General features: G+C 72.3%; 45 protein-coding genes (2 of these 45 cut by a window edge). 18 read left to right on the top strand and 27 right to left on the bottom strand.

The features are described from left to right. The 6 genes from IEY79_RS02195 to IEY79_RS02170 all read right to left on the bottom strand — a co-directional run. On the bottom strand, nt 1-582 hold the start of the coding sequence (locus IEY79_RS02195) for an alkaline phosphatase D family protein (RefSeq protein WP_189105499.1). 975 nt of this gene lie to the left of the window's left edge; only the first 582 of its 1,557 coding nucleotides appear in the window; its start codon is at nt 580-582; its stop codon lies off the left edge, out of view. Next, a complete protein-coding gene (locus tag IEY79_RS02190; protein WP_189105498.1) occupies nt 579-1,163 on the bottom strand; it encodes a phosphoesterase in 585 nt (194 codons plus the stop codon). The genes IEY79_RS02195 and IEY79_RS02190 overlap by 4 nt, the downstream gene beginning before the upstream one ends. A gap of 123 nt (nt 1,164-1,286) precedes the next feature. Next, on the bottom strand, nt 1,287-1,844 hold the full coding sequence (locus tag IEY79_RS02185; protein ID WP_189105497.1) for a dihydrofolate reductase family protein: 558 nt from the start codon (nt 1,842-1,844) through the stop codon (nt 1,287-1,289). Between the two features lie 135 nt (nt 1,845-1,979). After that, nucleotides 1,980-2,945, bottom strand: coding sequence for a PadR family transcriptional regulator (locus tag IEY79_RS02180; protein WP_189105496.1), 966 nt, complete (start codon nt 2,943-2,945; stop codon nt 1,980-1,982). 1 nt (nt 2,946) lies between these two features. After that, nucleotides 2,947-3,903, bottom strand: a complete 957-nt coding sequence (locus IEY79_RS02175; RefSeq protein WP_189105495.1) for a DUF4097 family beta strand repeat-containing protein — start codon at nt 3,901-3,903, stop codon at nt 2,947-2,949. Between the two features lie 148 nt (nt 3,904-4,051). Continuing rightward, entirely contained in the window at nt 4,052-4,231 is a 180-nt protein-coding gene (locus IEY79_RS02170; RefSeq protein ID WP_189105494.1) for a DUF6104 family protein, read from the bottom strand. A 78-nt stretch (nt 4,232-4,309) separates the two neighbouring features. Between IEY79_RS02170 and IEY79_RS02165 the strand changes: the two genes are divergently transcribed. The 7 genes from IEY79_RS02165 (at nt 4,310) to fxsT (ending at nt 16,327) form a co-directional block, all read left to right on the top strand. Next, on the top strand, nt 4,310-4,870 hold the full coding sequence (locus IEY79_RS02165) for a CU044_2847 family protein (protein ID WP_189105493.1): 561 nt from the start codon (nt 4,310-4,312) through the stop codon (nt 4,868-4,870). A 154-nt stretch (nt 4,871-5,024) separates the two neighbouring features. Then, nucleotides 5,025-7,067, top strand: a complete 2,043-nt coding sequence (locus IEY79_RS02160; RefSeq protein ID WP_189105492.1) for a VMAP-C domain-containing protein — start codon at nt 5,025-5,027, stop codon at nt 7,065-7,067. A 112-nt stretch (nt 7,068-7,179) separates the two neighbouring features. Continuing rightward, nucleotides 7,180-8,232 carry an AAA family ATPase gene (locus IEY79_RS02155; RefSeq protein ID WP_189105491.1) on the top strand — a complete coding sequence of 351 codons (1,053 nt, stop codon included), beginning with the start codon at nt 7,180-7,182 and terminating at the stop codon, nt 8,230-8,232. A 4-nt stretch (nt 8,233-8,236) separates the two neighbouring features. Beyond that, a complete protein-coding gene (locus tag IEY79_RS02150) occupies nt 8,237-11,335 on the top strand; it encodes an SAV_2336 N-terminal domain-related protein (RefSeq protein WP_189105490.1) in 3,099 nt (1,032 codons plus the stop codon). 375 nt (nt 11,336-11,710) lie between these two features. Beyond that, entirely contained in the window at nt 11,711-11,902 is a 192-nt protein-coding gene (locus tag IEY79_RS02145; RefSeq protein ID WP_189105489.1) for an FxSxx-COOH-like cyclophane-containing RiPP peptide, read from the top strand. A gap of 52 nt (nt 11,903-11,954) precedes the next feature. Further along, on the top strand, nt 11,955-13,247 hold the full coding sequence (locus IEY79_RS37945) for an aKG-HExxH-type peptide beta-hydroxylase (RefSeq protein ID WP_189105488.1): 1,293 nt from the start codon (nt 11,955-11,957) through the stop codon (nt 13,245-13,247). 56 nt (nt 13,248-13,303) lie between these two features. Next, nucleotides 13,304-16,327, top strand: a complete 3,024-nt coding sequence (gene fxsT, locus IEY79_RS02135) for an FxSxx-COOH system tetratricopeptide repeat protein (protein ID WP_189105487.1) — start codon at nt 13,304-13,306, stop codon at nt 16,325-16,327. Nucleotides 16,328-16,410: 83 nt separating this feature from the next. On the opposite strand, the gene IEY79_RS02130 is transcribed toward fxsT, so the two are convergent. The 5 genes from IEY79_RS02130 to IEY79_RS02110 form a co-directional block, all read right to left on the bottom strand. Next, on the bottom strand, nt 16,411-20,280 hold the full coding sequence (locus IEY79_RS02130) for a multifunctional oxoglutarate decarboxylase/oxoglutarate dehydrogenase thiamine pyrophosphate-binding subunit/dihydrolipoyllysine-residue succinyltransferase subunit (RefSeq protein ID WP_189105486.1): 3,870 nt from the start codon (nt 20,278-20,280) through the stop codon (nt 16,411-16,413). A gap of 312 nt (nt 20,281-20,592) precedes the next feature. After that, nucleotides 20,593-21,615, bottom strand: a complete 1,023-nt coding sequence (locus IEY79_RS02125) for a HAMP domain-containing sensor histidine kinase (protein ID WP_189105631.1) — start codon at nt 21,613-21,615, stop codon at nt 20,593-20,595. Between the two features lie 284 nt (nt 21,616-21,899). Further along, on the bottom strand, nt 21,900-22,637 hold the full coding sequence (locus IEY79_RS02120) for a response regulator transcription factor (protein WP_023538700.1): 738 nt from the start codon (nt 22,635-22,637) through the stop codon (nt 21,900-21,902). Nucleotides 22,638-22,746: 109 nt separating this feature from the next. Then, nucleotides 22,747-23,490 carry a spermidine synthase family protein gene (locus IEY79_RS02115; protein ID WP_189105630.1) on the bottom strand — a complete coding sequence of 248 codons (744 nt, stop codon included), beginning with the start codon at nt 23,488-23,490 and terminating at the stop codon, nt 22,747-22,749. Between the two features lie 156 nt (nt 23,491-23,646). Next, entirely contained in the window at nt 23,647-24,294 is a 648-nt protein-coding gene (locus tag IEY79_RS02110; protein WP_189105485.1) for a GNAT family N-acetyltransferase, read from the bottom strand. Between the two features lie 171 nt (nt 24,295-24,465). Here IEY79_RS02110 and lon point away from each other — a divergent pair, with 171 nt between their 5' ends. Continuing rightward, nucleotides 24,466-26,880 (top strand): endopeptidase La, encoded by a 2,415-nt coding sequence (gene lon, locus IEY79_RS02105; protein WP_189105484.1) that lies wholly within the window; start codon nt 24,466-24,468, stop codon nt 26,878-26,880. 304 nt (nt 26,881-27,184) lie between these two features. After that, nucleotides 27,185-27,679, top strand: a complete 495-nt coding sequence (locus IEY79_RS02100; RefSeq protein WP_189105483.1) for a MarR family winged helix-turn-helix transcriptional regulator — start codon at nt 27,185-27,187, stop codon at nt 27,677-27,679. 93 nt (nt 27,680-27,772) lie between these two features. Here the strand turns inward: IEY79_RS02100 and IEY79_RS02095 are convergent, their stop codons facing one another. Next, the gene (locus IEY79_RS02095) at nt 27,773-28,558 is read right to left on the bottom strand and encodes a protein phosphatase 2C domain-containing protein (protein WP_189105482.1); all 786 of its coding nucleotides are present in this window, start codon (nt 28,556-28,558) and stop codon (nt 27,773-27,775) included. Nucleotides 28,559-29,040: 482 nt separating this feature from the next. On the opposite strand from IEY79_RS02095, the gene IEY79_RS02090 reads away from it, so the two are divergent. Genes IEY79_RS02090 through IEY79_RS02070 form a run of 5 tightly spaced genes read left to right on the top strand, consistent with a single transcriptional unit; the run spans nt 29,041 to nt 34,749 of the window. Beyond that, nucleotides 29,041-31,905 (top strand): sensor histidine kinase, encoded by a 2,865-nt coding sequence (locus tag IEY79_RS02090; RefSeq protein ID WP_189105629.1) that lies wholly within the window; start codon nt 29,041-29,043, stop codon nt 31,903-31,905. Beyond that, nucleotides 31,902-32,384: a roadblock/LC7 domain-containing protein gene (locus tag IEY79_RS02085; protein ID WP_189105481.1), complete on the top strand. Its 483-nt coding sequence runs from the start codon at nt 31,902-31,904 to the stop codon at nt 32,382-32,384. The genes IEY79_RS02090 and IEY79_RS02085 overlap by 4 nt, the downstream gene beginning before the upstream one ends. Beyond that, on the top strand, nt 32,381-32,839 hold the full coding sequence (locus IEY79_RS02080) for a DUF742 domain-containing protein (protein ID WP_189105480.1): 459 nt from the start codon (nt 32,381-32,383) through the stop codon (nt 32,837-32,839). The genes IEY79_RS02085 and IEY79_RS02080 overlap by 4 nt, the downstream gene beginning before the upstream one ends. After that, nucleotides 32,820-33,461 (top strand): GTP-binding protein, encoded by a 642-nt coding sequence (locus IEY79_RS02075; protein ID WP_189105479.1) that lies wholly within the window; start codon nt 32,820-32,822, stop codon nt 33,459-33,461. Before IEY79_RS02080 ends, IEY79_RS02075 begins: the two co-directional genes overlap by 20 nt. A 43-nt stretch (nt 33,462-33,504) precedes the next feature. Continuing rightward, nucleotides 33,505-34,749 (top strand): styrene monooxygenase/indole monooxygenase family protein, encoded by a 1,245-nt coding sequence (locus IEY79_RS02070; protein ID WP_189105478.1) that lies wholly within the window; start codon nt 33,505-33,507, stop codon nt 34,747-34,749. A 16-nt stretch (nt 34,750-34,765) separates the two neighbouring features. Here IEY79_RS02070 and IEY79_RS02065 read toward each other — a convergent pair whose 3' ends face one another. From IEY79_RS02065 to IEY79_RS02055, 3 genes are all read right to left on the bottom strand, one after another. Continuing rightward, nucleotides 34,766-36,070 carry a C40 family peptidase gene (locus IEY79_RS02065; protein ID WP_189105477.1) on the bottom strand — a complete coding sequence of 435 codons (1,305 nt, stop codon included), beginning with the start codon at nt 36,068-36,070 and terminating at the stop codon, nt 34,766-34,768. Between the two features lie 169 nt (nt 36,071-36,239). Further along, nucleotides 36,240-38,852 carry an outer membrane protein assembly factor BamB family protein gene (locus tag IEY79_RS02060; RefSeq protein WP_189105628.1) on the bottom strand — a complete coding sequence of 871 codons (2,613 nt, stop codon included), beginning with the start codon at nt 38,850-38,852 and terminating at the stop codon, nt 36,240-36,242. 200 nt (nt 38,853-39,052) lie between these two features. Beyond that, nucleotides 39,053-39,325: a DUF8847 domain-containing protein gene (locus IEY79_RS02055; protein WP_189105476.1), complete on the bottom strand. Its 273-nt coding sequence runs from the start codon at nt 39,323-39,325 to the stop codon at nt 39,053-39,055. A gap of 258 nt (nt 39,326-39,583) precedes the next feature. On the opposite strand from IEY79_RS02055, the gene IEY79_RS02050 reads away from it, so the two are divergent. Next, nucleotides 39,584-40,087 (top strand): hypothetical protein, encoded by a 504-nt coding sequence (locus IEY79_RS02050; protein ID WP_189105475.1) that lies wholly within the window; start codon nt 39,584-39,586, stop codon nt 40,085-40,087. Between the two features lie 42 nt (nt 40,088-40,129). Here the strand turns inward: IEY79_RS02050 and IEY79_RS02045 are convergent, their stop codons facing one another. The 8 genes from IEY79_RS02045 to ligD all read right to left on the bottom strand — a co-directional run bounded on the left by IEY79_RS02045 (nt 40,130) and on the right by ligD (nt 48,103). Next, the gene (locus tag IEY79_RS02045) at nt 40,130-41,137 is read right to left on the bottom strand and encodes an AurF N-oxygenase family protein (RefSeq protein ID WP_189105474.1); all 1,008 of its coding nucleotides are present in this window, start codon (nt 41,135-41,137) and stop codon (nt 40,130-40,132) included. A 213-nt stretch (nt 41,138-41,350) separates the two neighbouring features. After that, nucleotides 41,351-41,920, bottom strand: a complete 570-nt coding sequence (locus IEY79_RS02040) for a DUF3291 domain-containing protein (protein ID WP_189105473.1) — start codon at nt 41,918-41,920, stop codon at nt 41,351-41,353. Then, nucleotides 41,917-43,023 (bottom strand): amidase family protein, encoded by a 1,107-nt coding sequence (locus IEY79_RS02035; RefSeq protein ID WP_229700583.1) that lies wholly within the window; start codon nt 43,021-43,023, stop codon nt 41,917-41,919. The genes IEY79_RS02040 and IEY79_RS02035 overlap by 4 nt, the downstream gene beginning before the upstream one ends. A gap of 8 nt (nt 43,024-43,031) precedes the next feature. Next, nucleotides 43,032-44,489 carry a penicillin-binding transpeptidase domain-containing protein gene (locus tag IEY79_RS02030; RefSeq protein WP_189105472.1) on the bottom strand — a complete coding sequence of 486 codons (1,458 nt, stop codon included), beginning with the start codon at nt 44,487-44,489 and terminating at the stop codon, nt 43,032-43,034. After that, nucleotides 44,486-45,916 (bottom strand): FtsW/RodA/SpoVE family cell cycle protein, encoded by a 1,431-nt coding sequence (locus IEY79_RS02025; RefSeq protein ID WP_189105471.1) that lies wholly within the window; start codon nt 45,914-45,916, stop codon nt 44,486-44,488. Before IEY79_RS02025 ends, IEY79_RS02030 begins: the two co-directional genes overlap by 4 nt. Nucleotides 45,917-46,027: 111 nt before the next feature. After that, entirely contained in the window at nt 46,028-46,606 is a 579-nt protein-coding gene (locus IEY79_RS02020) for an SH3 domain-containing protein (RefSeq protein ID WP_229700560.1), read from the bottom strand. A 153-nt stretch (nt 46,607-46,759) separates the two neighbouring features. Next, on the bottom strand, nt 46,760-47,146 hold the full coding sequence (locus IEY79_RS02015; protein ID WP_189105470.1) for a zinc-ribbon domain-containing protein: 387 nt from the start codon (nt 47,144-47,146) through the stop codon (nt 46,760-46,762). 72 nt (nt 47,147-47,218) lie between these two features. After that, entirely contained in the window at nt 47,219-48,103 is an 885-nt protein-coding gene (gene ligD / locus IEY79_RS02010) for a non-homologous end-joining DNA ligase (protein ID WP_189105469.1), read from the bottom strand. Between the two features lie 40 nt (nt 48,104-48,143). Here ligD and ku point away from each other — a divergent pair, with 40 nt between their 5' ends. Continuing rightward, nucleotides 48,144-49,187: a non-homologous end joining protein Ku gene (ku, locus tag IEY79_RS02005; protein WP_189105468.1), complete on the top strand. Its 1,044-nt coding sequence runs from the start codon at nt 48,144-48,146 to the stop codon at nt 49,185-49,187. Between the two features lie 183 nt (nt 49,188-49,370). Here the strand turns inward: ku and IEY79_RS02000 are convergent, their stop codons facing one another. Beyond that, nucleotides 49,371-49,895: a hemerythrin domain-containing protein gene (locus IEY79_RS02000; RefSeq protein WP_189105467.1), complete on the bottom strand. Its 525-nt coding sequence runs from the start codon at nt 49,893-49,895 to the stop codon at nt 49,371-49,373. A gap of 179 nt (nt 49,896-50,074) precedes the next feature. On the opposite strand from IEY79_RS02000, the gene IEY79_RS01995 reads away from it, so the two are divergent. Beyond that, nucleotides 50,075-52,762 carry an NPCBM/NEW2 domain-containing protein gene (locus IEY79_RS01995; RefSeq protein WP_189105466.1) on the top strand — a complete coding sequence of 896 codons (2,688 nt, stop codon included), beginning with the start codon at nt 50,075-50,077 and terminating at the stop codon, nt 52,760-52,762. Nucleotides 52,763-53,203: 441 nt separating this feature from the next. Then, entirely contained in the window at nt 53,204-54,421 is a 1,218-nt protein-coding gene (locus tag IEY79_RS01990; RefSeq protein WP_189105465.1) for an FAD-dependent monooxygenase, read from the top strand. A 92-nt stretch (nt 54,422-54,513) separates the two neighbouring features. Here the strand turns inward: IEY79_RS01990 and IEY79_RS01985 are convergent, their stop codons facing one another. The 3 genes in view from IEY79_RS01985 to IEY79_RS01975 are tightly spaced (at most 12 nt apart) and all read right to left on the bottom strand, a layout consistent with a single transcriptional unit that may run on beyond the window. Then, nucleotides 54,514-55,251: an ABC transporter ATP-binding protein gene (locus tag IEY79_RS01985; protein WP_189105464.1), complete on the bottom strand. Its 738-nt coding sequence runs from the start codon at nt 55,249-55,251 to the stop codon at nt 54,514-54,516. 12 nt (nt 55,252-55,263) lie between these two features. Further along, complete coding sequence (locus IEY79_RS01980) at nt 55,264-56,112, bottom strand: ABC transporter ATP-binding protein (RefSeq protein WP_189105463.1); 849 nt, start codon at nt 56,110-56,112, stop codon at nt 55,264-55,266. Further along, nucleotides 56,109-57,671, bottom strand: the 3' portion of a protein-coding gene (locus IEY79_RS01975; protein WP_189105462.1) for a branched-chain amino acid ABC transporter permease. Its footprint extends 528 nt past the window's final position; the window shows 1,563 of its 2,091 coding nt (coding positions 529-2,091); its start codon lies beyond the right edge, outside the window; its stop codon occupies nt 56,109-56,111. The genes IEY79_RS01980 and IEY79_RS01975 overlap by 4 nt, the downstream gene beginning before the upstream one ends.

Below are 57,671 nucleotides of genomic sequence, written 5' to 3'. Positions count from 1 at the left end.
GTATATGTAGTCACCGAGGTGGATGACGAAGTCCAGGTCCTCGCGCGCGATTCCGCGCAGCGCGGCGTAGTGGCCGGACGGGTAGCTCTGGCAGTTGGCGGTGGCGAAGCGGGCGGAGCGGACACGGCCGGCGGGCGCGGTACGGGTCCGACCCAGGCGGCTCGTCCTGCCGAGCGCGGTGAAGGCGTAGTAGTACGTACGGCCGGGGCGCAGCCCGCCCACCGGTACGTGCACGCTGTGCGCCAGGGTCGCGGACGCGGGGACGGTGCCGCGCGCGACGACGCGGCGCAGGGCGCGGTCCTCGGCGACGACCCAGCGGACGTCGACGACCTCGTCGAGCTTCTGCTCGCCCGGCTCGGCGAACGGCTCGGGCGCGAGGCGCGTCCAGAGCACGACGCCGGTGGGCTGCGGGTCGCCGGACGCGACGCCGAGCGTGAACGGCGCCTTGTCGTACGTCGATCCGAGCGCCTCGGCGGCCTCGCGCGCCTGCGCGGGCGAGAGTCCGGCGGTCAGGGGCCAGACCGCGTTGAGCGCGCCCGCGGCGCCGGCGGCCTTGAGCAGATCACGTCTGTTGAGAGTCACGAGTGCCTTCCCGAAGCAGTCAGCCGGAGTGAGATCCCGTCCGCGTAGCCGTCGTTCGACGTGCCCCCGCCACTGCGGGTGAACGACAGCTGTACGTGGGCGGACCGGGCGCCCGGCGGTACGGCGGCCTCGGCACTGCGCTCCACCAGGGCGGTGACGTTGCCGCGTTCGGCGGCGCTGACGGGGCCGAGGACGGAGAGCGCGAGGGGGGTCCCGGCGCGGTCCCGGAACTCGACGGACAGCCTGGCCCCGTCCTCCTGCCCGGCGTACCCGCCGAGCCAGCCGCTCAGCACGTACCGGACGCGTCCGGCGTCGACGGCACGGTGCCCGGTGGCTCCGCCGGCGGGCAGGTCCGCCTCCTGTACGAGTGTGGTGAGGGGGCTGTTCCCCCCGGAGAAGAACCGCGCCCCGGCCGCTGCGCCGCCCGGACCGGGATCCGCGGGCGTGGGGTACCCGCCCCCGACGTCGTACCCGACGAGCGCGGGCGCGCCCTGCCGTACGGTCCAGCCGACGACTCGCCCGACGGGCTCGGCGGTTCCTCCCGGCCCCTTCTCGGCGTCACCGTTGACAAGCAGATTCACTAGCGCCTCCTGGTTGGGATTCGACGGCGCGAGGATCCCACCAGGTGCGGGTGAATGGGCGGGGTTGGTTGGGTTGCGTTTGTCGGTGGGGTGCGGTTCGTCGCCCCGGTACCCGCCCGCGGGTCAGCGGGTCCGGTAGCGCGCGTAGATCAGTCCGCTGTCGAAGGCACGCTCCTCGACGAGTTCGAGATCGAGGCGCACGCCGTCGGGGAAGAACCGCTTGCCGCCGCCGACCACGCTCGTGGTGATGAACAGGTGGTACTCGTCCACGAGCCCGGCCGCGATCGCCTGGGCCGCGAGGTTCGGGCCGTCGACGGTGAGGTCGTGATCGGCCTCGGCCTTGAGCCTGCGCACCGCGTCGGGGTCGAAGGCCCGCTCGATCCGGGTCTTCGCGCTGGACACCGACTCAAGCGTCGTGGAGTACACGACCTTCTCAGCGGCCTGCCAGTCGCGGGCGTACTGCAGGATGTGCGGCGGCTGTTCGGGCTCGGTGTGCGCGGTCTCCCAGTAGACCATCGTCTCGTACATGCGCCGGCCGTAGAGGTACGTGCCGACGGGCCGGAAGAGGTCGTTGACGAAGGTATGCACCTCCTGGTCCTCGGCCCCGGTACCGAGGTCCCCCTCCACGGCCTCGGCGTAGCCGTCGAGCGAGGTGATCATCGAGTAGATGAGCTTGGCCATGAGTCTCCCTCGGGTACGGCCGCGCGGGTCCGCGCGGCCGTCCCGCAGACTCTGACCTCCGCGCGGCCCGGAACTCATCGATCGACTGCCCGGCCGGTCCCGTCAACCATCGGATCCCGGGCGAAACGCACCCCGTTACGCCGGAGGCTTTCGCAGCAGGGCTCCGATGTGGGCCGCCGCCGTCGACAAGTGGGTGCGGGCCTCCGCGAGTTGGGCCTCCGTCACTCCGTGGTCGCGGGCCGCGTCGCGGACGTCGTCGCGGAAGCGGTCCAGCAGGCGGTCCAGGTCGCGGGCCGGATCTCCCGTCTGCGGGGTGTCCCGTGCCCAGCCGGGGTCGGTGTCCGCCGGGTCCGGTTTGACGTACGGGGGCCATGCGGAGCCCTTCGCCAGACCCCCGAGCTGCGTGGACAGTTCGGACAGGCCCTCCCGTACGCCCGTCGGCCAGTCGCCGCGCGAGAAGTGGCCCTGGACCTGGTCCTGGACCTGCTTGGCGATGCGCAGCATCTCCTGGCGGGCCGTCTCCTGGGCCTCCTTCGCCTGGCGGCGCGCCTGTTGCGCGTCCTCGCGTGCCCGGCGGGACTCGTCCTTCGCGCGGCGGGCCTGTTCCTTCCACTCCTGCTTCGCGCGGCGCAGCTCCTCCTTCGCCGCGCGCCAGGACTCGCCGTCCCCGGGCGCGTTCTCCCGGTCGGAGGCGCCGCCCGCCGGCGTGCCCGCCGACGCGGACGCCGCCGCCGCGCGCATCTCGTTGCGCAGCTGGCCCGCCGCGCCCCGTACGTCGTCGCGGATCTCCGCCGCGAGTTCGGAGACGGACTCGCGGATCTCCAGCTCCAGGTCGGCCAGTTCACCGCTGCGGCCCGCCAACTCCTCGCGGCCCGCCTCGGTGATCGAGTAGACCTTGCGGCCGCCCTCGGTGGCGTGCGTGACCAGGCCCTCGGCCTCCAGTTTGGACAGCCGCGGGTAGACCGTGCCGGCGGAGGGCGCGTACAGGCCCTGGAAGCGCTCCTCCAGCAGCCGGATCACCTCGTACCCGTGGCGCGGCGCCTCGTCGAGCAGCTTGAGCAGATAGAGGCGGAGGCGGCCGTGGGCGAAGACCGGGGGCATGTCAGAGCTCCTTCTTGTCGGCCGGCGTCGCGTCGTCGGCGACGGCGTCCAGGGGTGCGGCGTCCACGGGTGCGGCGTCCGTCGGCGGGGGATCCGCGGGTGCCGGGGGGCCCGAGTCGTACGGTTCCTTCGCCGGCCTCCGCAGGAGGGCGATCGAACCGGACACCGTAGCCGCCCTGAGCTGCCCCGTACCCGATCCGAGCGTGCCGGTGATCTTCTTCGAGCCCCAGTGTCCACCGACGCGCAGATCGTCGAACGCGTTGGAGACCGAACCGCTCGTCGTGTTCGCCTCGACCGTCGCGTCCGCCGGGTGCGGCAGCCTGATGGCGACCTCGCCCGAGACCGTGTTGACCTTGATGTCGGTGGGTTTGCCGGCGGACTCCAGGTCGATGGCCATGTCGCCGCTGATGGTCTCGGCCCGTACGGAGGATCCTCCGCAGTCCACGACGGTCAGATCACCGGAGACCGAGTTGAAGCGGAGGTCGCCGGTGACCGCCTGGGCCTCGACGTTCCCGGTGACGGTCTCCGCGCGGACCCGGCCGGCGAGGCGGACGAGGGTGGTGTCCCCGTGAACACCGCGTATGTCCGTACGCCCCCTGATCCCGGAGATCACGGCGCCCGCGCCGACGACGCCGACCTCGACGCTCGCCGTCGCCGAGACCCTGAGGGAGACGACGGCGCGGCGCCGGTGGCCCTTGGGGTCGAGCCAGCTGAGGAAGTTCTGCCAGGGCAGGTCCTCGTAGGCGATGGTGAGCGTGCTGCCCGTGCGGGTCACGATCAGGGGCGGGCCCTGGATCTCGGAGATCTCCAGACGCGCGCCGCCCTGTTCTGCCAGGACGGTCTCGTCGATGCCGACGACATTGACGGTGCCGTTCGCGATGCGCACGCTGAGCGCCGTCACGGGGTCGTCGAACGTCAGCTTCTTCGGCTCGCTGACTTGCCACGTCGACTCTGCCATGGTGCTGACTCCCCTGGGCCGGCCACGACGCAACATATCGCGTCTCTTGCTCAACACGATATATCGTGGGCGAGGGAAGTCAAGACCTATCGCGATACCTGTGCCGCGTCGGACCCGCGCCGAGTCGGCCCCTCGTAGACGGGGGCCGTCAGTCGTCCTCGTCGTCGTCCAGCCGCGCCAGCCAGGTCGCCAGGCGTTCCACCGGAACCTCGAAGTCCGGGTTGAGATCGACGAACGTACGCAGCTGCTCGGCCAGCCACTCGAAGGTCACTTCCTCCTCGCCGCGCCGCTTTTCCAGTTCCTCGATCCCGCGATCGGTGAAGTACATGCGAACAGCGTAACTACCTGGTGGGGAGGGGAGGTATCCCGAACACATCGGTGCACGGCGAGCGGGGGAGGGGTGGCGGTGGACCGCGACATACGAGGCGGCCATGACGTACAGGAGGTGGTCCTGCCCGGTGGGCAGGTCATTCTCGCCAGGGTCGGTGTGCTGCGCCCGGACGACTCGGCGTTCGACGACGTCGGAGCCGTCGACCGGCTCCGCACGGGCGTGACCCGCGTCAACGACGTGATCGCGGCCGTCGGCGCGACCGTGATGGACGCCGCGCGGGCGGCGGGACCGAGCGAGGTCAGTGCCACGTTCGGCATCGAGCTGGCGATGAAGCCCGGCGCGGCGGTGGCGGCCGTCCTGGCGGACGGGGAGGCCAAGGCGTCCATCTCCGTCACCCTCACCTGGCAGCCGGGCCGCGAGCCGGCCACCTCCGACGCGCCGCCGGCGACCGCCGCGGCGGACGGCCCGCCAGTACCCCCTGCCCCCGACGGCCCGCCCGTGCCATCCGCCCCTCACGTCCCACCCGTGCCCCCACCCCCCGGCGCCCCACCGCCGCCCCCCGCACCGGCCCGCCCGCCCGGGCCGCAGGGCTCGCCGGGACCGGAACCACTCCCCACTCCGGGATCATCCGGTTAGCCTCGTCCCACTTGCCTCAACTTCGGGGGAACGGGGTACGGATGACAGACGCTCAGGTCCGCGTGTCGCTCGGCGGGGGAGAACGCGCTGTTCCGGAACGTGGCCTACCGGCGCGCGCCCTTCCAACGCCCTCGTACACCCCGTGTGTTGACGCATGAGCTCCCTCGAAGACCCCGTGAGCCGGGGAGTCGTCCGCATCGGCCCGGCCGCCGACGGGTATGACGCAGACAGTGCCGGATTCTGGGGCAGCGGTTTCTTCGTCGCCCCCGAATGGGTCGTGACCTGCGCGCATGTCGTGGACAAGAGGGTGGGTGCGATGGAGCGGGAGCCAGGGGGCACAGTCACGGTCACCACCTACGAGGACGAGCGCTTCGAGGGCGAGATCGCGCATCTCCTCGCCGGTCACGACCTCGCGCTCGTGCGGGTGCCGGGCGCGGACTTCGCCGACTGCCTCTGGCTCAGCGACCGTTCGGCGCCGACACCCGCCGAGGTCGAGCTGTACGGCTGGGCGCAGCCGTCGGGGGCGCACGGCGGCGAGGAGTTCCTCTCCACGACGGCGATGGCCACCGGCGGACGCCGCAGAAACCCGATGTGGCTCCAGAACGGCCTGGTGCTGCACGGCTGTTCCGGCGGCCCGGTCATCGACACTCGGCACGGATCAGTCATCGGCGTCATCAAGGGCAAGGGCCAGGGCGACGCCACCATCGGCCGCGCCGAGTCCGTCACCGCGCTGCGCACGCTCTGCGACCAGGGCGCCGAATCCCTCTGGACGGAGGTCGTCGGCGCCCACGACCGTCATCATCTGCGGCGCTTCGAGGGCTCCGGCGAGAGCTGGCCCCGGCTGCACACCCGCCTCGCGGTGACGCAGGGCCAGCCGCACAGCTTCACCCCGCAGGCGCGCACCCAGCTCTACGGGCTCTTCGCCGACGTCGAACCGCCGTCGGGCCCCGGCCAGGTGCTGCACCTGGTCAACGGCGCGAGCCGGCGCCTGCTGCGCAGTCCGCAGCGCATCGAGTCCAACGACCCGCGCAGCTGGCGCGAGGGCTCGGGCCTGCTCTACGACCCGCGCGAGCACACCGAAGGCGCCCTCGCGGGACGTGATCTCGAACAGGAAGCCGTCGTCCTGTACGCGGCGATGGTGTACGGCACCCTGCGCGCGCCCCGTGACACCCCGGCCGCCAAGAAGCTCCGCCAGTGGGTGGAGACGGCCGCCAACTCCCTGGAGACCGACGTGATCCGCGAGGAGAGCCTGGCGCTCCTCGCGGACGGCGACAGCGCCGGCGACGGGGCGGACGACGGCGCGCCCACCGGCCCCGGCCACGCGGCGCACGACGACGTACTCGTCGTCATCGAGCCGGAGATCTACGGCACCCACCCCTGGCGGGTGCAACTGCTGGACCCCGACGGCGGCACGACCACCATCCGGTACGACGAGGAGGGCGTCCCGCGCACCGGGCTGGAGGCCGCCGTACGCCAGGGTCTGAGCGAGGCGCTGGCCCGCGCCGACGCCGGGAGTTACGTCGCGGCCGTCGACTTCCTGCTGCCCCGCGCGCTCTTCGACGAGCCCGTCGACGAATGGCGCTCCCGGCTGCCGGGCGCCGACGAACCGCCCAGCGTGCACACGCTCCCGATCGGACGGCGCCGAGTCGTCGCCCTGCGCGACCAGTTGCGCCGGCGCGACGGCGTGACCCCGGAGTGGAACCGCGGCAGACGCGCCACCGACCAAGGGCCGCTGGAGGCCGTACCGCTCTGTCTGGACGTACCGGACTGGGGGCACACGGCCGGCGCGCCGGAGGGCGAGGAGGCCGCGTACGCGCGCCTGTCGGTGAGCGCGGCGGGCGTCGCGGGCGTGTCCCTGCCGGTGTACTGCGCGAGTACGGCCACCGGGCGCGGCTCCCGCGTCCTGACCCGGGCCTTCCACGCCGGCCATGTCGCCGTGCTCTGCCGCCGGGCCGCCGAGGACGGACACGACGACTGCGCCGAGTTCTACCGAAGAGCCGCCCAGTTGGTGCGTGAGGCACCTACCGGCAGCGCGCTGCGCGAACGCGTACGGGTGCTGCGCAACCTCAGCGCCGACCCCGGACAGACCGGCCGGGCCGATCACGACGCAGCCTGGGCACGGCACATCGTGCTCATCTACGATCCACCCCACAGGCCGGCGCTTCCCGACGAACCTCTGCACGCCCCGCCCCTATGACAGACAGCTGCCCCCAAGTGACCTGCTGCGAAGGGGGTATGAGCGGCCAAGCGGGGTACGGACGTCCAGGATGCCGGGCGCATGCCGGGCTGACATCGATGAGGAGCCCACAGTGAGCGACTGGCGCATCTACCGAGGAGCGGGACTGCCGCACGACGGTGCGCGGCAATTACCCGACCCGCCTCCCTGGCGCGAGTTCACCGCGCGGAGCCCCGACGGCGCCGACGGACGGGACGGCGCGGACGGGACGGCGGACGGGGCGGACACGGAAGAGGTGGACAACGCCCGCCGGCTGGGCGTCAAACGCCGCCTGGTGGAGTCGTTCCACCCGCGCCCCGAAGAGGTGGAGGCCGTCAACGCCGCACTCCAGCTGCGCCGTCCGCTGCTCGTCACCGGCACTCCCGGCACCGGAAAGTCGACGCTCGCGCACGCGGTCGCCCACGAACTGCGGCTCGGCCGCGTGCTGCGCTGGCCGATCGTCAGCCGCACCACCCTCCAGGACGGCCTCTACCACTACGACGCCATCGGCCGGCTCCAGGACGTGCAGCTCGACCGGGCGGTCTCCGGCGACGCGGTCACGCAGCCGCCCATCGGCTCGTACATCAGGCTCGGCCCGCTCGGTACGGCGCTGCTGCCCTCGCCCGACGGACTGCCCCGGGTGCTGCTCATCGACGAGTTCGACAAGAGCGACATCGACCTGCCGAACGACCTCCTGAACGTCCTGGAGGAGGGCGAGTTCACCATCCGGGAGCTGGAGCGGCGGGCCGAGCGGGAGCCCACGACCGACGTCCTCACCGACGACGGGTCGCCGGTGACCGTGGTGGGCGGCCGGGTGCGGTGCACGGCCTTCCCGTTCATCATCCTCACCTCCAACGGCGAACGGGACTTCCCCGCCGCCCTGTTGCGCCGCTGTATCCAGCTCGACCTCAAGCCGCCCGGCGAAAAACAGCTCGCCGCGATGGTCGCGGCGCATCTGGGCGAGGAGGCCCTGGAGGAGGGCGCTGAGCTGATCGAGCGGTTCCTCCAGCGGGAGCCCGGCGAGGTCGTCGCCACCGACCAGCTGCTGAACGCTCTGTATGTGACCCAGAGGGCCGCCGACGCCGAACAGGTCACCCGCAACAGGCTCGCCGAGATGCTGCTCCGCCCTCTCGACCGTCCGAGGTGATGGCGTGACCATCCCCGACCCGCCCCCCGGCGCCACACCACGCCCGCCCCCCGGTGAACAGGGGCAGCCGGAGCACCGGACGGAGCAGCCGCCCGCCGGGCACGCGGGCGACCCCTCCGGCGCACCGCCGGGCGCGTCCGCGGACGCACCGCCGGGCTCCCCGACCTCCGCCGTGGCCGCCGGGCTGGCGGAGCTCGTCGGCCGGCTGCGCGCGGCGGGCCGCGACGTATCGGCCAGAGAGCTGGCCGAGGCCGTCTGGCTGGCGCGTCTGACGGCTCCGCAGGCGCGGACAGGGGATCGTCCGGAGCATCATGAACCACCGACCAACCGGCAGACCGAACCCGACGCGGCCGTGCGGCCGCCCGCCGAAGGGCCCGGGCCCCGGCCCGAGCCCCCGGCCCGCAGCTCCGAGCACACCGCGCCCCTCTCGATCTACGCGCCGTCCGGCGCCGACGCCGTCCCGACCCGGTCGTTCCCGATACGGGCCCCCGCCACCGGGGCCCTCTCCGGCATGCTGGGCCTCCAGCGCTCCCTGCGACCGCTGCGCGGCTACCGCCCGCCCGTCCCCCCGGTCCTCGGTCCGGAACTGGACGAGGAGGCGACCGCCGAACGCAGCGCCGCCGACGGCTTCCTGCGCCCGGTACGCCGCCCGGCCGCACACCGGGAGGCCGAGATCCAGCTCCTGATGGACGCCTCCCCGACCGCCTCCGTGTGGCAACTGACCCTGGAACGGCTCCGGCAGGCCTGCGAACGGCTCGGCGCCTTCCGCGACGTCCAGGTGCACTATCTGCACCAGGGTCCCGACGGCTCCGCGATGGCCGGCACCGGACCCGACCCGCACCACACCCGGCTGCGCCCCGCCGACCAGCACCGCGACGTCACCGGGCGCCGGCTCACCCTCGTCATCAGCGACTGTGTGGGACCGCTGTGGCAGTCCGGCGGCGCCCAGCGGCTGCTGTACCGCTGGGCCGAGTCCTCCCAGATCGCCGTCGTCCAGCCACTGCCGCCGCGCCTGTGGGACCGTACGGCGCTGCCCGCCGATCCCGGGACGCTCGTGCACGAGCCCGGCGCGGGGCGCGGCATGCGGTTCGTCGCCGACGAGCGGCACGGCCGCGAGGCGCCGCCCGCCGGCGCGCGCCCCGTGCCCGTCCTGCTGCCGACCGACCGGGTCCTCGGCCGCTGGGCCCAGCTGCTCGGCGGCACCGGCACCCGTACGATGCGCGGCGCGGCGGCCTGGGTGCTGCCGCAGCACCCGGCGCAGCCCGCGTCGGGACCGTACGGCGGCGCGCGCACCCCGCAGGCGCGGCTGCGCGACTTCCGCTCCGGCGCGTCGCCCGGCGCGCTGGAGCTGGCCGTGCATCTGGCCGCCGTACCGCTCTATCTGCCGGTCATGCAGCTCGTACAGGAGGCGCTGCTCCCCGACACCGGACCCATGCAGCTGGCCGAGGTGCTCCTCGGCGGACTGCTGGAGCGGCTGCCCGACACCGCCGGCGTGCCGGGACCGCGCTACGACTTCGCGCCCGGCGTACGCGAACTGCTGCTGGAGATGCTCGACCGGGGCGCCGCCGAACTGGTCCTCAAATACCTGTCGGAGTACGTCACCCGGCGCTTCGGCAAGGGCATGCGCAACTTCCCGGCGCTGGCCGTCGCCCGCCTCCAGGGGCTGGAGGCCGGCGAGGCGAGCGTGCCGGAGGACCCCGACGGCGGGCCGCAGGCCGACGAGGAGCTGTTCGCGCAGGTCCCCGCGCGGGTGGTGCGCTGGTACAAGCCAGTACGGCCGGTGCCCGGCAGGCTGGACGAGGTCGAGCGGCTGCTCGGCCTGTGGCGTGACCGGCGCGACCGGCAGATGCTCTTCGACGCGCAGGCGCTCGCCGAGGCGGCCCTGGCCGCCGACGGCGACGAACGCTCACGCCATCTGCTCGGGCGGGTGCTGTTCGCGCGCGCCAACTCGGCGGAGGCGCGCCGCGATCCCGAGGAGGCGCACCGCCTGCTGGTACGGGCCGAGCGGCTGCTCGTCGGGGAGGAGCCGGCGACGGCCGTGGCCCGCGCGGACGTCCGGCACGAACTGTGGCGCCAGGACGGTGACACGCGGTGGCTGCGCGCGGCGGTGGCCGGGCTGGCCGAGGTTCCCGGCGCGGGAGACCTCGCCACGGAGACGGCGCGCCGGCTCCGGATGGGCCGGGCGCTGCTCGACCTCGCGAGGACGGAGACCGAACGGGACGAGCCCGCCGGGGCGGCGGTACGTGAACTGCGTTCCGCGCTCGTCCTGTTGGGCGAGCTGGAGGCGCCGCCCCATCGCCGCGCCGGCGCACTCCTCGACCTCGTGTCCGCCCTGCGGCTGACGCGGGACAAGGACCCGGCGGAACTCCTCGCCCTGACGGACGAGGCCGAGACGGCCGCCGAGGACAGCGCCCCGCTGCTGCTGCGCGCCCGGCGCGAGCGGGCGCGGATCCACCGGGAGGCACGGGACTGGGAGGCGGCGGCGACCGCGTACCGGCAGGCTGAGCGCAGCGCACCGCGCGACAGCCACGACCGGTGCGAACTCCTCGCCGAATGGGGCGAGATGCTGCTCACCGAGACCCGCCGCCCCGACCGCGCGGAGGGCATCCTGCGCGAGGCCCTCACGAACGTGTCCTCCTCGGCCCCGCTCCGCTGGCGCCTGCATCTGCTGCTCGGTACCGCCCTGCTGGACCGCTACCGGGGCGACGGCGCGGGCAGCGGCTTCCTGCCCGACGTCTACGAGGGCTGCCATCTGCTGGAGCTCGCCGCCCGCCGCGCGGCCGACGCGTCCACCCGGGCGAGCGCCTGGCTGACGCTGGGGCGCGCGCGGCTTGACCTGCCGGAGCCGGAGTCGCACTACGCCGCCGTGGAGTCCGCCTACGGCAGGGCGCTGCGCGAGACCACCGAATCGCCCTCGCTCACGGCGGCCCGCGCCCTGCACGGCCGAGGCGAACTGTACGAGCGGATGGGCCGCCCCTTCGCGGCCAGGGCCGACTACCGGACGGCGGAGGGCCACTGGCGCCGGCTGGCCGAGCAGGGCACCCCGGGTCCGGAGGACGAGGTACGGGCGACGCGCGAGCGGGCGGAGGCGCTGGGAGGCTGAGGCGCGGGGGAGCGAGGGCCGGGCCGGTGGTGAGAACCACGTCCCAGGGCCGGGTCCACGTCCCGGATAGGGGTCCATTCCTCAGGACCGTGTGCGTGCGCGACCGGTCCATGCCTCTACGCGCCCGGCATGCGCTCCCCATGACGTGTCCCCGAAGTCACACGCTCCGGCCGGAACCCCAACTCCCTGTGTGGCGAACGGGTTTCCGAATCGTGGGCCTCGGGAAGTAGAACCCACGCGGCGGCGCCTCCCACGGTCCGCCGTGAACGTGGCGCCGTCCGCCCCGCAGAGCGGTGCTCACCGGCGTCTGGTGTGTGCGATCGCAAGGCGGGACTTTCACCACACGCCCTCGGGGGCATCGGGGAGGAGCAGAGCGTGCTGGAGCAACGTGTGCCCGGATCCGCTGAGCAGACCGGTGGGATTCCTGGGAGCCCCGTGCTTCCCGATCTCACCGGTGTCGACCTGCGGACCCTCCAGGGGCTGGACGACGAGGCGCTGACGGCGGCCGTCGAGGACGTGCTCCGCTGCCCGGGCTCGTTCACCGACTCGTGGGGGGATTCACCGTGAACCGGCCGACGGGGCGGCGGGATTCGGTCAGTCTCGCCGCGGAGCGGAGGTAATGGCCGCGGCTCCCGGGGCCTTCCACGTCCCGCCCGCCACCCTGGTGCGGATCGCCGCCACCCGCCAGCGGCCGCACGACATCGGTCTGCTGCACGCCGCACTGCACAGCCGCCGGCTGGTCCTGTTCAAGGCCCTCCTCGCCCGCGTCGGGCGGGAGGACTTACCCGCGCCCGCCCGTGCCGCGTTCGACCGGGACTGGCGCCTCCTGGAGCGGGCCGAGTCGCCCACACCGGCCGCCGCCCGCCGGCTCCTCGACTACCCCGCCGTCGGCGGCTGGATCGTGGACGCCCTCAACGCACCCGGACCGGACGGCCTCACCGCCGCCCTGCACCCTCTCGGCGGCATCGCCGTCGGTACGGCGCTGCGCACCGGAGCCCGCCTGCGCACGGTGCTCCCCACGGTGGACGGACGGCTCGTCCTGCCCGGCATCGGCGTCCAGGACGCCCGCGCCTCCCACGTACGGATCCGCACAGGCCCGCACGGCGCGCTGCTCACGCCGGTGGGACACCTCGGCCGTTCCGTGCCGCTGCGGCCCGACGGCCGGGGAGCGGGGGCGGGCTGGACCTCCCTGGCCGTCCTGCCCGGCAGCGCCGGCCGGCTCGACGACCTCGGCACCGGACACATCGCGTTCCCGGACGTCTCTCGGGCCCCGGACGTGCAGCCGCGTCCCGACCGCGCCGCCTGGCTCGGCCGCTGGCGCGCCGCCGTCTCCCTTCTCCAGGCCGCGGACCCCTGGCGGGCCGCGGAGATCACCGGGCTCGTACGGTCCGTGGTCCCGATGGCCCCGGCCGGCGAAGGCGCCTCCAGCCGCACTCTCAGGGCGGCCCCCTGGGCCGTGCACACCGCGCTGCCCGACAGCGCACGGCGGTTCGCGGAGGTGCTCGTGCACGAGCTCGCCCACAGCAAGCTGGCCGTTCTCACCGACCTCGTCGCGCTGCACCACGCCGACGGCTCGGCCGTCCACCACGTCGCGTGGCGCGAGGACCCGCGCCCCTTCGACGGTGTGCTCCAGGGGACCTACGCGCATCTCGCCCTCGCCGACCTCTGGTCGCGCGTCGCCGAGCGCCCCGGCGCCGCCCCGGCCGCCCGCCGCGCGGCCCGCGCGCGCCGCGAGGAGTACCGCGCCCAGGTCGCCGACGCGCTCCCCATTCTGCTGAACAGCCATCAACTCACCGAGCACGGAGAACGGTTCACCGTATCGATGAGACAGCACCTGACCTCGCTCGGCGGGGGCCCCGGTAGCCCGTACGCACTGTCCGATTCCCTGTCCGGGGACGGTGACGTTCGGTAATCTTTCAGACGCGCCGTCAGGGAATGGCGCAGCTCGATGAATGAGGAGACGCGCGCATGGTCGCTCAGCGGCACCTGACGGAGGACGGCGGCCCCGATCAGGAGTCACAGCATTTCGTGGTCGCCTTCCCGGGCCACCACCGGCCCTGGGCCACCTGGATCGCCCGTCGGCTCGAAGCGCACGGCCACCGCGTGACGACGCACCGCTGGGACCCGGATCGCGACGAGTCCCTGGAGGTCGCGCTCGGTGACCTGCTGCTGGCCAGAGGGCGGGTCCTGCTGGTGCTCAGCGACTGGTTCTTCGAGCTGGGCCCCCGGCGTGAGGGCGAGTGGAACGCGGTGCTGCGCGGCTTCGTCGCCGCCAACGCCGACCGGTTCGCCGCCGTCAATCTGACCAACCGCTCGCTGCTGCCCGCGACCGCCGTGCTCGAACCGGTCGACCTGTGGGGCATCGCCGAACAGGAAGCCGAACGGCGCCTGCTGGCACGGCTCGACCTCGAACCTTCCGCGTCCCGCACCGACGCCGTGTCGACCCCCTCCCGTTATCCCAGCGACGCGCCCGCCGTCTGGGGCGAGGTGCCGCGCCGCAACCTGCGCTTCACCGGCCGGGACGACCTCCTCAACCGCGTCCAGGAATCCCTCACGGAGGTCGAGTCCGGCGCGGCGGTCTGCGCGCTGGTCGGCATGTCGGGCATCGGCAAGACCCAGCTCGCCGCCGAGTACGCCCACCGCTTCAGCCCCGACTACGACGTCGTGTGGTGGGTCAACTCCGACCAGCGCGGCACCCAGCGCGACCGGTTCGGCGAGCTGGCACCGGCCCTCGGCCTGCGCAGCGGCTCCGAGCCCGGCGAGCGGATCCGCGCCGTGCGGGACGCGCTGCGCCGCGGTGATCCGCACAGCCGCTGGCTGGTGATCTTCGACGGCTGGGAGGACGTGGAGGAGGCGACCGCGATGCTGCCCCGCGGCGGCACCGGCCACGTGCTGATCACCTCGCGCAACCACGGCTGGCGCACCGTGGGAGAGGTCGTGGAGGTGCCCGTCTTCCTGCGCGCCGAGTCGACCGGCTATCTGATGCGCAGGGCCCCGCACATCACGGCGGAGGACGCCGACAAGGTCGCCGCCGAGTTCGCGGACCTGCCCCTGCAGATGGCCCACGCGGCGGCGCTGCTCGGTGAGTGGCAGATGCCCGTCTCGGAGTACCTCGAAAAGGTCCACAGCGGGGAGATCAACCCCCTCGACGACATGACCGAGCTGGGCGACTACCCCAGCTCCTCGCTCACCTCCTGGTCGATGTTCTTCAACCGGGTCCGCGACTCCGAGCCGCGCGCGCTCGAACTCCTCAAACTCTGCGCCTGCTTCGCCCCCGGGCGGATCCCCATCGGCCTGGTCCGCGGCGTGGCCCCGGGCGACCTCCCCGAACAGCTGCGCTGGATCGCCGACGACACCCCCGACTGGCCGCGCGCCCTGGACACCCTCGCCAACTACTCGGTCGTCACCAAGGATTCACGCAGCCCCTCCGTCTCGGAGGGACGCGACGCCGGCTCCCGCCAGGAGTCCGTCCACATGCACCGCGTCGTGCACGGCATCGTCAGGCAGCTCACCGCGAGCGACGACCGCGAGATCCATCGCGCGGTGGTCCGCCAGGTCCTCGTCGGCAGCCACCCCGGTGAACCGTTCGACAGCAGGCAGTGGCCCCGGTACGCCGAGATCCTGCCGCAGCTCGAATTCTCGGGCGTACTGGAAAGCACCGACCCGCGCGCCGTCCAGCTCGTCCTGAACACCCTGCGCTACTGCTACAACAGCGGTGAGTTCACCGTCGGCATGGACCTCGTCCGGGTGGTCCGGGCCAAGTGGAACGAGCTGTTCGCGCCCGACGCCCCCGAGATGCTGGAGCTCACCGCGCGGACCACGGTGATTCTCCGTGCCAGCGGCCGGTTCCACGAGGCGTTCGACAGGGACAGCGCCGCCCTGGCGCTCCTGCTGGCCCAGTCGGAGCCGGACCCGATCAAGCTGATGACGGCCAACACCGGGCTCAGCTCCGACCTCCGGTTCCTCGGCCGCTACCCGGAGGCGTACCAGCTCCAGCGGGACCTCGTCGACGTCGGCCGGGAACTGCTGGGCCCCGACGAGTGGACGACACTCCTGGCCCAGCACAGCCTGGGCGTGTCCCTGCGGCTTCTCGGCCAGTACGAGAAGGCGTACGAGATCGACCTCGACACGCTCCGCAAACGCGAGGCCGTCCTGCGCGCCCGGCACTCCAACACCCTGCACTCGGTCAACGCCTGCGCCCGCGACCTGCGGCTCCTCGGCCGCTACCACGACGCGCTGGCCCGCCAGGAGCTCGGCGTGCGGACCCATATCCAGGTCCTCGGCGAACACCACCCGCAGACGCTGTGGGCGCAGCACAACCTCGTCCTGTGCAGGCGCAGGGCCGGGGCCAAGGGCGACGACATCGGTCCCGTGATGGCCGACCTGCTCGCGCGGCACGAGCGCGTGTACGGCAAGGGCCACCACAACAACCTGATGCTGGTCACCGACTACGGCAACTACCTCCGGGTGCACGGCGATCTGGGGCTCGCCAGGGATCTGCTCACCGAGGCCGAGGACACCTACCGCGCCCTGGTCGGCCAGGCCCACCCCGTACCGACCGGCATGCAGTCGAACATCGGGCTCCTCATGCAGGCCGAGGGGAACAGGGACGGCGCACTCGTCCTCTTCGAGCAGGCGCTCACCGGTCTGCGCACCCTCCTCGGCGACGACCACCCGTGGACCCTGGGCTGCGCGCTGAACGCGTCCGGCGGGCGGAATCTGAGCGGGCGTCTGGAGGAGGCCGCCGAGCTGAGCAGGGACACGCTGCGGCGCGCCCGTGCGGCGCTCAGCGACATCCATCCGATGACGCTCTCCTGCCAGACGGCGCTCGCGGCCGATCTGCGCGCGCTCCAGCAGCGCGACGAGGCGGACAAACTGGAGGAGGACGCCCTCCAGAAGCTGACCCGCACGATGGGCGCGCAGCACCAGCACACGCTCTCCGCACGCCAACGGGTACGGCCCTACTGGGACTTCGAGCCGTATCTGGGCTGAGCCGGAGGCGCCGACGAGATACGAGGGCCCGGCACCGCGTCCGCGCGGTGCCGGGCCCTCGTACGTACCTCACATCAGAGCGGTCAGGCGTCGAACACCTCGGCGCACAGCTGCGCCTGCTCCGCCTGGTGCCGCTTGGCGGAACCGACCGCCGGCGACGAGGACGCGGGCCGCGAGATCCGGCGCAGCCGCTCGTCGTGCGGGACGTCGGCTCCGACCGCCAGGTCCAGGTGGTCGATCAGGTTGAGCGCGATGAACGGCCACGCGCCCTGGTTCGCCGGCTCCTCCTGCGCCCACAGGTACTTCTCGGCGTTCGGGTACTTCGCGATCTCCGCCTGGAGCTCCGCGCCCGGCAGCGGGTACAGCCGCTCCAGCCGCACGATCACGGTGTCCGTCAGACCGCGCTTCTGCCGCTCGGCGTCCAGGTCGTAGTAGACCTTGCCCGCGCAGAAGACGACCTTGCGGACGGCCGCCGGATCGATCGAGCCCGCCTCGCTCAGCGAGTCGCCGATCACCGGGCGGAAGCCGCCGGTGGTGAACTCCTCGATCTTCGAGGTCGCCGCCTTCAGCCGCAGCAGCAGCTTCGGGGTGAAGACGACCAGCGGCTTGTGGTGCGGGTTGTGGACCTGCCAGCGCAGCAGGTGGAAGTAGTTCGACGGCAGGGTCGGCATCGCGACCGTCATGTTGTTCTGCGCGCACATCTGGAGGAAGCGCTCGGGGCGCGCGGACGAGTGGTCCGGGCCCTGGCCCTCGTAGCCGTGCGGCAGCAGCAGCGTGACGCCCGAGGTCTGGCCCCACTTCTGCTCCGCCGACGAGATGAACTCGTCGACGACGGTCTGCGCCCCGTTGACGAAGTCGCCGAACTGGGCCTCCCACATGACCAGCGACTCCGGGCGGGCCAGCGAGTAGCCGTACTCGAAGCCCATCGCCGCGTACTCGCTGAGCAGCGAGTCGTAGACGTTGTAACGGGCCTGGTCCTCGGCCAGGTAGAGCAGCGGGGTGTAGTCCTCGCCGGTCTCCTGGTCCACCAGCACCGCGTGCCGCTGGCCGAACGTGCCGCGGCGGGTGTCCTGGCCCGACAGCCGGACCGGGGTGCCCTCCATCAGCAGCGAGCCGATGGCCAGGGTCTCGCCGGTGCCCCAGTCGATCGTGCCGTCCTCCACGGAGGCCGCGCGGCGCTGCATCTGCGGCATGAGGCGCGGGTGCACCGTAATGGAGTCGGGGATGTTGACCTGGGACTCGGCGATCCGCTTGACGACCTCCTGCGAGATGGCCGTGGTGACCGCGACGGGGAACTCCGCCTGGGCGTCCGGGACATGGGCCGGAGCCGGGTGCGACGTGGCCTCGCGGACCTCGGCGAACACCTTCTCCAGCTGGCCCTGGAAGTCCTGGAGTGCCTGCTCGGCCTCTTCCAGCGTGATGTCGCCGCGGCCGATCAGCGACTCGGTGTAGAGCTTGCGCACCGAGCGCTTCTTGTCGATCAGGGTGACCATCTGCGGGTTGGTGAACTGCGGGTTGTCGCCCTCGTTGTGACCGCGACGGCGGTAGCAGATGAGGTCGATCACGACGTCCTTGTTGAACGTCTGGCGGAACTCGAACGCGAGCCGCGCCACCCGGACGCATGCCTCCGGGTCGTCACCGTTGACGTGGATGATCGGCGCCTCGATCATGCGCGCGACGTCCGTCGCGTACATCGAGGAGCGCGAGGCCTCCGGGGCGGCGGTGAAGCCGACCTGGTTGTTGATCACCACATGCACCGTGCCGCCGGTGCGGTAGCCGCGCAGCTGCGACATGTTGAGCGTCTCGGCGACGACGCCCTGGCCCGCGAACGCCGCGTCGCCGTGCAGTGCGACGGGCAGCACGGTGAAGTCCGTGCCGGCCTTGTTGATGATGTCCTGCTTGGCGCGCGCGATGCCTTCGAGGACCGGGTCGACCGCCTCCAGGTGCGAGGGGTTCGCGGCCAGCGACACCTTGATCTGCTCGCCGTCGAGACCGGTGAAGGTGCCCTCGGCGCCCAGGTGGTACTTCACGTCGCCGGAGCCGTGCATCGACTTCGGGTCGAGGTTGCCCTCGAACTCGCGGAAGATCTGGGCGTACGACTTGCCGACGATGTTCGCCAGGACGTTGAGCCGGCCGCGGTGGGCCATGCCGATGACGACCTCGTCGAGCCGCGACTCGGCAGCCGAGTCGATGACCGCGTCGAGCAGCGGGATGACGGACTCGCCGCCCTCCAGCGAGAACCGCTTCTGGCCGACGTACTTGGTCTGGAGGAACGTCTCGAACGCCTCGGCGGCGTTGAGCCTGCGCAGGATCCGCAGCTGCTCCTCGCGCTCCGGCTTGGAGTTGGAGCGCTCGATGCGGTCCTGGAGCCACTTGCGCTGCTTCGGGTCCTGGATGTGCATGAACTCGACGCCGGTGGTGCGGCAGTACGAGTTGCGCAGCACGCCCAGGATGTCGCGCAGCTTCATCATCGACTGGCCGGCGAAGCCGCCGACCGCGAACTCCCGCTCCAGGTCCCACAGGGTGAGGCCGTGCTCGGTGATGTCCAGGTCGGGGTGCTTGCGCTGGCGGTACTCCAACGGGTCGGTGTCGGCCATGACATGGCCGCGCACCCGATAGGAGTGGATCAGCTCGAAGACCCGCGCGGGCTTCGTGACGTCCTCGTCGTGCGAGGCGTCGATGTCCTTGAGCCAGCGGACCGGCTCGTAGGGGATGCGCAGCGCCTGGAAGATCTCGTCGTAGAACTCGTTCTCGCCGAGCAGCAGTTGGCTGACGATCCGCAGGAACTCGCCGGAGGCGGCGCCCTGGATGACGCGGTGGTCGTACGTCGAGGTCAGCGTCATGACCTTGGAGATGCCCAGCTTGTTCAGGGTGTCCTGCGAGGTGCCCTGGAACTCGGCCGGGTAGTCCATGGATCCGACGCCCATGATGACCGACTGACCGGGCATCAGACGCGGCACGGAGTGGACCGTGCCGAGGCCGCCCGGGTTGGTCAGCGAGACGGTGACACCGCTGAAGTCGTCCATCGTCAGCTTGTTGTTGCGGGCGCGCCGGACGATGTCCTCGTACGCCTGCCAGAACTCGAAGAAGTTGAGCGTCTCGGCCTTCTTGATGCCGGCGACGACGAGCTGACGGTCGCCGTTCGGCTTCACCAGGTCGATGGCCAGACCGAAGTTGATGTGCTCCGGCTTGACCAGGGTGGGCTTGCCGTCCTTCTGCGCGAAGGAGTAGTTCATCGACGGCATGGCCTTGATGGCCTGCACCATCGCGTACCCGATGAGGTGCGTGAAGGAGATCTTGCCGCCGCGCGCCCGCTTCAGGTGGTTGTTGATGACGATGCGGTTGTCGAAGAGCAGCTTCACCGGGACGGCGCGCACGGACGTGGCCGTGGGCAGCTCCAGCGACAGGTTCATGTTCTTCGCGACAGCGGCCGACGGGCCACGCAGCGTCACGTACTCGGGGCCCGTGGGCTCTTCGGCCGGCTCGGCCTTCGGCTCGGCCGCGACCGCGGGCTTGGCGGCGGGAGCCGCCTTCGCGGGTGCGGGCGCCGCGGCGGCGGGCTTGGCGGGCGCGGCGGGTGCGGCCGGCGCCTGGGTCTCGGCCTTGGGGGCGTGGGCCTGCGCGGGAGCCGCTGCCACGGGCTTCGCCGGCGCGGCCGGAGCCGTCGCGGTGGCGGCGGGCGGCGCTGCCGGTGCGGCGCTCACCGCAGCCCCCGCGGCTGCGGTGGATGTCGCGGCAGGCTCCGGGGATTTGTCCGCCGCACCGGTGTTCCCCGGCTTGTAGTCGGCGAAGAAGTCCCACCAGGCACGGTCGACCGAATTCGGGTCCTGGAGGTACTGCTGGTAGATCTCGTCGACGAGCCATTCGTTGGGCCCGAAGGCGGCGGCAGGATTCTTGTCCTGCCCCGTTTGGTCGGTCGAGACGCTTGAGTTACTGGGGGACTGAGACGACACGGCGGCAACCGCCCTCTTCCGCTTCACAAGGTGATGGACAGCGGGAATCAAGGCTACGCCTACCGGACCGAGAGGAGCAGACCGGGCGGGGGCAACGTCATGCACGTCACACCGGAAGGCGGGTTTCGGCACAGGAATTGGCGGGAAACAAGCCAGGTTTCCTTGGGGCTGTTCTTGTAGCTGTCCTCGGAACTGTGGACACACCGCGCCGTTCACACGCCTTTTCGGCCCCTGAACAGGGTCCGCTTCGGCGCCGCCCGACGAACGCCCGGGGGAACGGTCGCTTCCGGTGCCTCCGGATCGAACCCTACGTCAACCCCGCGCCCGAGGTATTCCCGGAAGTGTCACCTGGATGAGGCACCCACGTACGGATTCGGCCACCCCGATGCGTCCGCCGTGCAGATCCACCGCCCAGCTCGCGATGGCCAGCCCCAGTCCCGTACCGCCGTCACTGCCCGGACCGTGCGGCGAAGGGGAGCTGCCGCGGTTGAAGCGCTCGAAGACCCGGTGCCGCTCGGTCTCCGGAATGCCGGGCCCCTCGTCCTGGATCTCCAGGTCCAGCGACTCCGGCCCGTGCCCGCGCCGGGCCCGTACCGTCACCCGGCCGTGCGGCGGGCTGTGTTTGACCGCGTTGTCGATGAGATTGGCCACCACCTGGTGCAGCCGCTCCGCGTCCGCGTGCGCCGTCAGCTCCGGCGGCGACACATCCAGGTGCAGATGGACGTCCGTACGGGTGTGATTGCCCGATCCCGAGCTGAGGCCGCGCTGCGAGGCAGCGAGATTGGCCTCCTTCAGGACCCCGGACAGATAGGGCCACACCTCGAAGCGCCGTGCCTTGAGGGGCAGCACACCGTTGTCGAGCCGGGAGAGGTCCAGCAGTGTCTCGACGAGTCTGCCCAGGCGCTCGGTCTGCTTCAGCGCCGTACGCATCGTCTCCGGGTCGGCGGCGGACACACCGTCCACGACGTTCTCCAGCACGGCGCGCAGCGCGGCGATCGGTGTGCGCAGCTCGTGCGAGACATTGGCGACCAGTTCCTTGCGGTGCCGGTCGACGGCCTCCAGGTCGTCCGCCATCCGGTTGATGGTGGAGGCCAGGTCGCCCAGTTCGTCACGGCGGTCGGCCCCGCTGACCCGCCGGGTGTAGTCGCCGTGCGAGATGCCCTTCGCGACGGTGTTCATCTCGTCCAGCGGCGCGGTCAGGCCGTGTGCGACGAACTGGGTGATCAGCAGCGTCGCGATCATCGAGAAGACCGTGATGAAGCGCAGCTCCGTCTCGGTGCGCAGGGCCACCATCAGCAGACCGGTGGTGATGAGCACGGAGACCACGACGAGCATGCCGAGCTTCGTCTTGATCGAGAACGGTCGCAGACCGCCCGCGTCGGGGCCGCGGAGAGCGCCGTGCCCGGCTCTGATCCGGGCCGGGCCCTTCCGTGCGGGACCGTGCCCGGACGGGTCGTGGCGCGGTGAGCCGCCCCTGGTGCCGGCTCTGGCCGGCCGGGCCGCGCCAGTGCGGGACGAGCGGGGGGTGCGCCCGGGGCGCGGGACGCGCGGCGAGCGCGCCGCGCGTCCGGACCGCCCGGGACCCTCGTCCTGCTCGCCTCTGCCGCCCGGCGACCGGCTCATGGCGCCGGTGTCTCCAGGGCGTATCCCACACCGTGCACCGTACGGATCCGCTCGGCGCCGATCTTCCGGCGCAGCGCCTTGATATGGCTGTCGACCGTACGGGTGCCCGAGGCGTCCGCCCAGTCCCACACCTCGGCCAGCAGCTGCTCGCGCGAGAGGACCGCGCGCGGCGTGTTCGCCAGGCAGACCAGCAGGTCGAACTCGGTGGGTGTCAGATGTACGTCCTCGCCGCGCACCCGCACCCGGCGCTGCGCGTGGTCGATCTCCAGCTCGCCGAGGCGCAGGATGCCGCTGCGCGGCGTCACGGCGGCCAGCGCCGCGCGTTCGACCCTTCGCAGCAGCACATGGACCCGGGCCGCCAGCTCCCGCATCGAGAACGGCTTCGTCATGTAGTCGTCGGCCCCGACGCCGAGGCCCACGAGCATGTCGGTCTCGTCGTCGCGCGCCGTCAGCATCAGCACCGGCACCGGACGCTGCGCCTGGACACGGCGGCAGACCTCCAGACCGTCGAAGCCGGGCAGCATCACGTCGAGCACCATCAGATCGGGCTGCCAGGCCTCGGCGGCGTCGACGGCGGCAGGGCCGTCGACTGCCGTCTGGACGACGAAACCCTCGGCACGCAGCCGGGCCGCGATGGCGTCCACGATCGTCGCGTCGTCCTCGACCACGAGCACCCGGCGCTGCGCGCCGGGTGTGGCCGCGACCCCGTTCTGGCTGGTGTGTGTCTGCTCCATCGCCCCGCCCCTGGTACGTTCCGCGATCCGTGTTCCTCGATCCACATGCCTCGCGAGGATGTGGATCCCGTGTGTGGGGAGCAGCGTAGAGGCACCGGAGGGGTCCCGGCTACGCAGGGCGAACGCCGAGATGGACCACGTCAGGCACTCCCCGGGCAACTTGGATCTCTTCCGTCCTAACCCCGGTGAAACCGACATTCCGCAGGGCGTCCTCGAACGCGAGCGAGGGCTGCGCGGACCAGACGGCGAGCACTCCGCCGGGGTTGAGCCTCGCCAGACAGGCGGCCAGTCCGCCGGGTGTGTAGAGGCCGGCGTTCTCGTCCGTGACGGTCCAGCCGGGTCCGTTGTCGATGTCCAGGCAGAGCGCGTCGTAGCGGTCGATGGGCTGGTCGTCGGCCTCCGCGGCCTCCGTCTCCGTACGGATGTAGTCGACGAGATCGGTGTGGAGGATCACAGTCCGCGGGTCGCCGAGCGCCGCGCCGGAGATCCGGGCGAGCGGTCCCTCGTGGTGCCAGTCGATGACCGCCTGCTCGCGCTCGACCACCACGATCCGGCCCCAGCGCTCGTCGTCGGCGGCGTGCGCGAGCGAGAAGCCCACGCCGAGCCCGCCGATGAGGACGGACGGCAGGCCGTCGCGCCGGTCGGGGGCGAGGGCGGCCTGCGCGGCGTCGATCAGCAGGCGCTCGGAGCGGCCGTCGGAGGTGTCCATCAGGAAGGTGCCGTTGGCGATGATCTCGTGGATGTCGCCACCGTCACCGCCGTCATCGGCGGGCCGCCGCCGCAGGACGATCTCGCCGTACGGGCCGTCGCGCCGGTCGAGGGTGACGGGGCGGTCGTGGGGCGCTTCGGACATGGGGTCGGGCACGGGGAGGTCTCCTCAGTTCTGCGGCCGGCCGGGGCCGGCGCCATCCTCGCGGGATGCGCCCAGCGACGACAAACCGGTTCATCCGGGCGTATGCCCGGGGGTGGTGCGGACAGTCGTGCGTGGGCGCGGCGGAAGCGGGCCGTGTCATCCCTGCGTCCCGCGGACGACGCCCGTCAGCGGACCCTGGAGCCGCCAGCCCAGGGATGTGTAGAGGCGCAGGCCGTCCCTGGTGGCGGAGAGGACACCGGTGGTGGCGCCCGCCTCGGCGGCGGCCGTTTCGAGGGTACGCATCACCAGGCGCCCGAGACCGCGTCTGCGGTGGTCCGGCCAGGTCTCGACCTGGTCGACCACGGCCGTCGCGCCCTCACCTGCCGTGGCGACCTGGCCACGGCCGGCGGGGGAGCCGTCGGGCGCCGTGACCCGTACCCGGAAGACGCCGTCACGGGTCTCGGCCCGCACGGTGTAGCCGTCGGGCGGGACCGGCACGGCCGACGGCCGCAGTTCCTGGAACATCATGAAGCCGGGGTCGTCCGGCACCGTCCACCCCGGCGTGATCCACCCGGCCACCCGCTCCGGCGGGGCGAGCACCTTCAGCCAGGCGCCGGGCTCGGTGACGGTTTCGCAGAGCTTCCTCACGGAGGGCTCGTCGGGCTCGGGAAGTACGTGCCGGAACGCATGGCCGGGCAGGCCCACGTCGACGCGGTAGCCCCACGGCTCCACGACCGGTGCCGGTGTGGAGCGGGAGACGGCCCAGCCGGCGACCCATGCCGATGTAATGGTTGAAGAGTCCATTGGAACATTACATCGCATGTCGCTGTTATCGCGTGAGGGACTTCCGGGCCGAGAGGATCCGGGGCGGGATCGCTCAGAGCGAACACCCTCCCGAGGTATCGGGGAACAACCGGGGGCTCACAAGCATTGAGTCTGCATAGCTCAACTTTCTGTACTGCCGAAGGGGAGACCATGGCTGCCACGTCCACACCACTCACCCTGCCCGTGCTGCCGCTCGACGACGAGGTCGTGCTGCCCGGGATGGTGGTGCCCCTGGACCTTTCCGACACCGAAGTGCGCGCTGCCGTCGAGGCCGCCCAGGCGGCCGCCGGCGACGACTCCGACGGGGGAAAGCCGAAGGTGCTGCTCGTGCCGCGCCTCGACGGGGCATACGCGGGGACCGGCGTCCTCGGGACCGTCGAGCAGGTCGGCAGGCTCTCCGACGGCGACCCCGGCGCCCTGATCCGCGGCAGGGGCCGCGTCAGGATCGGCGCCGGTACGACCGGGCCCGGCCGGGCCCTGTGGGTCGAGGGTCTGCACGTCGACGAGACCGTGCCCGACCCGCTGCCCGGTTCCGTCATCGAACTGATCAAGGAATACAAGGCTCTCGCCACCGACTGGCTGAAGAAGCGCGGCGCCTGGCAGGTCGTGGACCGTGTCCAGCAGATCGACGACGTCTCGCAGCTCGCCGACAACGCCGGTTACTCGCCGTTCCTCAGCACGGCCCAGAAGGTCGAGCTGCTGGAGACCGCCGACCCGGTGGCCCGTCTCAAGATGGCGACCGACCAGCTCCGTGAGCACTTCGCCGAGCAGGACGTCGCCGAGTCCATCGCCAAGGACGTCCAGGAGGGTGTCGACAAGCAGCAGCGCGAGTTCCTGCTGCGGCGCCAGCTCGACGCCGTACGCAGGGAGCTGTCCGAGCTCAACGGCGACGCCGCCGACGAGTCCGACGACTACCGGACCCGCGTGGAGGCGGCCGATCTGCCCGAGCACGTCCGTGAGGCGGCGCTCAAGGAGGTCGACAAGCTGGAGCGGTCGTCCGACCAGAGCCCCGAGGGCTCGTGGATCCGCACCTGGCTGGACACCGTCCTCGAACTGCCGTGGAACGAGCGGTCGGAGGACGCGTACGACATCCGGGGCGCCCAGCGCGTCCTCGACGCCGAACACGCCGGCCTGGACGACGTGAAGGAGCGGATCACGGAGTACCTGGCCGTCCGCAAGCGCCGTAACGACCGCGGCCTGGGTGTCGTGGGAGGCCGCCGCGGCGGCGCCGTCCTCGCCCTCGTCGGTCCGCCCGGCGTCGGCAAGACCTCGCTCGGCGAGTCCGTCGCGCACGCCATGGGACGTTCCTTCGTCCGCGTCGCGCTCGGCGGTGTCCGGGACGAGGCGGAGATCCGGGGCCACCGGCGTACCTACGTGGGCGCGCTTCCGGGCCGTATCGTCCGGGCGATCAAGGAGGCCGGTTCGATGAACCCGGTCGTCCTGCTCGACGAGATCGACAAGGTCGGCTCCGACTACCGGGGCGACCCGGCCGCCGCCCTCCTCGAAGTCCTCGACCCGGCGCAGAACCACACCTTCCGCGACCACTACCTGGAGGTTGAACTCGACCTCTCCGACGTGGTCTTCCTCGCCACCGCGAACGTGCTGGAGTCCATCCCCGAGGCACTGCTCGACCGGATGGAGCTGGTCCGTCTCGACGGCTACACCGAGGACGAGAAGGTCGTCATCGCACGCGACCACCTGCTGCCCAGGCAGCTGGAGCGCGCCGGTCTGGAGACCGGCGAGGTCACGCTGGAGGACGAGGCGCTGCGCAAGCTGGCGGGCGAGTACACCCGCGAGGCGGGCGTACGTAACCTCGAACGCTCCATCGCCAGACTGCTCCGCAAGGTCGCCGCACAGCACGAGCTGGGCGACCGCGAGCTGCCCTTCTCCGTAGGAGACGGCGATCTGCGCGGCCTCATCGGCCGGCCGCACCATGTGCCCGAGTCCGCCCAGGACCCGGCCGAGCGCCGTACCGCCGTACCGGGCGTGGCCACGGGCCTCGCCGTCACCGGCGCGGGCGGGGACGTCCTCTTCGTGGAGGCGTCGCTGGCCGACCCGGAGACGGGCGGTTCGGGTCTCACCCTGACCGGCCAGCTGGGCGACGTCATGAAGGAGTCGGCCCAGATCGCGCTCTCCTTCCTGCGCTCGCACGGCGCGGAGCTGGAGCTGCCCGTCGCGGACCTGAAGGACCGGGGCGTGCACATCCACTTCCCGGCCGGAGCGGTGCCGAAGGACGGCCCGAGCGCGGGCATCACGATGACGACGGCACTCGCCTCGCTGCTGAGCGGACGCCAGGTCCGTACGGATGTCGCCATGACCGGCGAGGTCTCGCTGACCGGGCGTGTCCTGCCCATCGGTGGTCTGAAGCAGAAGCTGCTGGCCGCGCACCGCGCGGGCATCACGACCGTCGTGATCCCCAAGCGGAACGAGGCGGACCTGGACGACGTCCCCGCCGAGATCCTGGAGAAGCTGGAGGTCCACCCGGTGACGGATGTACGCCAGGTTCTGGAGATCGCGCTCTCGTCGGCCACGGCCGCCGCGACGGAGATCCCGGTCGCCGCCTGACGGCGAAGACCGGTGACAGCTGAAAACGAGGTGGGCCCCCGGCACTCGGTGCCGGGGGCCCACCTCGTTCGTGACTCGTACGTGTTCAGGAACTCGCGGCTCCGGGCGACCGTCCGGGCCTGCCGCAACAGGGTGTGTACATGTCAACATCTGTGCTGCGGAGGACGCGACGCGGGTGGAACGGAGCGGGGGAAGGACCTCGGGCCGCCGACGTTGGTATAAACCTGCGAAATAATGACCGAGCTGGGGCAATGGGTCCCGGCGTCGGAAACTTTCAGGAGCGGGAAAGCTCGCGATGGGTGTTATGGGTGCTGACGTGCACGGAGACAGTACGGCGAATGAACCCGAACCGGCCGGGAAAAGTGATGTCGACAGCGAATTCCTGGCGCTGGAGCGGGAGTTGGCCGTCTTTCTGCGGCGCGCGAGAGCCAATTCCGGAGAGATGGCCCGCGAGGTCCACCCCGAACTGGAGCCGGCCGCCTACGGACTTCTCGTGCGCCTGGAGGAGACGGGCCAGCAGCGGGCGACCGATCTCGCCGTCTATTTCGGCGTCGGCAAGGCGACGATGAGCCGTCAACTGCACGCGCTGGAAGGGCTCGGACTGGTGACGCGGGAGCCCGACCCCGCCGACGGGCGCGCCTCGCTGGTCCGGCTCACGGCCGAGGGTCTCGCGCGCTTCCGGCGGGTGCGGGACGCGCGGCGCGAGCGGTACGTGCGCAAGCTCGCGGACTGGAACCGGGCGGAGGTCGCCGAACTGGCGCGGTTGCTGCACCAGTTGAACGCCCGCGCGGCGAGCTGAGCGCCCGCGCCGGGAGCTGGGCGGCCGTGAGCTGAGCCCGTCCCGACGCCGGCGGGACGGGGCCGAGCGGGGGGTTCACCGCGCTCAAGGCGCTCACGGCTCCACGTACACGACGGTCGCGTCGTCGTACGCCTTGCCACGCCGGAAGGCCACCCCGTCCGGGTCGGCGGACTCCGCCGCCCGTACCCGGTCGATCAGCTCCTGCGGGCCGCTCTTCCTGACGAGCGCCAGACAGTCCGCCCAGTCGCCCTCCCGGAACACCTCGACCCAGCGCGCCGCGCCGTCGGTCAGGGCCACCAGGGCGCGTACCTCCGAGGCGGGGGTACGCCCCGTCACGGCCTTCGCCGCCACGTCCGGGTCGACGGCCGCGGTGAAGAAGCCGCCCTCCGTGTTGCGCAGCGCGTCCGTCGCGGCGGCCTGGCGGCGGACCGAGCGCGGAATGCGGTCCAGCCGGTCGTCCACGACGGCCCGCACCTCGCCGGCCGGCGACTCCAGGAGGAGGGTCGAGTCCGAGAGGACGAGATGCTCGACCGTCCCCGCGTCCCAGCGCACCATGACGACCGTCGCCTGGGGCGTTCGGGGGTGAGAAAGGTCACAGGTGTCCCGGTGGGCGTCGGCCGTACGCCGGATCGCCTCCCCGAGCACGTCGGTGAGGGGCATCTCCCGCCGGGAAGCGGACAGTTCGGTCAGCGCGCCGCCCAGTCGTGAGGTGAACCATGGCACGCCGTGCACACAGCCGTCGCCGCCGGTTCGCGGAGGCGTCACACCGTCCAGCGCGATCAGCGTGCCGCCGCTCCCCGCCGAGGGCGTGGCCACGGCGGTCCAGTCCTCGTTCGGGCGTGGGTGGCTGCCGGGGGCGGTGGCGATGTCGATGCGCATGGACCCAAGTCTGCCCGAGACTCCGCGCGGCTCCGCCCGGCGCCCGCGCCGCGTCCGAGCGTCTTCCGTGCGTCTTTCGCGCCCTCCGACGGGCCGGCGTCGTACCGGGGCATACACCCCGTACCGGCAGTGCCGCCCGGTGCCGCCGCGCACCTCGGTGTACCGTCCGCGCGGAGCGCCGGAGCCCCGTCTCCGAGTCGCCCGGAAGGGTCGGCTCCGTGACGATGTGGCCCGGCATCCTGCCAAAGCTCACGCGTAAGTTCCAACCGCCGCACCGTGCGCGTCCACGACGCGCGCCCGCGCGAGTTGTTCGCCAACTCCTCCTTGATGTTCACTCGTTCAGGTGGCGGAGCGGCCGATACGCGCCCCCTCCGAGAAACGCTGGAATGGTCGGAAGCCGTGCCAGGGGTGGAGGGGTTATCCGGATCTGACCGGACGTCATCTCCGCCTCATGGGCGGACGAGTCGAGAATGCGAGCACCGGTGCAGAAGAAGCGGCCTCGGGGCAAGGGCGGCACGCGCGGCGGGTCCCAGGGCTCGGTAGAGCCCCGTAAGGCGGGGACGCCGGAGTCCGCCGGAGTGGACGTGACCGGGACTCCCGCCGGACGGCCCGTACGCGTACGCACCCGGCTCGTCACCGCGGTCGCCGTCGTCGGCGTCACCGTCGTGGCGGCGGGCGTGCCCGCCGTCCTGAGCGCCTCGTCCGAGCTGAACGACGCCCAGAGCCTGGTCACCCTCGCCGAGCTCAACCGGCAGACGGCCGTCCTGGCCCACTCGCTCGCCGACGAGCGGGACGAGGTCGTCGTCCATATCGCCGGAGGCCGCCAGGACGCCGAGAACGACGGCGACAAGGCCGAGGAGGGCGAGGGGACCGACAGCGCGCCCGGCGCCGCCCCCGCCACCCGCGTGGACAGGCAGATCGACGAGATCGACGCCGTCGCCTCCACCGGTCTGCGCAGGGACCTCTCCACCGTCCCGTCCATCCGCCGCACGGCCCTGACCGGCAAGGGCACCGCCCTGGAGGCCTACCAGGCGTACACGGACGTCATCGCCAAGCTGCACGCCCTCGGCGACGAGGTCGCCGAGCAGACGCCCCCCGGGGCCGTCGACGGCACCCGCGCCCCCGCCGCCCTCGGCCGCGCGGTGGAGCAGGCGTCGGCCACCCGCGGCCTGCTGCTGGCCGCGCTCGCCGTCCCGGAGCCCGAGAGCGCGGAGCCGCGGTTCGACCCCGTCACCGGCCTGCCCGTCCAGTCCGACGACGGCGGTGACGACAAGGCGGAGAGCGAGCGCACGCGCGACGCGCTCAGCGCCGCCGCCCAGCAGGCCCGTGTCCGTGAACTCGCCTCCCTCGCCGACTTCGACCAGTCGGCGGGCGCCAAGGCGCGCGACTCCCTGGCCACGACCGTCACCGGGCCCGACGTCACCGCGGCGGAGAAGTACCTCTCCAGCCTCGCGGACCGGCCCGAACTCTCCGACGGCGACCGCGACGCCAACCAGGAGAAGGTCGACTCGTCGCTGTCCAGCCGTATCGAACAGATGCGGGGTGTCGAGTCCGGCATCGGCTCCGCCCAGCTCAAGCGCCTGGAGGCGCTGCGCGACGACGGGGTCACCTCGCTGGAGGTGAGCATCGCGCTCCTCGGCGGCCTGCTGATCGTCGCCGTCGGCGCGTCCACCGCCGTCGCCCGTACGCTCACCCGGCCGCTCGCCGTCCTGCGTATCGGAGCGGCCCGCCTGGCCTCCGAGCCCGCGACCGGGGAACCGGTGCGATTCACCGGCCGCAACGACGAGTTCGGCCAGGTCGTACGGTCGATCAACAGCCTGCACGGCAAGCTCCTCGACATCTCCGCGCGCGCCGACAAGCTCAACAGCGACCGCACCGGACTGATCGGCGCCCGGCAGGCCATGGCCGACCAGCGCACCGAACTCCAGGAGCGGACCGCCGAGATCACCGCACAGCTCGAAGCGCTGCGGCACACCGTCCACCACACGTTCGTCAATCTCTCGCTGCGCACACTCGGCCTCGTGGAACGCCAACTCGGCGTCATCGAGACCCTGGAGGAGCGCGAGCAGGACCCGGACCGGCTCGGCGTCCTCTTCCAGCTCGACCACCTGGCCACCGTCATGCGCCGGCACAGCGAGAACCTGCTGGTGCTCGCCGGGCACGAGCAGGGCGCGAGCTACGCGGGCCCCGTACCGCTCGTCGACGTCCTGCGGGCGGCCGTCAGCGAGATCGAGAAGTACGAGCGGGTCACCATCCTGTCGCTGCCGCCCAACGCCCACCTAACCGGATCAGCCGCTGACGACATCAGCCACCTCGTCGCCGAACTCCTGGAGAACGCCACCTCGTTCTCGCCGCCGGACGCCCAGGTCGAGCTCTCCGGCTGGCGGCTGGAGAACGGCGACGTGACGCTCTCCGTGCAGGACAAGGGCATCGGTATGCCGGCCGCCCGGGTCGCCGAACTCAACGAGCGGCTCGCCGACCCGGGGGCGCACCAGCCGCGGCCGGCCAAGAACGGGAAGCCCGGGAAGCCGGCGAAGGCCGGGTCCGGGGCGCCCGTCACCGACGGCGAGGGCGACGGGCTCGGCCTGCACATGGCCGCGCTGCTCGCCACGCGCCACGGTGTCGGGATCACGCTGCGCGAGCAGCAGCAGGGCGGGCTGGTGGCCACCGTCGTACTGCCGGCGGCGCTGCTTCCGGCGGCTCTCCCGGTCGCGGGTCCGCACCGCTCGACGGCGGCTGGCGCGGCGCCGCAGGTGCAGCTGCCGGGGTCGGCGGCGGAGGCCAACTCCAACGCCCTGCCGGGCCGTTCGGGCCGCGACCCGCTCGTCACCCAGGACGAGGAGCCGGTCCGCGAGGCGCCCGCCGACGACCCGTACGCCATCGGTCCCGAGGCGCACGAGCGCGTCGCGGACGAAACGGACGAAGGGCACGACGAGTTCACCGGGACGCAGGAGGCGACGGGAGCGGACGACCCGGCCGAGCCGTACGGGACGGACGAGGAGGAGCCCTCCACCGACGCGTCCGCGGACGCCGTCACCGACAAGGGACTCCCGAAGCGCAGCCCCAAAGTCCTCACGCCGGGCGTCATGTCGGCCGACCGGACGGGTAGCGTCGACGCGGACGCGTTGCGCCGCAGGCTCGGTGGCTTTCACCGAGGGGCCAAGGACGGCAGGCGCGACGCCGATGCCGAGCTCTTGGAGCAGACCGAAGTGCAGAAGCAGACCGGCCAGGTTCAGACCGGCCCAGCGCAGACCAGTTCAGTACCGCGGCAGCAGGACGACGCGGCGGAGGCGACCGGAGGACGGACGGACGAGACGGGGGAAACTGTCGAGGAGGCACGCAGTTGACGGCGACCGGAACATTCGGACTCAGTAGCGAAGCCCGCAATCTCCACTGGCTGTTGACGAATCTCGTGCAGGAGGTGCGAGGGGCACACTCCGTCGCGGTCGTCTCCTCCGACGGACTGCTGCTGCTCTCCTCGGACCCGGCCCAGCACGAGGCGGCGGACGCGGCGGGCGGGAGCGAGAGTCCCCGCGGCTCCAGCTCCGACCTGGCCACCGTCATCTCCGGCATCAGCAGTCTCACCCTCGGCGCGGCCGAGTTGATGGACGGCGGGGGCGTGAAGCACACCATGGTCGCCATGGAGGAGGGCAGTGTCTTCGTCATGTCGATCAGCGACGGTTCACTGCTCGGCCTGCACGCCGGCGCCGACTGCGACATGCACGTCGTGGCGTACCACATGGCGGTGTTCGTCGGCCGCGCCGGGCATGTGCTCACGCCCGAACTCCGCGGCGAGTTGCGCAGATCGATGGAGAGTGCCCGATGACATCGGTGTCCGCGGCCGGATCCGGCCGCGGATTCCCGGGCGGCGGGCCGCGCGCCCGCCGCCTGCCGGTGCGTGTCCCCGACCGCCGCGCCGCGCGAGTACGGCCGTACTCACTGACCGGCGGCCGCACGCGCTTCGGCCACGTGCTGCTGGTCGAGACGTTCGTCGCCGCGCTGGAGGCGTCGGAGCACTCGGAGGAGCACAAGGAGCCGCCGAGCGGCGCCGCCGCGCGCCGCACCATGCCGGAGACGCGCGCCATCGTGGAGCTGTGCGCGCGGATGCGGACCGTCGCCGAGATCTCGGCGCTGCTGAAAATGCCGCTGGGGGTCGTCCGGGTGCTGCTCAGCGACTTGGCCGACCAGGGGAGGATCCGGGTGTACGGGACGGGCCACGGCAGTGGTCATCCGGACCGGGCGCTGCTGGAGAGGGTGCTGGGTGGACTCCGCCGTCTCTGACCTGTCACGGGCGTCCGGCACGACGGACGACGCCTCCGAAGAAGGGCTGCGCGACTGGCAGTTGGACCGCAGCAGGGCCCCCACAGCGACCAAGATCGTGGTCGCCGGGGGCTTCGGCGTCGGCAAGACGACCTTCGTGGGATCCGTCTCCGAGGTGAGGCCGCTGCGCACCGAGGCCGTGATGACGAGCGCCGGCGAGGACATCGACGACCTCACGGCGACCCCGGAGAAGACGACCACCACCGTCGTGATGGACTTCGGCCGGCTCACGCTCGACGACGACCTCGTGCTGTACCTCTTCGGCACCCCCGGCCAGCAGCGCTTCTGGTTCCTCTGGGACGACCTGGTGCGCGGCGCGATCGGCGCCGTCGTCCTCGCCGACACCAGCCGGCTCTCCGACTGCTTCCCGGCGCTCGACTACTTCGAGAGCCGCGGCCTGCCGTACGTCGTCGCCGTCAACCAGTTCGAGGGCACGGAGTCGTACGAGATCCGGGACGTGCGGGAGGCACTGTCGGTGCCGGCGCGCGTGCCCGTGACGACCATGGACGCGCGCATGCGGATCCCCGTCGTCGAAACGCTGCTGGCCCTGGTCGGCCACGCCCTCGAAGCGGCCCCCGAATAGCCCGACAGCAGGCAAGCAGGCAGCAACATACGGAGAACCCGCCATGCGGAAGATACTCGTCGTCGGTGCCGGACAGTCCGGCCTCCAGCTCGCCCTCGGACTCCAGTCGTACGGGTACGAGGTCACCCTGATGTCCAACCGTACGGCGGACGAGATCAGGTCCGGCCGGGTCATGTCCACCCAGTGCATGTTCCACACAGCGCTCCAGCACGAGCGGGACCTCGGGCTCAACTTCTGGGAGTCCCAGGCCCCGCGCGTCGAGGGACTCGGCGTCTCGGTCGCCGCGCCCGACTCCTCCCGCGCGACCGACTGGCTGGGCAGGCTCGACGGGATCGCCCAGTCCGTCGACCAGCGGGTCAAGATGGCCGGCTGGATGGAGACGTTCGCCCAGCGCGGCGGCCAGCTCGTCATCCACGGTGCGGCCGTGTCCGACCTCGACTACTTCGCCCGTACGTACGACCTCGTCCTCGTCTCGGCCGGCAAGGGCGAACTGGTCGCGATGTTCGGCAGGGACGCCGCCCGCTCCCCGTACGACACGCCGCGGCGCATGCTCTCCGTCGCGTACGTCCACGGGCTCGGCCCGCGCGCCGAACACCCCGGGCTGGAGGCCGTCCGCTGCAATCTCGTGCCGGGAGTGGGCGAGCTGTTCGTGATGCCGACGCTCACCGTCACCGGCCGCGCTGACATCCTGTTCTGGGAGGGCATACCGGGCGGCCCGGTCGATGTCTTCCAGGGCATCAAGGATCCGGCCGACCATCTCTCGCTGACGCTGGAGCTGATGGAGCGGTACACGCCCTGGGAGTACTCGCGGGCCACGAAGGTCGAGCTGACCGACGCCAACGCCACCCTGTCCGGCCGTTACACGCCCACCGTCCGAAACCCCGTCGGGCGGCTGCCGGGCGGCGGAGTGGTCCTCGGTGTCGCCGACGTCGTCGTGGCGAACGACCCCGTCACCGGACAGGGCTCCAACTCCGCCGCCAAATGCGCCGCCTCGTACCTGGAGTCGATCCTGGCGCACGGCGACCGGGAGTTCGACGAGGCGTGGATGCGGGCGACGTTCGAGCGCCACTGGGAGAGCGCGCGGCACACCACCAGGTGGACGAACACGATGCTGGGGCCGCCGCCGGCGCATGTGCTGGACATGTTCGAGGCGGCGGGCCGGCTCCAGCCGGTCGCCGACCGGTTCGCGAACGGCTTCGACGACCCGTCGGACTTCGAGGACTTCTTCTACGACGGAGAGAGGACCAGGGCCTATCTCGCGGCGGTCGGCGGGCGCGCGGCCCGCTGACGCCGGCCTGTTCGGGTCAACCCGTCGGCCCGGTGGGGGAGTTGTTGCCGGTGTCGTCGCCCGCGGTGGCACCCGCCGGAAGCTCCGGCGGCTCGTACGACCGCGCGTCGAGCGCCCCGGCGCCCGGGTCCGGCCGTACGGCGCCGAGCAGCGGATTCGAGGCGAGGGGGGAGACCTTCACCCGGCCCCCGGGGCGCGGGGCGTGGACGACCTTCCCCTCGCCGAGGTAGATCGCCACGTGGGTGGCCTTCGGGAAGTACACGACCAGATCGCCGGGGCGCAGCTCGCTCAGCCTCACCCGCGGCAGCCCGGCCCACTGCTCCTGGCTCGTGCGGGGCACGCTCACCCCGGCACGCGCCCAGGCCTGCGAGGTCAGCCCCGAGCAGTCGTACGACTCCGGGCCTTCGGCGCCCCACAGATACGGCTTGCCGATCTGGCCGACGGCGTACGTCAGCGCCTCGTCGCCGTCGGCCGACGGAGCCCGCAGGCTCCTGACGAGGCCGCCGGTCGCACTCCCTGACGAGGCCCCCGTCCCCGTCCCCGTCCCTGCCGCCGTCTCCGTACCCGGATCCGTCTCGGCCGGGGGCGCGGCGTCGCCGAGGGCGCCGGAAGTGATCAGCTTCTCCTGCGCCTTGTCCGTCTCGGCGTCCTCGCGCTCGGCGATCGCGGCGATCTGCCCGGTGGTGAGCGAGGCGAGCATCTTCTCGACGTCCGCCAGCTTCGCTCGGACGGCGTCGCGCTGCTTCTTCTGCTTCGCGGCGAGTGCCTGCTGCTCGGAGAGCGCCTCCCGGGACCGGGCGGCGAGGGTGTCGGCCCGCCTCTCGCCGTTGGTCAGCCGCGCGATCGTGGACAGCCGGTCGCCCTGCGCACGGTCCATCAGATGCTTCTGATCCAGGGCGTGTTGGGGATCATTCGAGAGCAACAGCTGGATGTAGGAGGAGAGTTCGGAGGTCCCCTGGTACTGCTGACGGGCGAGACGCCCGGCCTCGGCCCGGCTGCGGACCAGCGCCTTGCGGGCGTCGGTGAGGCCGGTACCGACGCTTTTCGCCTTGGCCTGCTGGGCGGTGAGCTTCACCTCGGTGGCGTTGTACGCCTCGGTGGCCTCCTCGGCCAGCCGGTACAGCTTCCGCAGCTCGGTGAGCAGTTCGGAGACGCTGCGCGGGGCGCCGTCGGCGCGGGGACCGGAGCCCGGAACCGCTTCGGCGCCCGGAGTGGGTTCGGTACTCGGAACGGGTTCGGCGCCGGCCGGTGCGGCGTGCGGTACCGCCACCAGGGCGGCGAGTGCTGCCGTACAGACGGACCGCAGAAGCCTGCCTGACACCTCATCACCTCCGTTCGCGGGACGGCCTGTCCGGCCCCAAGGTGATGATGCGGCGTCAATTGCCGCCGTACCGTGTGCTTACCGCATAATTGGGCGACATGGCGGCACGCCGTCACCCCCCGGAGGGCCGAGGTGAAGGCCCCCGGCGTGGCGGCTTGTAAGGGCCGGCTCAGTCGACCGGCAGCGCGTAGAACGTGCCTCCGCGCCGGATCACGGCGGTCTTCCCGGCCATCAGCGGCTGGTACGAGGGCGTGGCCACGGCCGCGCCGTCGGCGGCGGGGGAGGGGGCGGGGCCGCCGGCGTTCTGGAACTTCCAGAGCCGCTTGCCGTCCTTCGCCGAGAACGCCGTCACCTGGAGTCCGTCGGCCGACAGCACCGTCCGGCCGCTCTCGCTGAGCGAGATCCGGGGGACACCCGTCCAGGCCGGGCCCTCGGTCGTGCCCTTCCACCGCTGCACGCCGGACTCGGAGTCCAGCGCGTACACCTCCTGGTAGCGGTTGGCGACGTAGAGCGTGGAGCCCGCGAGCGTTCCGGTGCCGAAGGCGAAGGGCTTCTGCCCGGGCACCTTCGGCGCGCCCGACCTGCGCCACAACTGCTTGGCGTCGGCGGTGTCGTACGCGTACAGCTGATCGGCCGCCGCCGCGTACAGCCGGCCCTTCGCGTCGCCGACCGAACCGCCCGCGGGCGGCACCGCGCCGAACGACTTCGACCAGGTCCGCTTGCCGCTCACGCGGTTGAAGCAGTGGTAGACGGACTTGCCCTTGGCGGCCCTGACCTGGACGGGCAGCAGCGACTTGGTGTCCTGGCGCACCACGATGTCCGCCTCCCGTACGGCGATCAGCTGGTACACCGGGGTCAACGGCGCGCGGCCGCCCGCGATCACCGTGCGCCACAGCTCCTTGCGGGTCGTCAGATCGAAGGCGAAGAGATGGGTGCGGACCACGGCCGCCTTCCCCGTACCGGTCCGGTACGACCCGGTGAACCAGACCTGGCCGTCACTGGTCCCGGCGACGCCGGCGACCTTCAGGCCGGGCGCGCCCTTGATGCCGTCGGCGTAGTCGACACGGTGCTCGACCGCGCCCGAGGCCGGCGAGATCCAGAGCAGACCGGTCGCCCCCGCGACGAAGCCGAGTCCGGACGAGACGGGCAGGGCCTGGTGGAGAGAGGCCACCTCGGCCTTCTGCCAGAGCCGCTTCCCGGTGCGCACGTCCACGCCGGTGGCGCCCGAGCCCGTCGTCAGGACGAGGGTGCGGCCGCCGACGACGGCGGCGTTCAGGACCTCGTCGGCGGCCACCTTCTGCTCGTACGCCCAGAGGGCTTCGGGCGGCAGTCCGGTCAGGCCCCCGGGGGTGCCGTCGGCGGGCTTGTTGTCGGTGTCGTCGGACGGCTCGTCGTCGGCGAGTGCCAGTACACCCCCGCCGCCGATCAGCAGACCGGCGGCGCCGGCGACGATTCCGGTGATGAGCGCGCGCCGTCCGAGCGGCTGCCCGAGGGGCCGTCCGAGCGCGGCGAAGCGGCCCGCCCCCGATCGGGTGGGCGCCGGTGTCTGGGGCGGTCCCGGCGGCAGGGCGGGCGGTCCCGGCGGTCCCTGGTGTCCCGGCACGGGCGGGAGCGACTGGGACTGCTGGGGCACCGGCGCGGCGGCCGGGGGCAGCGGGAGGGCGGTCGGCTCCGGCCGGGCGTGGGGCAGCGAGAGGGCGGCGGTCGGCCGGTCGACGACGCCGCTCTCGCTCCCGGACGAGGTCCGGGGCCGGCCGATACGGGTGGTGCGGGTGTCGGGCTCGGGCACGGTACCGGGCGCGGCGTCGGCCGGCGCACCGGGAACGGCGTCCGCCGGGGTGTCCGCCGACCCGTCCCGCGACCCGTCCAGCGGGGTGTACAGGGCATCAACTCGGGCGGCCTGTTCGGCGATCGAGGCCGACAGCGCGGCGGGCAGCCACCCGTCCGGTTCGGCGGTCGCCGCCGCTGCCGCGCCCTCCAGCGCCAGCTCGGCCGCGACGGCCCCGGCCGTCGGCCGCTCGCCCGGTTCCTTCGCCAGACAGCGCGCGACAAGCGGCCGCAACTCCCCCGGCACACCGCCGAGTTCGGCCGTCCCGTGCGCGATGCGTTCGATCGCCGACTCGGCGGGCCCCTCGGTGAGGGGCGTCGTACCGGTGGCCGCGTACGCCAGCAGCAGTCCCAGCACGAAGATGTCCGACGGGGGCCCCGGTACCTCGCCCTCCAGCTGTTCCGGGGTGAGATATCCGAGCCGTACGGACAGCCGTCCGCCCTCCATGGCCTCCGCGGACACCGCGGCGCCCAGTGCGCCGAAGGCGGTGAGGCGGGGGCCGTCGGCGGCGAGGGTCACGGTGTCGGGCGCGAGCCCCTGCAGTACGGCTCCGGTCGCGTGCACCCGCGACAGCGTCTCGGCGAGCGCGGCGCCCAGTATCCGTACGGCCCGCTCGGGCAGTGGACCGGCGACGGCGACGGCCTCGCCGAGGGTGAGCGCGGGGACGTAGCCGTACGCGGTCCAGAGCGTCTCCTCCTCGGACGGGTCCGTACGGGAGTCGAGCAGCGGCTGCACCCAGCCGCCGGCCAGCCGCTCGGCGGTCCGCGCCTCGGCCTGGAAGCGCCGCTGGAAGGCGGGCAGCGCGGCGAGGGCGGGCCGGGCGACCGAGACGACGACGGTGCCGCCGTTCGGCCCGTACGCCAGATACCGCACGGCGCTCGCCGACTCCCGGTACCGCGCCAGCACGGTGTAAGGGCCGACGAGACGTGGGTCGTCGTGCCGCAGCGGTTCCATCACGCGTATGCCCCCTGGTGCTCGGCCGGGAGGTCGTCTCCGGCCTGGTCGATCCTATGGTCCTGTCCCGTCGGGCCGACGGGCCGTCCGAGCCCGCGCGACAGAACCTAGATGGTGCCCGACAAATCCCGCCTGCGGCACCATATGTGACCGTGTATGGCCAGGGAGTTAGCGATCGGGTGGTGTCCGGGGCCGGTGGCTCAGCCGTGGTCGGGCTTGGACCAGGGCCACTTGAGCGTGCGCCGCTCGCGGCCCTCGGGGACGTACTCGTACTTCCAGCCGCGCTGCAGCCCGAGCCGCTTGGTGTACCCGGCGGGCGCGCGCCGGTACGCGAACACGGTGGGCGGCCCGCCGGCGGCGTCCGGCACCGGGACCTCGTACCACTTGGGCGGCTGCCCGGTCGGGCCCGTCAGCACGGGCAGTACGCGACCGTCGAGCGGCCCGCCGACAAAGACGGTCTCTTCGCTTCTCACCCCGCCAGTGTCTCGTGGCGCCCGGCCCGCGCGGAGGCCGGTCACCCCCGCGGCGTACGGGACCCGCCCCGCCGTCCTTCCCCGTCCCACCTTCGCGACCAGCGGCTTAGCGGTCCGCGCTGATCCGTTCGACGGAACCTGGCGCCACGGGTCGGCGCGCCGCTTGACGGCGTGTCTGCCTTTCATGAAGGCCACGGCCCGGTTTCCCGAGCGGGTGGCCGACGCCCGCACCGCGCCAAGGAAGCGGAGATCCTCACCATGCGCGTTGCTCGCGTTCTCGCCACCGCCGCCCTGTCCTCCCTGGCCCTGGGCGTGGGTGCGACGGCGGTCCATGCCGACCCCCAGCCGACCCTCACGGTGAGCCCGAGCCCGGCGCGGCCCGGCTCCCCGGTCACCATCTCCCTCGACGGCGGCTGCGACGCCAGCACGGTGACGGCGTCGTCCGGCGCCTTCACGGGCTCGGTCACGCTGACCGCGAGCTCGACGTCGGGCATCTACCGGGGCACCGCCACGATCCGCCGCGACGCCCGGGCCGGCACCCACTCGATCAACATCTCCTGCCCGAACGGCGGCCCCTCCACCTTCACCTTCACGGTCGCCAGGTCGGCGACCCCGTCCCCCGCCCCGACGAGGGGTGCCAGGGGCGGCCTGGGCGGCAGCGTCACCGGCATGGACGCGGCGAAGGTCGCGACCGGGGCGGGACTGGTGACGCTGGCGGCGGCGGGCGGCACACTCGCGCTGCGCCGCCGCGCCAAGCACTGACGGCCGCGCGGGTCACCGGGACCGGCGCTCGGCGCCGGTCCCTCACGCCAGCAGCCCCGACGCCTTCCAGAGCCGGCGCCCCGTCCCGCGCATCACCCCGATGTCGTCCAGGAAGTCCGTGAGGCGTTTCGCGCCCGACTGCATCACCTCTCGGCGGTGGCCGCTCGCGCGGACCTGGGCGACGGCCTCGCGGCGGTCCAGGCCCACGTTCTCGTAGACCTGGGGGTTCACGAAGCAGACGGAGAAGACGCGCGCCGCCTCACCGGCCGTGAGGCGGGTCAGCTCGCGTTCCCAGCGGGGGGAGGTGACCATCTGGCGGCGCAACTCCTCGCGGGCGTAGCGGACATGGCGGGCCTCCTCCACCACATGGATACGGGTCACGCCGCGTACGAGCGTCTGAACGCGCTCGTCCGGGAACGTCAGACGCTGCATCCAGTCCAGGATCTCCTCGCCCAGGAGTGTCGCGGCGAACGAGCCCGGGGTCGTGGAGACGGTCTTCAGCAGGCGCGCGGCGTTGTGGTAGGCGCGGGGCACGGGGTAGGCCGGGGCGCCGCCCTTGCGGATCATCTTCGCGAACATCATCGAGTGGCGGCACTCGTCCGCTATCTCGGTGAGCGCGTAGCGGACGTGATCGCTGGTCACCGACTTGTCGTAGATGTGCCTGACCAGCAGCTGCATCAGGATGATCTCGAACCAGATGCCGAGCGAGGCGAGCGACGCGGCCTCGTGGCGGGCGAGATCCATCCGCTGCTCCTCGGACATCCGCCGCCACAGCGGGGTGTCGTAGAGGGAGACGAGCTCCGGGGGCCAGAACCACTTGCCGGCCTCGGCCGGGGCGTCCCAGTCGAGGTCCTTCTCCGGGTCGAACGAGTGCTTGGCCGAGGCTTCGAGGAGACGCCGGGCGACCTGTTCGCGGTCGCGCAGCGGGCCGAGCGCGTCGCGCAGGAGCTGGATCTCGCGCTCGTCGTCGGAGCGGGGCTCGTCGGTGCCCGGCTCCGGACGGAGTCCGTCGCGCGTGGCCGTCACTTCGCGTTCGTGCGCTGCTGTCATGGCTGAGAGCACCTCGTGGCTGCGGTTACCGGGGGTACGATTCTCGACTCCCTTATAAGACTTCCTGTCAGCAGCTCACGTCAATCCCCTCCGCGTCACTTGTCGACCCGATGTCCGGCAGCGCGTGAACCCGCCGAATGTCCAAGGCTCATCAGCGAACGGTTCGCGGCCGGGGAGCGGGCCGAAGTCGCCGTGGTCGGCCGACGCGATCGCTCAGGGCGCCGAGGACGACGCCCCGGCCGGTGGCGCAACGCCGTCCGTCCGAGCGCCGGCCGGACGCCCGGCGGCCGTCTCCGGCGCCTCGTCCCCCGGCGGCCCGTAGGTTTTGCGCAGCGTGAACGCGTGCGCCGTCGGGCCGTGTTCGCGCAGGTGGAGCAGCCGCAGCTCCGCGTCGCGCGGAGTCGGCCGGGCCCCCGCCTCCACCCACCAGAGCGTGGTCATCGCCTCCTCCACGCGCTCGAACCACTCGAAGCGCCGAGCGAGCAACTCGCGGTGCCTGCCCGTGTACATGAAGGCCGTCAGAGCGTCCATGTCCCGCCAAACGGTGAGGTTCATGATCAGCCACCTGTCGCCGAGGACCGGTACGTCGGTGGCGTTTCCCGAGTCGCTCTGGAGCCGCCACCGGAAGCCGTCGGACCCGTCGGCGACCGCGTTCACGGGGTCGAGGGCGTCCACGAAGTCCTTCAACTCGGCGGATTCCAGCGGATGTCTGAGGCGGGCGATGTTCACCTGGGCGAGTTCGTACGCCGGGCCGCCGGGCGCCGTGGGAGAGAGTGTCGTCATGGGCGCACGATAGGCAGGACGGACTCGGCGGCACCCGCGATTTCGAGGAGCGAGACGTCCGCCCCGCGCCCCGCCACCAGTTGGAGACCCACCGGGCAGCCGTCCGGTGTGAAACCGGCGGGCAGACTCGCCGCCGGATGGCCGCTCAGGTTGAACGCCCAGGTCAGCGCCGTCGAGTAGACGTCAGGGCCGGGTCCCTCGTGGCCGTGCGGGCGGTTCGGTGTCACCGGGGTGAGCAGCAGCGGCGTACGCGCGAAGTACGCGTCGAGCCGCCGCTCGTTCTCCTCCCGGGCACCCGCTCCCGCCCCGCCGGACGGATCACCGCCGCGTACCGCCAGCCATGCCTCGCGCGGGTCGAGCAGCGACAGCGACGAGCCGGGGGCTCCGTCGAGCCGTACGACCCCGGCCGCCGCCAGCCGGCCCACCGCCGCCCGTACCACCACTTCCACCGCCGGATCGGTCCGCGCGAAACCGAGATCCGGCGAGTACGTGGCCGCCACCGGTGGTGACGCCCGCCCATGGGCCGCGGCGCTCGTTACGGCCCCGTCGTCCAGCACGCACCGCAGATACGTCCGCGCGTCCGCCACCCGCCGTGTCAGCACCCCCGCCGACGCCAGCCCCGTCCGGTCCGGCGTCGGCAGCAGCCCGTTCGTCGTCTTCAGACCGAACACCCCGCACCACGCCGCCGGGATCCGCACCGATCCCGCCCCGTCGCTGCCCGTCGCCAGCGGCACCAGACCGGCCGCGACCGCCGCCGCCGAGCCGGCCGACGAACCACCGGGGGTGCGGTCGGCGCGGTAGGGATTGACCGTACGGCCGTGGGCGCCCAGGCCCCACGTCTGCCAGTAGGTCCCCGGCCCCGGGACCGCCGTCGAGCCGACCGGCACCGCCCCCGCCGCGAGCAGCCGCCGCGCCGCGTACGAGCGGAGGCCCGTCGGGCCCTTGACCGCGAACGGCAGCCCCGCCAGCGGCAGTTGGCCCTCCACCGTGCGCGTCCGGTGCAGCGCGTCCGCGTGCCACACCTCGATGAACGCGCACAACCGCGGATCGATCCGGTCGATCCGCTCCAGCGCCTCACCCACCGCCCACCAGGATTCGCCCACCACGGGGATCAGTCTCGCAGCGCCGCCTCCATCACCGCCCGCGCGATCGGCGCCGCGTCACCGCCCCCGCTGATCTCGTCCCGCACGGCCTCCGCGTCCTCCACCACCACGGCCACCGCCACCGCGGGCCGCCCCGCGCCCTCCTCCTGGGCCCAGGAGATGAACCAGGCGTACGGCGTGCCGGAGTTGCCCACCCCGTGCTGCGCCGTGCCTGTCTTCCCGCCGACCGTCACGCCGTCGATCCCGGCGCTCGTCCCCGTCCCGCTCTCCACCACCTCGACCATCAACTGCCGCATCCGGTAGGCGGTCCGCGGTTTCATCGCCTGCCCGTAGGTGCGGTCGCCCACGCGGGAGACGATGTCGCCGTCGGCGGCGAGCGTCCGCTCCACCAGATGCGGATATCTCAGATCCCCCCCGTTCGCGACCGCCGCCGCGACCATCGCCATCTGGAGCGGTGTCGCCGTCGTGTCGAACTGCCCGATCGAGGAGAGCGCGAGCTGGTCGTCGCTCATCTCCTGGTCGAAGTTGGAGACCGCGACGCCGGAAGGGATCCTCAACCGCCGGTCGTTGAAGCCGAATCTGCCGGCCGCGTCCACCATGCCGCCGAGCCCGACCCGCACCCCCAGGCCGGCCAGCACCGAATTGCAGGACCACTTGATCGCGTACGCCAGCGACTCCTTGTCGCAGCCCCGCGCGTCGTTGGGAAGCGTGGTGCGGGTGCCCGGCAGGACGTACCGCTCGGGGACGTCCGTCGGCGCGTCCACGTCCTCGACCACCCCGGCGTCCAGCGCGGCCGCCGCCGTCACGATCTTGAAGGCCGAACCGGGCGGATACGTCTGCCGGATGGCCCGGTTGAGCATCGGCTGGGCGTCCGCGTCGTTGTACCGCCGCCACGCGTCGGTCACCGCGGCGCCCGTGCCCGACAGCCTCCCCGGGTCGTACGACGGGCTGCTGACCAGCGCGAGGATCTTGCCGGAGGAGGGCTCGATCGCGGCGACCGCGCCGCGCCTGCCGTCCAGTCCGGTGTAAGCCGCCCGCTGCAGAGCGGACTTGATGGTGGTGACGACCTTGCCGCCGGGCTCGTGGGCGCGGGTGATGTCGTTCCAGAAGGGCAGCGGGGCCAGCATCGGGTCGGTGCCGGACAGGATGCCGTCCTCGGCGCCCTCCAGCAGGCTCGTGCCGTACGTCTGGGAGGCGTAGCCGGTCACCGGCGCGTACAACGGGCCCTGGGTGTAGGTGCGTTCGAAGCGCAGTTGCTGACCGGAGTCCCTCGACCCGGTGACGGGTCTGCCGTCGACGAGGATCTGGCCGCGCGGCTGCTCGAAACGGTCGATGGTGCTGCGGCGGTTGGCGGGGTTGCTGTCGAGGGAGTCGGCCTGGATGACCTGGACGCGGGCCGCGTTGACGAGCAGGGCGACGAGGAGCAGCAGACAGAACGCGGCGGCCAGACGGATATGGCTGATCATCGTTCGCCGCCCGTCGTCGTCCCGCCCGAACTCCCCGTGTCCCTCGCGGGCCCCGCGATCACCGTCGTCGGCGCGATCACGCCCGTCTCCACCGCCTCGGGCCGCGGTCTGCGCGCCGAGTCGCTGAGCCGGATGAGCAGCGCCACGATCACCCAGTTCGTGACGACCGACGAGCCTCCCTGCGCCAGGAACGGCATCGCCATCCCGGTGAGCGGGATCAGCCCCGTCACCCCGCCCGCGATCACGAAGACCTGGAGCGCCACGATCGACGCCAGACCGACCGCGAGCAGCCGCCCGAACGGGTCGCGCAGCGCGAGACCGGCGCGGTAGCCGCGGGCGACGAGCAGCGCGTACAGCATGAAGATCGCCGTCAGCCCGATCAGCCCCAGCTCCTCGCCCGCCGTGGCGAGGATGAAGTCGGACTTGGCGGCGAAGCCGATGAGGACGGACCGGCCCAGGCCCAGCCCCGTACCGAACATGCCGCCGGCCGCGAACGCGAAGAGGGACTGGGCCAGTTGGTCGGGGCCCTCGCCCGCCTCGATGGAGGCGAACGGGTCGAGCCAGTCCTCGACCCGGCTGTGGACGTGCGGTTCGAGCCAGCCGACGGCGAACGCGCCGACCCCGGCCAGCAGCAGCCCGACGGCGATCCACCCGGTGCGCCCCGTCGCCACGTACAGCAGGATCACGAAGAGGCCGAAGAAGAGGAGCGAGGTGCCGAGATCGCGTTCCAGGACCAGTACGAGGACGCTGAGCAGCCAGATCGCGACGATGGGGCCCAGCACCCGGCCGGTGGGCAGTTGCAGCTTCCAGATCCTGCGGCCGGTGTAGGCGAGGGCGCTGTGGTTGGCCGCGAGGTAGGCGGCGAAGAAGACGGCGAGCAGGATCTTCGCGAACTCGCCGGGCTGGAAGGAGAGTCCGTCGATCCGGATCCAGATCCTGGCACCGTTCACGGCGGGGAAGAAGATCGGCACGGTCATCAGCAGCAGTGCGGCGACCACGGACAGATACGCGTACCGCTGGAGCACCCGGTGGTCGCGCAGCAGCACGACGACGGCGATGAACAGCGCGACACCGAGGGTGGACCAGACGAGCTGCGCGGGCGCGTCGCGCTCGCCGGGGGTCGCCAGGTCGAGACGGTGGAGCAGCACCAGTCCGATGCCGTTGAGCAGGACCGCGATCGGAAGCAGGAGCGGGTCCGCGTACGGGGCGCGGAGGCGGACCGCGAGATGCGCGACGAGGGCGAGCAGGCCCAGGCCGGCGCTGTGCCGGACGGCGTCGGGCGGGACGGCGTCGTTGTGGGCGAGACCGACGGCGACGTAGCCGAAGAGGGAGATGAGGACGGCGCACACGAGGAGCGAGAGCTCGACCCCCCGCCGCTTGGGGAGGCGTAGTTCGGGCGGGGGAGAGTCCGCCTTCGTTGCGGTCATGGAGCGCAACGTAGCAACCCGACATGCCTTATGTCCGCTTATGTAAAGACATAAGGCATGTCGGGTTCAGTGGGTCGGCTCCACCGGCTCCACCGGGCCGGCGCTACCGGATCAGCACCAGCGCGGCGACTTGCCGATGTTCTCGATGTACGCGGCCGAGACCCACGCCCAGGTGCCGTCCGCGAGGAGGTACCAGTGGTTGTTGCCGTTCACGTTGTCGCCCCGCGTCTTGCAGTGGATGAAGATGAGGGTGCCGTACGGGAGGCTGCCGACGACCCGGCTGCCACGGGTGGGCCTGTCGCGGATCAGGAGCCCGCTCCTGGCGGTGACGCGCCCCTTGTAGAAGTGGGAGCCGTTCGCCTCGGCGGCGGCCGCCTCGGCCGCCTCGGCGCGGGACGCCTCGGCGGCCTGCGCCACCTCGGGGTCGAGGGGCGCGGGGTGCTCCATGGCGGCGGGGTCCATGAGAGCCGGGTCCATGAGAGCCGGGTCCATCGAGGCCGGGTCGTCCATGCCGGTGTGGCCGTTGGAGCTGACCGGCGGCGGTGCCGGTACCGCCGCCATGGCGGGTGTCGCGGTCAGGGCCGCCACCGTGACGGCGAGAGCCGCGGCGTACGGGCCGAAGGAGCCCCGGGCGCGCTGGGGACGCGCGGAACGCCGGGCACGAGAGGAACGCAGGGAACGCTGGGACATGCGTGACTCCTGAAGTTCGGGACGGGGCGAGGAATCGACGGAGAACTGCCCGACGCTCGCCCGATTTACCCTAGTTTCGTCACGTTCTGTCCGCAACCGTAACTCTGCGTGCTCCGCGCACTCGGCGTACCCGCGGCCGCGTCCCCGCCCGCGTCAGTGCTGGTACGGGTTGCCGCCCTGGCCCGGCTGCTGTCCCTGGCCGCCCTGGCTGAACGGGTTCCCACCACCCGGCTGGCCGCCACCCTGGGCACCCTGCGCGAACGGGTTGGCGCCGTGCTGCTGGCCGCCACCCTGCTGGGCCTGCGTCGCGCTCTGCGCGAGCAGCTGCTCCGCCTGCTCGTTGGGCACCCGGTGCTCCACGCCGCAGAACGTGCACTGGGTGTAGTGCTTCGTCGAGTACGGGAACAGCGGCACGAAGAAGAGCGTGAACTTGGAGACGCGCTTGCGCAGCGTGTGCGCCGACGGATTGCCGCACTGGCCGCACACGAGTGTGAGTATCGCCAGCTGGTAGATGTAGCCCTTGGTCCCGAAGATGATCATTGGTGATTCCTTCTCTGCTGATGACGCTCATGACTGGCGCACCCCCATGGTGCATGCCGGTGACGGCGGCTGTCAGGGCAGACGTCCCGCCCGGTTGAGATTGATCAGCGGGCCGAGGAGATCCCCGTACCGCTCCAGCCGCCCCGCGATGTCGCCGACGCGGAAGACCAGCTCCTCCGGCGCCGAGCAGTTCCCCACCTCTTCCCAGGACACCGGGGTGGAGACGGTCGGTTCCGTGCGGGCGCGCACCGTGTACGGCGCGGCCGTCGTCTTGGCCGCCGAGTTCTGGCTGTGGTCGACGAAGACCTTCCCGGGGCGCAGTGCGCGGGTCATCCGGTGGACCACCAGCTCCGGCAGGTCGGCCTGGGCCTCGACCGCCAGCGACTTGGCGTACGCGGAGACCTCCGGCGACGGTGTCGGCTCCAGTGGTACGAGCAGATGCAGGCCCTTCGAACCGGACGTCTTGGCGTACGCGTTCAGCCCGTCGGCCGCCAGCCGTTCGCGCAGCCAGAGCGCCGCCTCGCAGCACTCCACGACGGTGGCGGGCTCACCGGGGTCCAGATCGAAGACGATCCGGTCGGCGCGGGCGGGGCTGTCGAACCGCCACTGCGGGGTGTGGAACTCCACGACCAGGTTCGCGGCCCACATCAGTGTCGCCAGGTCCTCCACCAGCACCTGCTCGGCGATCTGGTCGGCCGACCGCGGCACCGTCGCCCTACGGACCCAGGAGGGCGTGCCCGGCGGCGGGTTCTTGGTGAAGAAGCGCTGGCCGGCGGGACCGTCCGGGAAGCGGAGGAAGGAGACGGGGCGGCCCGCCAGATGGGCGAGCAGGGCGCCCGCGGCCGTCGCGCAGTAGTGCAGGACCTCGCCCTTGGTGGTGCCGGTGGCCGGGTAGAGGACCTTCTCCAGATTGCTGAGGGCGATCCGCCGCCCCTCCACCTCCGCGATTGGCGTCATACGATGAGAATCCCACGAAATCCGATGTAAGGGATTAACCGTGCGATCCATCTGGAACGGCGCAATCTCCTTCGGTCTGGTCAACATCCCGATCAAGCTCGTGAACGCCACCGAGAGCCATTCGATCTCCTTCCGGCAGATCCATTTGGCGGACGGCGGCCGGATTCGTTACCGGAAGGTCTGCGAGCTCGACGAGGAGGAGGTCACGTCCGCCGAGATCGGCAAGGCGTACCAGGACGCGGACGGTTCGATGATCCCGATCACGGACGACGATCTGGCCCAGCTCCCGCTGCCGACGGCGAAGACCATCGAGATCCTCGGATTCGTGCCCGAGTCATCGATCGATCCGCTCCAGGTGGGCTCGGCGTACTACATCGCGGCTAACGGCGTGCCGGCCGCCAAGCCGTACACGCTGCTGCGTGAGGCCCTGAAGCGGAGCGAGAAGGTGGCGATCGCGAAGTTCGCCCTCCGTGGACGCGAGCGGCTGGGCATGGTGCGGGTCCTCGGCGATGTCATCGCCCTGCACGGGCTGCTGTGGCCGGACGAGATCCGGCAGGCGGAGGGGGTGGCGCCGGAGACCGACGTCAGAATCCGGGACGCCGAACTCGACCTGGCCGACGCCCTGATGGACACGCTCGGCGAGGTCGAACTTGAGTCGTTGCACGACGACTACCAGGAGGCCGTCGAGGAGCTGATCGCCTCCAAGGCGGCGGGCGGCGAGGTGAGGGCGCCGGAGGGGGCGGGGCGGGGCGAGGGCAAGGTCCTGGACCTGATGGCGGCGCTGGAGGGCAGTGTGCGGGCGGCGAAGGAGTCGCGGGTCGAGAGCGGCGGAGGGGGGAAGGAGGGCGCGGAGGTGACGCATCTGCCCAGCCGCGAGAGAGCGGCGGGCGGGAAGAAGACCGCCTCGAAGTCGACGGCGAAGTCCGCGTCGAAGTCCGCCGCCAAGACGTCCGGGACAGCGGGGAAGAAGACTCCGGCGAAGAAGACGGCCGCCAAGAAGACGACGGGCAAGACCGCCGCGAAGAAGACCACCGCCAAGAAGTCCACGGCGAAGAAGACGCCGGCGAAGAAGCGCTCCGCCTGAGAGCCGGCCGGCCGAAGACCCGGCTCCGACCGGACGGTTCCGCCGGTTCCGCCCGGTCCACGACGGCCGGCGCGGCGGGGCACCGCGCCGTAGGGGCGGGCGGAGTACCCCTCGTACGAGAGTGATCCCGCGTCTCGCAGGGCGGTCCCAGCCGCCGCGGCCCCCGCCCCGCGCGCCGCCGCGCTACCTTCCGGACGCTTCCCGGCCGCGGCGCGTCTCCCGCAGGGCGAAGTCGTCCGGCAACGGCGTCCCGAGCGCGTTGAGCGCGTCGACCAGCTTCTTCTCCTCGTAAGTGAAGTGGGACTCCACCAGCGCGACGAGACCGTCCAGTTCACCCCGCACCGAGCGCGCCTCGGCGGGGCTCGGCGCGGGCCGGATGCCGTCGACGAGGTCCTGGAGCCGGCCGAGCATGCCGGTCACCATGTGGTGGTCGTGCGCGAGCTGTTCCAGTACGGGCGCCAGCTCGGGGAACCGCCGTGCCATGGCTGGGAAGACGGTCTCGTCCTCCGCCGTGTGATGCCGGGTCAGGGCGGAGCAGAACGCGAGGCAGTGCGCCTGTAGCTCGCGCGGGCGCGCACCCTCGCCCGCGAGGTAGTCGTCCACGTCGTCCTGAAGCCGGGCGAGCTCCTCGCGGAGCCAGATGTGCACATCGATCAGTTGATTGCCGAACGCCGCGAGACGGTCGTCCGGTGCCGAGTGGTTCCCCATGTCCGCATCGTATGCGGGTTATTGATTCTGTTGGATTCTGTGCGACAGACCCTGGCGGTTCCGGGGAATTGCGGTGGACAATCCGGGGCGCGGGCGCCCCTTCAGGCTCAGCCCTGTCATCACCAACTCGCGCCCCATGTTTGCCCGTTGGGCCCGGCTCCGAGTGAGAGGGACAAGCGATGACGAACAGCAGACCGACAGCGGCGAATCGATGGCGTGCCGCGTGCGCGACCGCGCTCGCGGGGGTGCTCTGCCTGGGGACCCCGGCGGCGGCTCGGGGGGATGCCGGTGACAGCCGCCCCGGCGGCTCCGCCTGGACCGTGTCCCGTGGCGGGCCCGCCGCCACCGTACGCCTCGACCCCGCCGACGGCTCCGTCACTCTCGCCGTACGCGACGGGGGCCGCACCCTTGTCGAGCCCTCGCCCGTCGGCATCGTCACCGAGGACGCCGACCTGACGCACGGGCTGCGCCTGGTGGACCGGAAGGACCGGAGGGTCGCCGAGCGGTACACCACCGTCGTCGGCAAGGAGCGCCGCCGGACCGTCGACATGGCCGAGTCGCGCTTCACCCTGGAAGGGGAGGACGGGGCCCGGGTCGACCTCGTCGTGCGCGCGGCCGACGACGGGGTGGCGTACCGCTATGTGCTTCCCGCGGGTCCGGAAGGCGGCGCCGTGCTGCGCGAGGCGTCCGGCTTCGTCCTGCCGGACGACGCGCCCGCCCGGCTGAGCGACTACTCGGTCAACTACGAGCAGCCGTACGACGGTACGACCGCCGCCGGCGCTCCGAGCGGGCAGTACGCCTACCCCGCGCTCTTCCAGGTGGGCGACGACCACGTACTGCTCTCCGAGGCGGACGTCGACGGCCGCTACCCCGCGAGCCGGCTCGTCCACACGGCGGGCAGCGGCGGCTACGACGTCGCCCTGGCCGACCCGTCCGTGCCCATGCCCGCCGAGGGACCCCTCGCGACCCCCTGGCGGACCGTGATCGCGGGTGATCTGGCGACCGTGACCGAGTCCACGCTCGTGGACGATCTGGCCCCGCCCTCCCGGGTCGCCGACACCTCCTGGATCCGCCCCGGCACCGTCGCCTGGTCCTGGCTCGCCGGCTTCGGCGCGGCGCAGCGCAGCCTGGAGACCCAGCAGCGGTTCGTGGACTACGCGGCGGCGCACGGCTGGGAGTACTCCCTGGTGGACGACGGCTGGAACACGACCGACTGGATGCCCCAGCTGATGGAGTACGCCGAACGGCGCGGCGTGGGAGTCCTGTTGTGGATGCACTGGACCGATCTCGACACCGCCGCCGAGCGCACCGAGCAGCTCGACAAGGTCAAGAAGTGGGGCGCCGCCGGACTGAAGATCGACTTCATGGACTCCGACTCGCGCGAACGCATGGGCTGGTACGACGACATCCTGCGGGAGACCGCCGACCGCGAGCTCATGGTCAACTTCCACGGCTCGACGCTCCCGCACGGCATCCAGCGGACCTGGCCGCACGTCATGACGATGGAGGGCGTGCACGGCGCCGAGCAGGGCGACGTCCAGGCCGACGACATGGCGACGCTGCCCTACACCCGCAACGCGGTCGGCTCCATGGACTTCACCCCCATGGGCTTCCAGTTCGGCACGCGCAACAACACCGAGGCCGCCGAGCTGGCGCTCTCCGTGGTCTACGAGTCCGGGTTCCAGAACTACGCGGGCAGCGTCGAGGCGTACCGGGCCCGGCCCGAGGTCGCGCGCTTCCTGGAGCAGGTCCCGACCGTCTGGGACGAGAGCCGACTCGTCGCCGGGGCGCCGGGCGAGGCGGCGACCTTCGCCCGCAGGAACGGCGACCGCTGGTTCGTCGGTTCCATCCGCGCGGGTGACGCGGGTACGGAGCGGGTGCCGCTGACGTTCCTGGGAGCCGGCTCGTGGCGGGTCGACGTGGTGCGCGACGGCGCCGACGGGCTGGTCAGGCACAGCCAGGTGATGAACCGTCATGACGCGCTCACGGTGCCGGTGTTGGCCGACGGCGGCTTCGCCGCGCAGATCTGTCGCGCCGTACCCGGCCGGGGCAGCTGCGACCGGCCGGTGGACACGGTGCCGGTCGGCACACTGACCGTCACCCCCGCCAGGACCGACGCCCGGCCGGGAGAGACGGTCGGCATCGAGGCGGGCTTCGTGCTGGACGAGGCGGGCCCCGCCGAGGACGTGAGACTCGGCGCCCGTACCCCCGACGGCTGGGCCGTCGACGGCGCCGGCGCGACGGCGGACGAACTGGCCGACGGCGCCGGACTGTCCGCGTCCTGGAAGGTCACGGTCCCCGACGACCCGGCGTACGGGACGACCGAGATCCCGGTCACGGTCTCCTACCGGGGCCCGGACGCCCGGCGCGGCGCGCCGCCGCTGACGGTCGAGCGCACCGTACGTGTCTTCGTGGCGCGCGAAGGCACCGTGTACGTCAGCGCGTTGCCGTTCGTCTCCGAGAAGAACGGCTGGGGCCCGGTCGAGCGCGACCTCTCCAACGGCGAGAGCGGCGCGGGCGACGGCGGCCCGCTGCGGCTGGGCGACACCACGTACGACAAGGGGCTCGGGGTGCACGCGCAGTCCGAGGTGACGATCGATCTGAACGGCGCGTACGGCCGCTTCGCCGCACGGGCCGGCATCGACGAGGAGAAGCCGGACAAGGGCTCGGTGGTCTTCGAGGTGCTCGGCGACGGCCAGGTGCTGGCCCGCAGCGGTGTGCTGGGACCGACGGACGCGGCGCACGCGTTCGACGTCGACGTGAGCGGGGTGCGTCAGCTGACGCTGCGTGTGACGGACGGCGGCGACGGCATCGACTCCGACCACGGGGACTGGGCCGACGCCCAACTGCTGGAGAAGAAGGCGTAGTCACGTTTCCGGACGGGCCGCCGCTCGACGGCCCGTCCGCCCCCCCCCGGCTCCCGGGCCCCGCTACGGGCCCGGCGGGTCCGGGACGAAGACACTCAGCCGGTACGTGGTCGGCAGCCGGGAGACCGGCCGCGGAACGTGTCGGGCCGGACCATCGCGGGGTCCTTCACCCGGTGCTCGGCGATACGGCGCCGGACCTCGGTCCGCCACCGCGCCTCATCGGCGGTCTCGAAGACGACCGCCCAGCGGCCCGGCCCCAACTCGGCTTCCGAGGGGCCCCGTTGCCGCGCCCGACTCCCGCGCTTCCGCTGTCCCGGCACATGTCCGGCTTCGCGATTCCGGGGCTCCTGTGCAACGCAAGCGCGTACGTCGCTCGAATAGGATTTCACCCCAGTGTCACCACCAGCAGCACCAACAACTTCAAGTGAGTGGAGAAAAGGTATGCGTGGAGGCAACGTCGCCGTGGTCGGCGGCAGCATAGCGGGGTGTGCCACGGCTCTGGCCGTGTCTCGTGGCGGAGCCGAGAAGGTCACCGTCTTCGAACGGGCCGACGCCGAACTCCGTGACAGGGGCGTCGGAATCGCCCTCCACGACGACCGCTACAAGGAGCTGGAGAGCGCCGGCTACGTGGCGCCCGAGATGCCGTGGGCGCCGCTGACCCGCCGCGTGTGGAGCGTGCGGGACGGCGAGTCGGAGTACGGACGGGCCGTCGGCGAGCAGCCGTTCCCCTTCCGCGCCTACAACTGGGGCTCACTCTGGAGCGAGTTGCGGGGCCGGGTGCCCGAAGAGGTCACCTACCGCTCGGGAGCGCTCGTCAGCGAGGTGGAGCCCGATTCCGACGGAGTGACCCTGCGGCTCGCCGACGGGCAGAAGGAACGTTTCGACGCCGTGGTCGGCGCCGACGGATACCGCTCCGTCGTGCGGGACGCCATGTTCCCCGGCCGCGGCGCGACGTACGCCGGCTACATCGGCTGGCGCGGCACGTCCGCCGACGTCGCCGATCTCCCCTCCGACGGCAACGACGCGCACAACGTGGTCTTCCCCGGCGGCCACTGCATGATCTACCGCATCCCGGACGGCGTCGGCGGCCACCGGCTCAACTGGGTCCTCTACACCGCCCCGCCGGAGTCCGAGGGCCTCCACCCCGACCTCAAGACGCCGACCTCGCTGCCGCCCGGCCGGCTCAACTCGGAGCTCACCGCCTACCTGAGGGCCCTGGTGGCGGACAACTTCCCGCCCTACTGGGCGGCCAGGGTGCTGCGTACGCCCGCCGAGACCACCTTCATCCAGCCCATCTACGACCTGGAGGTGCCGCACTACACCTCCGGTCGGATGCTGCTCGTCGGCGACGCCGCCAGCGTCGCCCGGCCGCACATCGGCGGCGGCAGCGTGAAGGCGCTCCAGGACGCCAGCGCCCTGGAGACCGCCGCGGTGGCCGGGGGAAGCTGGAAGGAGGTCCTGGAGTCGTACGACATCAGCCGTGGACCCGTCGGCGCGGCCATGGTCGCGCTGGCCCGCAGGATGGGCAGCGCCCAGGTCGAGAACACCCCGGACTGGAGCGCGATGGGCCAGACGGAGTTCAACGGGTGGTGGCAGGACCAGAACAGCGGCTCCGACCGCGGCAGCGGCTTCGGAGGCCACCAACTGAAGCGCCCGTAGCGGAGCGAATTCTGACGACACGTCAGAGAACTTCGGGCGGGCCGCACACGCGGCCCGCCCGTCGCCGGCGGCACTCGGACGGGCCGGGTGACTCAGCGCGCGGCGGTCCGTACCGGAGTCAGCTCCAGCGCCTCGTGCAGCGCCGTCGGATCGGTCCGCGCGTCGGCACCGTCCACCCGCAGGGTCACCCGTCCCGACGTGAGGACCGTGACCGTACGGGCGCACTCGGCGGCCTGCGCCGGGCTCGGCGAGACCAGCAGCACCGCGATGCCCTCCTCCGCCAGCGTGCCGACCAGCTCGTAGACCTGCTTGGCCAGCAGAGGTGCGAGCCCTTCCGTGGGCTCGTCCAGCAGGAGCACGCTCGGCGAGCCGAGCAGCGCGCGGGCCAGGGCGAGCATCTGCTGCTCGCCGCCGGACAGATCGGTGCCCCGGTTGCCCCGGCGCTCACCCAGCCGGGGGAGCAGCTCCAGGACGCGCTCCGGGGTCCACCGGCTGGGCCGGGACGTGTCGCCGCGGCCCGGCGGGCGGTAGGAGAGCCGCAGATGCTCCGCGACGGTGAGCCCGGCGAAGACCCGGCGGCCCTGCGGTACGAGACCGATCCCGGCGCGCGCCACCTTGTGCGCGGGCTGCCCGGTCATCTCCCGGCCGTTCAGCCGCACCGAGCCCGCGGAGGGTCGGATGAACCCCGCCACGGTGTGGACGAGGGTGGTCTTGCCCGCCCCGTTGTGGCCCACGATCGCGTGGACGGAGCCGGCGGGGACGGTCAGGTCGAGGTCGTGCAGGACGGTGCCGCCGTGGTAGCCCGCCGTCAGACCGGTGAGTTCCAGCATCGGTTGGTCGCCTCACCCTCTCGCTTCTGCTGTGTCGCGGACTCCGTCGGGGGCGGCCTCGGGCGCGCCGTCACGGTCGGCCCCGATCTGGCCGGCCGCGGTGGCGTGGTACGCGTCGCGGACCTCCGGATGCGCGAGCGCCTCCTTGGTCGGCCCGGTGATCAGGACCCGCCCGGCCGCCAGCACCGTCACCGTCTCGGCGAGTTCGGCGACGACCTCGACATGGTGCTCCACCAGGATGATGGCGACGCTCGAAGGCAGCCCGCCCAGGATCGTGAGCAGACGGCCGATGTCGCCGTCGGTCAGCCCGGCCGCCGGTTCGTCCAGCAGCAGCAGCCGCGGGTCGCCCGCGAGGGCCGCCGCGAGGTCGAGCATGCGGCGCTGGCCGTGGGACAGGTCGGCGGCGGGACGGGCGGCCGAGTCGGCGAGGCCTACGGCCTCCAGATGGCGGGTGGCGGACTCGGCGTGCTGCCGGTAGCGGGAGGGCCGCCACCACGCGCCCCGGCGCAGCGGATGGTGCCGCCAGCCCGCCAGCACGATGTTGTCCAGCACCGACAACTCGCCTATGACGGACGGCTGTTGGAAGCTGCGGGCGATGCCGAGACCGCTCCGCCTGGCCGTCGCCGTACGGGTGATGTCGGTGCCGCCCAGGGCGATGGTGCCGTGATCGGGGCGGTCGGTACCGGCGATGAGGTTCAGCAGGGTGGTCTTGCCGGCGCCGTTGGGCCCGATGACGGCGTGCCGTGCTCCGGACGGCAGCCGGAGGCTGACGTCGTCGACGGCGGTGAGGCTCCCGTACCGCCGGGTGAGGTTCTTCAGGTCCAGCACAGGCGCCGTGGACGGTGCGGTGGTGGCTGTCATGGGGCGACCTTCCCGGCCGGAACGCTGTCGTGGTCGGGCGGGAGTTGGTCCGCCTTCGCCGCTCCCCGCCCGCCGGGGCCGGAGCCGAGGCGCAGCCCGGCCAGCCCGCGCGGCAGCAGGTAGACGGCGGCGACGAACAGCGCGCCGAGCAGCAGCGGCCCGTGGCCGGGCCACGAACTGGCCACCCAGTCACGGGTGAAGACGATGAGTCCGGCACCGAGCAGGGCGCCGATGACGGAGGTGCTGCCGCCGATGACGGCGGCCAGCAGCGCGAACGCCGCGATCTCGAAGCCCACGTCGGCGGGGGAGAGGTACTGCTGGACGGTGACCATCAGCGAACCGCCGACCCCGGCCAGCGCCCCCGCGCCGATGTGCGCGATCAGCAGGTAGCGCCCCACCGGGTGGCCGGACGCGCGCATCCGCGCCTCGGCGTTACGGGTGCCGGTCAGCAGCTTGCCGGCCGGCGAGCGCAGTACGAGCACGGTCACGACGACGGAGATGACGGCGACGGCGAGCGCGTAGTTGTAGACCTCGCTCTCCTCGACCATCCCCTCCCCGCCGAACAGCGCCTGGGTGGGCGGGAAGCCGACGAGTCCGTCGGCGCCGCCGGTGAGGGACTTGAGCTGGTTGATGGCAGCGCTCGCCAGCTCGCCGATGGCGAGCGTGATCATCAGGACCGTGGTCCCCCGGGCCCGGATCACCGCGGGCCCCGTCACCAGCGAGAACAGCGCGGCGGCGATCGCCGCGACGACGATCTGGACCGGGCCCGCCGTCCAGCCGGCGTCGGCGAGATTCGCGGTGGCGTACGCGCCGACGGCGAACGGCGCGGTCTGGCCGAGGGTCGGCAGCCCCGCGTAACCGGTGAGGATGGCGACGCTGATCGCCAGCAGCCCGAGGGCCAGCGCGGAGCCGGCCAGCGAGAGGGTGTACGCGTCGAGCAGCGTCGGCAGAGCGATGAGCAGGACGAGCAAGGCGAGCAGCGGCGCGGCCTTACGGCCCCGCGCGGCGAGGCCGCCGTCGTCCCGGCCGCCGCTGAGCAGCCGCCGCAGCGGCCCGCCGCTCGCGGACGGTACGGGCTCCCGCCTGTCCGCGACCGCCTTCTCAGCGACCGCCTTCTCGGCGGTCGCGGTCGCGGCGCGCCGCCCCGAGAACGAGGCGGAGAGCCGACGCCGCAGCCACGCCACCGGGTCCGAGCCGCCGTCGCCGCCGCCGTGCGCCCCCGCCGTCGCCGGCTCGGTGAACTGGGACCGCAGGATCAGCACGGCGGCCATGGCCGCGAACAGCAGGTACGGCGCCAAATCCGGCGCGAGGGACACACCGAGCGTCTGCACCTCGCCGACGGCGATCGCCGCGAGCAGCGTCATCCACAGCGACCGCAGCCCACCGAGCACGACCACGACGAGCGAGAGCATCAGCACCGTGTCGGCGGTGCCGGCGCCCGGCCCGATGATGGGCGCGCCGAGCACTCCGGCGGCCCCGGCCAGCGCACCCGCGGCGGCCAGGACCCCGGTGTGCACCGCGCGTGGGCTGTGCCCGGTGGTGGCCAGCATCTGCGGGTC

The sequence above is a fragment of the Streptomyces camponoticapitis genome (genome assembly GCF_014646115.1).
GTDB classification, from domain to species: Bacteria; Actinomycetota; Actinomycetes; order Streptomycetales; family Streptomycetaceae; genus Streptomyces; species Streptomyces camponoticapitis.
The sequence above is the reverse complement of the archived record's forward strand: the minus strand, read 5'-3'. Positions and strand labels throughout refer to the sequence as shown.

Coding starts and splice junctions, on each gene's coding strand:
- IEY79_RS02050 (WP_189105475.1), top strand. CDS start 39,584: ATGCGCGTTGCTCGCGTTCTCGCCACCGCCGCCCTGTCCTCCCTGGCC.
- fxsT (WP_189105487.1), top strand. CDS start 13,304: ATGGTCGCTCAGCGGCACCTGACGGAGGACGGCGGCCCCGATCAGGAG.
- IEY79_RS01980 (WP_189105463.1), bottom strand. CDS start 56,112: ATGACAGCCACCACCGCACCGTCCACGGCGCCTGTGCTGGACCTGAAG.
- ligD (WP_189105469.1), bottom strand. CDS start 48,103: ATGACGCCAATCGCGGAGGTGGAGGGGCGGCGGATCGCCCTCAGCAAT.
- IEY79_RS37945 (WP_189105488.1), top strand. CDS start 11,955: ATGGCCGCGGCTCCCGGGGCCTTCCACGTCCCGCCCGCCACCCTGGTG.
- IEY79_RS02160 (WP_189105492.1), top strand. CDS start 5,025: ATGAGCTCCCTCGAAGACCCCGTGAGCCGGGGAGTCGTCCGCATCGGC.
- IEY79_RS02080 (WP_189105480.1), top strand. CDS start 32,381: ATGACATCGGTGTCCGCGGCCGGATCCGGCCGCGGATTCCCGGGCGGC.
- IEY79_RS02110 (WP_189105485.1), bottom strand. CDS start 24,294: ATGGACTCTTCAACCATTACATCGGCATGGGTCGCCGGCTGGGCCGTC.
- IEY79_RS02180 (WP_189105496.1), bottom strand. CDS start 2,945: ATGCCCCCGGTCTTCGCCCACGGCCGCCTCCGCCTCTATCTGCTCAAG.
- IEY79_RS01995 (WP_189105466.1), top strand. CDS start 50,075: ATGACGAACAGCAGACCGACAGCGGCGAATCGATGGCGTGCCGCGTGC.
- IEY79_RS01990 (WP_189105465.1), top strand. CDS start 53,204: ATGCGTGGAGGCAACGTCGCCGTGGTCGGCGGCAGCATAGCGGGGTGT.
- IEY79_RS02185 (WP_189105497.1), bottom strand. CDS start 1,844: ATGGCCAAGCTCATCTACTCGATGATCACCTCGCTCGACGGCTACGCC.
- IEY79_RS02020 (WP_229700560.1), bottom strand. CDS start 46,606: ATGTCCCAGCGTTCCCTGCGTTCCTCTCGTGCCCGGCGTTCCGCGCGT.
- IEY79_RS02175 (WP_189105495.1), bottom strand. CDS start 3,903: ATGGCAGAGTCGACGTGGCAAGTCAGCGAGCCGAAGAAGCTGACGTTC.
- IEY79_RS02070 (WP_189105478.1), top strand. CDS start 33,505: ATGCGGAAGATACTCGTCGTCGGTGCCGGACAGTCCGGCCTCCAGCTC.
- IEY79_RS02100 (WP_189105483.1), top strand. CDS start 27,185: ATGGGTGCTGACGTGCACGGAGACAGTACGGCGAATGAACCCGAACCG.
- IEY79_RS02030 (WP_189105472.1), bottom strand. CDS start 44,489: ATGATCAGCCATATCCGTCTGGCCGCCGCGTTCTGTCTGCTGCTCCTC.
- IEY79_RS02095 (WP_189105482.1), bottom strand. CDS start 28,558: ATGCGCATCGACATCGCCACCGCCCCCGGCAGCCACCCACGCCCGAAC.
- IEY79_RS02125 (WP_189105631.1), bottom strand. CDS start 21,615: ATGCTCGTCGTGGTCTCCGTGCTCATCACCACCGGTCTGCTGATGGTG.
- IEY79_RS02040 (WP_189105473.1), bottom strand. CDS start 41,920: ATGACGACACTCTCTCCCACGGCGCCCGGCGGCCCGGCGTACGAACTC.
- IEY79_RS01985 (WP_189105464.1), bottom strand. CDS start 55,251: ATGCTGGAACTCACCGGTCTGACGGCGGGCTACCACGGCGGCACCGTC.
- IEY79_RS02120 (WP_023538700.1), bottom strand. CDS start 22,637: ATGGAGCAGACACACACCAGCCAGAACGGGGTCGCGGCCACACCCGGC.
- IEY79_RS02170 (WP_189105494.1), bottom strand. CDS start 4,231: ATGTACTTCACCGATCGCGGGATCGAGGAACTGGAAAAGCGGCGCGGC.
- IEY79_RS02025 (WP_189105471.1), bottom strand. CDS start 45,916: ATGACCGCAACGAAGGCGGACTCTCCCCCGCCCGAACTACGCCTCCCC.
- lon (WP_189105484.1), top strand. CDS start 24,466: ATGGCTGCCACGTCCACACCACTCACCCTGCCCGTGCTGCCGCTCGAC.
- IEY79_RS02060 (WP_189105628.1), bottom strand. CDS start 38,852: ATGGAACCGCTGCGGCACGACGACCCACGTCTCGTCGGCCCTTACACC.
- IEY79_RS02000 (WP_189105467.1), bottom strand. CDS start 49,895: ATGGGGAACCACTCGGCACCGGACGACCGTCTCGCGGCGTTCGGCAAT.
- IEY79_RS02115 (WP_189105630.1), bottom strand. CDS start 23,490: ATGTCCGAAGCGCCCCACGACCGCCCCGTCACCCTCGACCGGCGCGAC.
- IEY79_RS02045 (WP_189105474.1), bottom strand. CDS start 41,137: ATGACAGCAGCGCACGAACGCGAAGTGACGGCCACGCGCGACGGACTC.
- IEY79_RS02015 (WP_189105470.1), bottom strand. CDS start 47,146: ATGATCATCTTCGGGACCAAGGGCTACATCTACCAGCTGGCGATACTC.